Origin of the sequence: Streptomyces daghestanicus, from assembly GCF_020521275.1 — a bacterium.
GTDB lineage: Bacteria > Actinomycetota > Actinomycetes > Streptomycetales > Streptomycetaceae > Streptomyces > Streptomyces griseoviridis.
The window spans coordinates 57672-115342 of sequence record NZ_BNDX01000007.1 but is presented as its reverse complement, the minus strand read 5'-3'; the positions used below and the strand labels follow the sequence as shown (position 1 = coordinate 115342).

Annotated in this window: 40 protein-coding genes and 1 pseudogene (2 of these 41 cut by a window edge); 16 read left to right on the top strand and 25 right to left on the bottom strand. The window is 75.1% G+C overall.

The window, feature by feature from the left end:
- The 3 genes in view from Sdagh_RS07815 to Sdagh_RS07805 are tightly spaced (each overlapping or abutting the next) and all read right to left on the bottom strand, a layout consistent with a single transcriptional unit that may run on beyond the window.
- Positions 1 to 1251: the 5' portion of a cytochrome P450 gene (locus Sdagh_RS07815; RefSeq protein ID WP_190076826.1), read on the bottom strand. It extends 117 nt beyond the left edge of the window; only the first 1251 of its 1368 coding nucleotides appear in the window; the start codon lies at positions 1249 to 1251; its stop codon lies off the left edge, out of view.
- Positions 1245 to 2315, bottom strand: coding sequence for an alpha-hydroxy acid oxidase (locus Sdagh_RS07810; protein WP_190076827.1), 1071 nt, complete (start codon positions 2313 to 2315; stop codon positions 1245 to 1247). Before Sdagh_RS07810 ends, Sdagh_RS07815 begins: the two co-directional genes overlap by 7 nt.
- Complete coding sequence (locus Sdagh_RS07805) at positions 2312 to 3889, bottom strand: NAD(P)-binding domain-containing protein (protein ID WP_189419417.1); 1578 nt, start codon at positions 3887 to 3889, stop codon at positions 2312 to 2314. The genes Sdagh_RS07810 and Sdagh_RS07805 overlap by 4 nt, the downstream gene beginning before the upstream one ends.
- A 63-nt stretch (positions 3890 to 3952) precedes the next feature.
- Between Sdagh_RS07805 and Sdagh_RS07800 the strand changes: the two genes are divergently transcribed.
- Complete coding sequence (locus Sdagh_RS07800) at positions 3953 to 5467, top strand: aromatic amino acid ammonia-lyase (protein WP_190076828.1); 1515 nt, start codon at positions 3953 to 3955, stop codon at positions 5465 to 5467.
- On the opposite strand, the gene Sdagh_RS07795 is transcribed toward Sdagh_RS07800, so the two are convergent.
- The 3 genes from Sdagh_RS07795 to Sdagh_RS07785 form a co-directional block, all read right to left on the bottom strand.
- Complete coding sequence (locus Sdagh_RS07795; protein ID WP_226534832.1) at positions 5448 to 6707, bottom strand: sensor histidine kinase; 1260 nt, start codon at positions 6705 to 6707, stop codon at positions 5448 to 5450. The two genes, Sdagh_RS07800 and Sdagh_RS07795, sit on opposite strands and share 20 nt — an antisense overlap.
- Positions 6704 to 7384 carry a response regulator transcription factor gene (locus Sdagh_RS07790; RefSeq protein ID WP_226534830.1) on the bottom strand — a complete coding sequence of 227 codons (681 nt, stop codon included), beginning with the start codon at positions 7382 to 7384 and terminating at the stop codon, positions 6704 to 6706. Before Sdagh_RS07790 ends, Sdagh_RS07795 begins: the two co-directional genes overlap by 4 nt.
- Before the next feature lie 307 nt (positions 7385 to 7691).
- Positions 7692 to 9788, bottom strand: coding sequence for an alpha-galactosidase (locus tag Sdagh_RS07785; RefSeq protein WP_190076829.1), 2097 nt, complete (start codon positions 9786 to 9788; stop codon positions 7692 to 7694).
- A gap of 163 nt (positions 9789 to 9951) precedes the next feature.
- Here Sdagh_RS07785 and Sdagh_RS07780 point away from each other — a divergent pair, with 163 nt between their 5' ends.
- The 3 genes from Sdagh_RS07780 to Sdagh_RS07770 all read left to right on the top strand — a co-directional run bounded on the left by Sdagh_RS07780 (position 9952) and on the right by Sdagh_RS07770 (position 12678).
- Positions 9952 to 10725 carry a restriction endonuclease gene (locus tag Sdagh_RS07780; RefSeq protein WP_189419420.1) on the top strand — a complete coding sequence of 258 codons (774 nt, stop codon included), beginning with the start codon at positions 9952 to 9954 and terminating at the stop codon, positions 10723 to 10725.
- Positions 10726 to 10906: 181 nt separating this feature from the next.
- Positions 10907 to 11470 (top strand): hypothetical protein, encoded by a 564-nt coding sequence (locus Sdagh_RS07775; protein ID WP_189419422.1) that lies wholly within the window; start codon positions 10907 to 10909, stop codon positions 11468 to 11470.
- Positions 11467 to 12678, top strand: a complete 1212-nt coding sequence (locus Sdagh_RS07770) for an FAD-dependent monooxygenase (RefSeq protein ID WP_189419423.1) — start codon at positions 11467 to 11469, stop codon at positions 12676 to 12678. The genes Sdagh_RS07775 and Sdagh_RS07770 overlap by 4 nt, the downstream gene beginning before the upstream one ends.
- Positions 12679 to 12852: 174 nt before the next feature.
- Here Sdagh_RS07770 and Sdagh_RS07765 read toward each other — a convergent pair whose 3' ends face one another.
- Positions 12853 to 13167, bottom strand: a complete 315-nt coding sequence (locus Sdagh_RS07765) for a hypothetical protein (RefSeq protein ID WP_189419424.1) — start codon at positions 13165 to 13167, stop codon at positions 12853 to 12855.
- Positions 13168 to 13604: 437 nt separating this feature from the next.
- Here Sdagh_RS07765 and Sdagh_RS07760 point away from each other — a divergent pair, with 437 nt between their 5' ends.
- The gene (locus Sdagh_RS07760) at positions 13605 to 14582 is read left to right on the top strand and encodes a histidine phosphatase family protein (RefSeq protein ID WP_372478426.1); all 978 of its coding nucleotides are present in this window, start codon (positions 13605 to 13607) and stop codon (positions 14580 to 14582) included.
- A gap of 25 nt (positions 14583 to 14607) precedes the next feature.
- On the opposite strand, the gene Sdagh_RS07755 is transcribed toward Sdagh_RS07760, so the two are convergent.
- The 4 genes from Sdagh_RS07755 to Sdagh_RS07740 form a co-directional block, all read right to left on the bottom strand.
- The gene (locus tag Sdagh_RS07755) at positions 14608 to 15480 is read right to left on the bottom strand and encodes an SGNH/GDSL hydrolase family protein (RefSeq protein ID WP_189419425.1); all 873 of its coding nucleotides are present in this window, start codon (positions 15478 to 15480) and stop codon (positions 14608 to 14610) included.
- A gap of 529 nt (positions 15481 to 16009) precedes the next feature.
- The gene (locus tag Sdagh_RS07750; protein WP_189419426.1) at positions 16010 to 16951 is read right to left on the bottom strand and encodes a ricin-type beta-trefoil lectin domain protein; all 942 of its coding nucleotides are present in this window, start codon (positions 16949 to 16951) and stop codon (positions 16010 to 16012) included.
- Positions 16952 to 16980: 29 nt separating this feature from the next.
- Positions 16981 to 19587: a right-handed parallel beta-helix repeat-containing protein gene (locus tag Sdagh_RS07745; RefSeq protein WP_190076830.1), complete on the bottom strand. Its 2607-nt coding sequence runs from the start codon at positions 19585 to 19587 to the stop codon at positions 16981 to 16983.
- A complete protein-coding gene (locus tag Sdagh_RS07740; RefSeq protein WP_226534828.1) occupies positions 19584 to 28163 on the bottom strand; it encodes a hypothetical protein in 8580 nt (2859 codons plus the stop codon). Before Sdagh_RS07740 ends, Sdagh_RS07745 begins: the two co-directional genes overlap by 4 nt.
- Before the next feature lie 185 nt (positions 28164 to 28348).
- Between Sdagh_RS07740 and Sdagh_RS07735 the strand changes: the two genes are divergently transcribed.
- From Sdagh_RS07735 to Sdagh_RS07725, 3 genes are read left to right on the top strand one after another with little or no spacing between them, the layout of a single operon-like run.
- Entirely contained in the window at positions 28349 to 29281 is a 933-nt protein-coding gene (locus Sdagh_RS07735) for a serine/arginine repetitive matrix protein 2 (RefSeq protein ID WP_189419429.1), read from the top strand.
- Positions 29282 to 29313: 32 nt separating this feature from the next.
- A complete protein-coding gene (locus Sdagh_RS07730) occupies positions 29314 to 29625 on the top strand; it encodes a hypothetical protein (protein WP_189419431.1) in 312 nt (103 codons plus the stop codon).
- Between the two features lie 48 nt (positions 29626 to 29673).
- Positions 29674 to 29997, top strand: coding sequence for a WXG100 family type VII secretion target (locus Sdagh_RS07725; protein WP_189419432.1), 324 nt, complete (start codon positions 29674 to 29676; stop codon positions 29995 to 29997).
- A gap of 265 nt (positions 29998 to 30262) precedes the next feature.
- On the opposite strand, the gene Sdagh_RS07720 is transcribed toward Sdagh_RS07725, so the two are convergent.
- The 12 genes and pseudogenes from Sdagh_RS07720 to argG all read right to left on the bottom strand — a co-directional run bounded on the left by Sdagh_RS07720 (position 30263) and on the right by argG (position 47572).
- Positions 30263 to 34828, bottom strand: a complete 4566-nt coding sequence (locus Sdagh_RS07720; RefSeq protein ID WP_190076834.1) for an FtsK/SpoIIIE domain-containing protein — start codon at positions 34826 to 34828, stop codon at positions 30263 to 30265.
- On the bottom strand, positions 34825 to 35976 hold the full coding sequence (locus Sdagh_RS07715) for a hypothetical protein (RefSeq protein WP_226534825.1): 1152 nt from the start codon (positions 35974 to 35976) through the stop codon (positions 34825 to 34827). The genes Sdagh_RS07720 and Sdagh_RS07715 overlap by 4 nt, the downstream gene beginning before the upstream one ends.
- A 13-nt stretch (positions 35977 to 35989) precedes the next feature.
- Positions 35990 to 36505, bottom strand: a complete 516-nt coding sequence (locus tag Sdagh_RS07710; RefSeq protein ID WP_189419434.1) for a sigma-70 family RNA polymerase sigma factor — start codon at positions 36503 to 36505, stop codon at positions 35990 to 35992.
- 150 nt (positions 36506 to 36655) lie between these two features.
- The gene (locus tag Sdagh_RS07705) at positions 36656 to 40171 is read right to left on the bottom strand and encodes a substrate-binding domain-containing protein (protein WP_190076835.1); all 3516 of its coding nucleotides are present in this window, start codon (positions 40169 to 40171) and stop codon (positions 36656 to 36658) included.
- Positions 40172 to 40350: 179 nt separating this feature from the next.
- Positions 40351 to 41313: a pectate lyase family protein gene (locus tag Sdagh_RS07700; protein WP_189419436.1), complete on the bottom strand. Its 963-nt coding sequence runs from the start codon at positions 41311 to 41313 to the stop codon at positions 40351 to 40353.
- A gap of 209 nt (positions 41314 to 41522) precedes the next feature.
- Complete coding sequence (locus tag Sdagh_RS36890; RefSeq protein ID WP_226534950.1) at positions 41523 to 41747, bottom strand: hypothetical protein; 225 nt, start codon at positions 41745 to 41747, stop codon at positions 41523 to 41525.
- A 35-nt stretch (positions 41748 to 41782) separates the two neighbouring features.
- Positions 41783 to 42046 (bottom strand): annotated as a pseudogene (locus tag Sdagh_RS36885) (esterase/lipase family protein); the annotation flags it as partial.
- Positions 42047 to 42379: 333 nt separating this feature from the next.
- Complete coding sequence (locus tag Sdagh_RS07685) at positions 42380 to 43231, bottom strand: NAD(P)-dependent oxidoreductase (protein WP_190076836.1); 852 nt, start codon at positions 43229 to 43231, stop codon at positions 42380 to 42382.
- Between the two features lie 3 nt (positions 43232 to 43234).
- Positions 43235 to 43882, bottom strand: coding sequence for an HAD family hydrolase (locus Sdagh_RS07680; protein WP_189419439.1), 648 nt, complete (start codon positions 43880 to 43882; stop codon positions 43235 to 43237).
- 128 nt (positions 43883 to 44010) lie between these two features.
- Entirely contained in the window at positions 44011 to 44928 is a 918-nt protein-coding gene (locus Sdagh_RS07675; RefSeq protein WP_189419442.1) for a UbiA prenyltransferase family protein, read from the bottom strand.
- On the bottom strand, positions 44925 to 45848 hold the full coding sequence (locus Sdagh_RS07670) for a class I SAM-dependent methyltransferase (protein WP_190076837.1): 924 nt from the start codon (positions 45846 to 45848) through the stop codon (positions 44925 to 44927). Before Sdagh_RS07670 ends, Sdagh_RS07675 begins: the two co-directional genes overlap by 4 nt.
- Before the next feature lie 278 nt (positions 45849 to 46126).
- Entirely contained in the window at positions 46127 to 47572 is a 1446-nt protein-coding gene (gene argG, locus Sdagh_RS07665) for an argininosuccinate synthase (RefSeq protein ID WP_189419446.1), read from the bottom strand.
- A 104-nt stretch (positions 47573 to 47676) separates the two neighbouring features.
- Here argG and Sdagh_RS07660 point away from each other — a divergent pair, with 104 nt between their 5' ends.
- The 8 genes from Sdagh_RS07660 (at position 47677) to Sdagh_RS07625 (ending at position 54354) form a co-directional block, all read left to right on the top strand.
- Positions 47677 to 48111, top strand: a complete 435-nt coding sequence (locus Sdagh_RS07660) for a glutaredoxin domain-containing protein (RefSeq protein WP_190076838.1) — start codon at positions 47677 to 47679, stop codon at positions 48109 to 48111.
- Between the two features lie 474 nt (positions 48112 to 48585).
- On the top strand, positions 48586 to 48819 hold the full coding sequence (locus tag Sdagh_RS07655; protein ID WP_189419448.1) for a hypothetical protein: 234 nt from the start codon (positions 48586 to 48588) through the stop codon (positions 48817 to 48819).
- A complete protein-coding gene (locus Sdagh_RS07650; RefSeq protein WP_189419450.1) occupies positions 48816 to 49709 on the top strand; it encodes an XRE family transcriptional regulator in 894 nt (297 codons plus the stop codon). The genes Sdagh_RS07655 and Sdagh_RS07650 overlap by 4 nt, the downstream gene beginning before the upstream one ends.
- A gap of 10 nt (positions 49710 to 49719) precedes the next feature.
- Positions 49720 to 50793, top strand: a complete 1074-nt coding sequence (locus tag Sdagh_RS36435; protein WP_189419453.1) for a hypothetical protein — start codon at positions 49720 to 49722, stop codon at positions 50791 to 50793.
- A gap of 339 nt (positions 50794 to 51132) precedes the next feature.
- Positions 51133 to 52140 carry a dihydroxyacetone kinase subunit DhaK gene (locus Sdagh_RS07640; protein WP_189419455.1) on the top strand — a complete coding sequence of 336 codons (1008 nt, stop codon included), beginning with the start codon at positions 51133 to 51135 and terminating at the stop codon, positions 52138 to 52140.
- A complete protein-coding gene (locus Sdagh_RS07635) occupies positions 52137 to 52781 on the top strand; it encodes a DAK2 domain-containing protein (RefSeq protein WP_189419457.1) in 645 nt (214 codons plus the stop codon). The genes Sdagh_RS07640 and Sdagh_RS07635 overlap by 4 nt, the downstream gene beginning before the upstream one ends.
- A 127-nt stretch (positions 52782 to 52908) precedes the next feature.
- The gene (locus tag Sdagh_RS07630) at positions 52909 to 53403 is read left to right on the top strand and encodes a DUF4396 domain-containing protein (protein WP_189419459.1); all 495 of its coding nucleotides are present in this window, start codon (positions 52909 to 52911) and stop codon (positions 53401 to 53403) included.
- A 267-nt stretch (positions 53404 to 53670) separates the two neighbouring features.
- Complete coding sequence (locus Sdagh_RS07625; RefSeq protein ID WP_189419461.1) at positions 53671 to 54354, top strand: helix-turn-helix transcriptional regulator; 684 nt, start codon at positions 53671 to 53673, stop codon at positions 54352 to 54354.
- A 50-nt stretch (positions 54355 to 54404) separates the two neighbouring features.
- Here the strand turns inward: Sdagh_RS07625 and Sdagh_RS07620 are convergent, their stop codons facing one another.
- Together Sdagh_RS07620 and Sdagh_RS07615 are read right to left on the bottom strand one after the other, a co-directional pair.
- Entirely contained in the window at positions 54405 to 56024 is a 1620-nt protein-coding gene (locus tag Sdagh_RS07620) for a COG1470 family protein (protein ID WP_189419463.1), read from the bottom strand.
- 116 nt (positions 56025 to 56140) lie between these two features.
- Positions 56141 to 57671, bottom strand: partial view of an AAA family ATPase gene (locus Sdagh_RS07615; protein WP_189419466.1) — the 3' portion only. Its footprint extends 518 nt past the window's final position; only the last 1531 of its 2049 coding nucleotides appear in the window; the start codon falls outside the window, past its right edge; the stop codon is at positions 56141 to 56143.

Genomic DNA, 57671 nt, shown 5'->3' with positions numbered 1-57671 from the left:
GACCAGTTGCCGCACCCCGCGGGTGACGTCCTCGACCCCGTCGCGCAGCCGGACGAACCGGCGCAGCAGCGCCAGGCGCGGCCCGGTGGCCAGGCCGCGCGGGATCAGCAGACAGGGGGCGCGGTGCGGGTTGGACCGGGTGTGCGAGGCGGTGGAGTCCAGCCGGTAGCGGCGCAGTACCTCCCGGACCGCGGCCCGCAGCACCAGCGGCGACAGCCGCCACGCCGGGCACGGGCGGTTGGCCGCCACACCGAACGGGATGTGGTGGGCGTCCTTCGCGGACAGCGCCCGCCACCGGTCCGGGTCGAACACCTCGGGCCGGTCGTACCCCGTGGCGTGGTAGTCGGGATAGCTGAAGCACACCACGGACCCGGCCGGCAGCACCGTCTCCTCGTCGAGCGGGACCTCCCCGGTGGTGATGCGGTGCGCGATGCCGAACAGCGGGTACAGCCGCATCGTCTCGTCCAGTACGTTGCCGAGGAACCGGTCGTCACCGGGGTCCGCCCACAGCCGCTCCTGCACCTCGGGGTGGCGGGCCAGCGCCAGCAGGACGTGCGCGGTCGCCTCGGAGAGCTGGACCACGGCCGTGTTGAAGAACGTGCCCTGGAGGTAGTGCACCTGCTCGGGCAGCGAGAGCGAGGCCGGCAGCCGGTGCGGCACGTCCCCGGCCGCGACCCGCTCCCGCAGGTACGCCGTCAGCCGCGCCCGGCGCCGCGGATGCCGCAGCCCCGTGCACTTCAGAGCGTTGATCACATCGCCGGCGTGCGCGGTGATCAGGTCCCGGGCGGGCGCGGGGCAGGGCTCCTCGAAGACCAGCTCGTAGGCGAACTCCGCCCACGCGGGCATCACCAGGTCCCGCAGCCGTACCAGGCTGATCCGGTCATCCGGCACGGCGTCCAGTGCGCGGCCGACCGCGCCGCCGGCCGCCGCCGCGAGGGCCGCCGACCCGCCGGCCAGGATGCGCCGCGTCACCGCGGCCACCTCCTCGTACCGCTCGCCGGGCTCCAGATGCTCCTGGTGCACCTCCGGGCCCGGCGCCAGCCAGTACCAGAACAGGTCGGACAGGCCCGCCCCGGCACTGCGGCCGTCCGCCGCCGGGTGGGCGTAGACCCGCTCGAACACCTCCGGTCCGTGCGCGGCGTCCGGCAGGGTCACCGCGCGGTCGCCGTTGACCTTCTCGAAGATGCGCCCCCGCAGCGTCACCACGCTCCGCGGCAGCCACCAGCCCCGCGTCACCGGGCCGTTCACCACGTACCGCCCTTCCGGACGACCATGTCCCGCGTCAGGTCGCTGTTCCGCCGTCCTCCGCACAGCGCGAGGGTGTGGTCGTACTCGTCGCGCAGTGCCGCCAGCACGCGCCGCACCCCCGCCTCGCCCTCGGCGGCCAGCCCCCACACCGCCGGACGTCCCACGCCGACGGCGCGCGCGCCCAGCGCCAGCGCCACGGCGACGTCGCTGCCCCGGCGCACCCCGCCGTCCAGCAGCACCGGCACCCGGCCCGCGACGGCGTCCGCGACCGCGGGCAGGCAGTCCAGCGCCGCCGGTACGGCGTCCGACTGCCGGCCGCCGTGGTTGGAGACGAGCACCCCGGCCGCGCCGTGCTCGACGGCGAGCCGGGCGTCCGCCGGGTGCAGGATTCCCTTGAGCAGCACCGGCAGCGCGGTCCGCCGGACCAGGTCGTCGACGTCCGCCCAGGACACCGCCGGGGACATCGGGATGTCGGTGAGCGCGCCGGGCGGGGCGCCGGGCAGGTCCCGCATGTTCTCCGCGGCGTGGCCGGGAGGCAGATCGGTGAAGCCGTTGCGCAGGTCCCGGGTGTGCCGGCCGAACACGGGGGAGTCGACGGTCACCACCAGCGCCGTGCAGCCCGCCTCCTCGGCCCGCCGCACCAGGGCGCGGGTGGCCTCCCGGCGCGGGTGCGCGGTGAGCTGGAACCAGACGGCCGCCTCCCGGTCCCGGCTCCGGGCCGCCGCGACGACCTCCGCGACGGGGGTGGTCGACGCGGTCCCGGTCACCAGGACCGCGCCCTCGGCCGCGGCGGCCCGCGCCGTGGCCGGCTCCCCGCCGGGATGCAGCAGCCGGTGGAACGCGGTCGGCGCCACGAACACCGGGGACGCGCCGGGCGCGCCCGGCAGGTCCGCGGCGGTGTCCCGCCGCTCGCCGCCGCACAGCACCCTCGGCAGCAGCGCGTACCGGTCGAAGGCCCGCTCGTTGTCGGCGACGACGCGTTCCTCGCCGGCCCCGCCCGCCACGTAGTCGTAGTGGACGGGGTCCAGTGACCGCCGCGCCTTCTCGTGCAGGTCGCGCAGGTTCACGGGGTCACCGGGGCGGCGGAGGAGGCGTGGGCGGCCAGGAAGGCGCGCAGCGGGGCGCGGTGGAAGCGCTCGCTGTCCCACTCGTTCTCCAGGTTCTCCGCGAGGTGGTACTCGGCGACGAACGCGCCGTCCCGGTACCAGCGCACGACCGGATGCAGATAGCGGCCGTCCAGTCCCGCCGTGTCCTGCTGGGACTTGCGGCCGGCGGTCACGTCGAAGGGGTCGACGCGGTCGTGGCCCTCCCCGTACTCCAGGGTGATCACCGCGTGCCCCGCCACCTCCCCGAACTCCCCGGCGGCCACCCCGTCCGGCACATGGCCGACCGGGACCTCCTCGGCGTAGCGCCAGCCACCGTCCGGGGCGCGCAGCAGCAGGTCGCCGAGGACGCCGAACTGCTGCCACAGCGCGGAGGACCGGTTGACCCGGGTGATGACCGCGTCGACCGCCCGCTCCGGATCGGCGCCCAGCCCGGTCACCGGCCACGGCTCGCCGTCGTAGCGCTGCCGCAGGGTGCGGTGCAGGGCGCGGACGGTGTAGCGGAAGCCGTGGATGAAGCCGGTGGTGGCCTTCTTGAAGTCCCGGCCCTGCATCAGCGTCCCGGCGAAGTACAGACCGGGCACGTTGACCGACTCGCCGGCGGCGGTCAGCGCCGGGAAGCGGCCGTTCACCGTCAGCTCCGGCACGCAGCTCTCGTCGAAGAGGGAGGTGTCGACGCGGAAGCCGGTGGCGACGATCACCCGGTCGTAGCGGATCTCCTTGACGACGTCGTCGGCCCGTTCGAAGGCGACCGGCACCCGGAAGCCGTCCTCGGCCTTGCGGATCGCCAGCACCCGGCCGTCCAGGAGCGCGTTCTGCGACTTGAGCTGGTAGCTGTCGAGGAAGTTGTTGTTGACCGCCCGCAGATGGCCGACGTAGTGCGTCCGCCAGGCCATCGGCAGCGAACCGGAGCCGACGACGTGGATGACCGCCGCGTTCTCCATCAGGCCGTCGGCCGTCTCGAAGGCCGAGTTGCCCCGCCCGATGATCAGCACCCGCTGGTCGGTGAAGGACTCCGGGTCGGGGTCGAACGAGTCGTACCGTTCGGCCAGTTCGATGCCCGGGAGGTCCGGGACGTTGGGCAGCGAGACCCCGGTGGCGGCCACCACGCGCCGGGCCCGCCAGGTCCGGCCGTCGGCGGCCTCGACCGTGAAGACACCGCCGGCGTCCCGGGAGACCCGTTCCACGGCCGTGTCGTAGTGGGCGCGCACCCCGGTGCGGGCGGCGAAGTCCGACAGGTAGCGGAGCATGTCGTCGGCCGGCGGGAAGTAGCGGCGGCTGTACCGGGTGAACAGCAGCTCCGGATCGTCGCTCAGCAGCGAGTTCCAGTCCATCCGCAGCCGCAGTTCCGGATCGTCGTATCCGGTGTGCACCTTGTTGGTCGAGATGAGGGTGCGGTGCCGGGGGAACCGCTCGAAGAACGCGCCGGGAACGCCGCCGCGCTCCAGGACCACGTAGTCCGCACCGTCACGTTCCAGGGCGGCGGCGAGTTGCAGTCCCGCGGGCCCCGCTCCGATGATCAGGTAGTCGTGCGCCATGGCCCGGAAACTATCCACCGGAACTCAGAGGGCTCTGAGATTCCCCGCCTACGTTCTACGACCGTGCCCACCCTCACCGACTCCGTCGCCCTCACCGGCCCCCTGGATACCGCCGCCCTGCGCCGCGCGGCGACGCCGCTCACCGTCACCGTGGACGCCGCCGTCCGGGCCCGCGTCGAGCGCGGCCGGCGTCTCTTCCGCACCCTGCGCGAGGACGGCCCGGTCTACGGCGCCACCACCGGCTTCGGCGCCCTCCTCGGCTACGCGGGCCGCGCCGACGACGCCGACCAGTGCGACAACACCCTCGCCCACCTCGGCGCCGGACAGGGCCCGGACCTGCCCGAGGAGATCACCCGCGCCGCGCTGCTGCTGCGCACCTGGTCCCTGGCGCAGGGGCACTCCGGGGTCTCGGCCGAGGTCGTCGACCGGCTCGCCGCGATGTTCGCCACCACCTTCGCCCCCGCCGTCCCCCGCTACGGTTCCGTCGGCGCCAGCGGCGACCTCATCCCGCTCGCCTACGCCACCCAGGCGCTGCGCGGCCGGGGCCACGCCTACCTGGACGGCCGCCGCCTGCCCGCCGCCGACGCGCTCACCGCCGCCGGGCTGACCCCGCTCACCCTGGACGGCCGCGACGCGCTCGCCCTCGTCAACGGCACCTCCGTCACCACCGCCGCGCTCGCCCTGGCCCGCGACACCGTCCGCGCCGCCCACCGCGCCCTCACCACGCTCACCTGCCTGCTCACCGACCTCCTCGGCTGCGACCCCGGCTTCCTCGACGCGGAGCTGCTGCGCGCCTACGGCCACCCCGGCGCCGCCGCCGTCGGCACCCGCATGCGGCACACCCTCACCGGCGTCACCCCCTCGGGCACCCGGCCCCTCCAGGAGCCGTACAGCATCCGCTGCGCCCCGCAGCTGCTCGGCGCCGCCGAGGACGCCCTGGCGTACGTCGACGGGGTGGTCGCCGCCGACCTCGGCGGCATCAGCGACAACCCGCTGTTCTTCGCGGGGGACGCCGGGGGCGCCGGAGACACGGTGACGGGCAAGGCGGTGCACGGCGGGAACTTCTTCGGGCAGCCCGCCGCCTTCGCCGCCGACCTGCTCGCCTCCGTCACCGCCCAGCTCGGCAACCTCGCCGAACGCCAGCTGGACCTGCTGGTGGACCCGGCCCGCAACGGCGGCCTGCCGCCCATGCTCACCACCACCCCCGGCGTCCAGCACGGCCTCCAGGGCGTCCAGCTCGCCACCACCGCCTTCGTCGCGGAGATCCGCCGCAACACCACCCCGGCCTCCGCCCAGAGCCTGCCGACCAACCTCCACAACCAGGACGTCGTCCCCTTCGGCACCCAGGCCGCGCTGCGCTCCTACGACATGGCCGGCCTGCTCGGCCTGCTCGCCGGGTCGCTCGCCCTCGGCCTGCGCCAGGCCGCCCACGCCGGCGCCCGCCGGCCCACCGCGCCCCGCTGCGCCGCCCTGCTGGACGCGCTCGCGGCACGCATCCCCCCGGTGGAACCGGACCGTCCGCTGGACGCCGACGTACGCGCCGCCGCCCGGCTGCTGCTCACCTACGAGCTGCCGTGACGGGCACGGACCCGGCCGGGGCGGGCGGCGGGGGAGCGCACTCCGGCAACCGGATGGTGAACCGGGCGCCGTGCCCCGGCCGGCCCGCCGCGGTGACCGTGCCGCCGTGGCCCGTGACGACCTCCCGCAGCAGCGCGAGACCCAGCCCGTACCGCCCGCCCTCCCCGGCCCGGTGGAACCGCTCGAACAGCCGCTCCGCCTCGGCCGGTTCGAAACCCGGCCCGGTGTCCGCCACCGTCAGCTCGACCGCCGCGCCCGAGCGGGTCAGCGCCACCTCGATCCGCCCGCCCGGAGGGGTGTGGCTGATCGCGTTGGACAGCAGCTCGCCCACCGCCCGGCGCAGCGCCGACTCGATCCCGCCGACGTACAGCGTGCGGCGCGCCCCGCCCACCGTCACGGTCAGGCCACGGTCCCCGATCCGCTCCGCCTCCTCGGCGACCACCGACCGGGCCAGCGCCGTCAGATCGACCGGCGTCCGCTCGGCCGGCCGCGCCGGGTCCGCGGTCAGGCTCGCGGAGAGCAGCAGGTCGTCCAGGACCGCGCCGAGCCGCCCCACCGAACCGACCAGCCGGACCAGCCCGTCGCGGTGCTCCGCGGGCAGCCCGGCGGCCCGCGCCTGCCGGGACAGCACCTGCGCGCGGGTGTACACCTGGGTGACCGGGGTGCGCAGCTCGTGACTGGCGTCCGTGACGAACCGGCGCTGCCGGGTGAGCGCCTCGGCCAGCGGCGCCACCGACAGCCGGCCGAGGACCGTGCCCGTGACGGCCGCCGCGACCAGACCCACCAGTTCCGCGACGCCCAGCGCGTACCAGAGGTGCCGGCGGTCGGCGAGCTGGAAGCGCATGTCGAACACCGCCTGCACCACGTCCCCGTCCGCCCGGACCTGACTGCGCACCAGGTAGACCGTGCCGGCCCGGTGCACCACGCGCTCCACCGCGTCACCGGTCCGCCGCACCCGGTCCAGGTCGGCGCGGACCGGGAAGCCGTCCGGTGCGTTGGCGAGCGGGGTGGCGCCGGCCGCGTACAGCCAGGTGCACACCGGGGGGCTCGACAGGTCGCCGCGCGAGGCGCCGTAGCGCAGCTCCCGCCACACCTGGGCGCTCTGCGCCCGCGTCATCACCGTGTCCGCGACGAGACCGACCACCACCATCAGCAGCGTGATGATCGCCCCGGTGATCACGGCGATCCGCAGCCGCGCCAGCCGCACCTCCGTCCGCTCCGCGAACTGCGAGAACCTCACAGCGCTCCCAGCCGGTAGCCGAGCCCGCGGACCGTGCGCACCACCTGCCGGCCCAGTTTGCGGCGCAGGTAGTAGACGTAGGTGTCGACGATGGACGAGGCGGGCGCCTCCTGGAACACCATCCGGCGCAGCTCCGTGCGCGAGTACACCGTGTCGGGCCGGGAGGCCAGCGCCCACAGCAGCGCGAACTCCCGGGCGGCGAGGGCGATCCGCTCCCCGTCGGGCAGCTCGACCTCGCGGGGGCCGACGTACAGCCGGCCGGCGCCGATCCGCAGGACGTCGGTGACGTCGAGGGCGCGCCGGCACAGCGCCCGCAGCCGGGCGGAGAGTTCGTCGAGGTCGAACGGTTTGACCAGGTAGTCGTCGGCGCCGGCGTCCAGGCCGTCGACCCGGTCGTTGACGGTGCCCATCGCCGTCAGCAGCAGCACCGGCGTGCGCACCGCGCGCGAGCGCAGCCGGGCCAGCAGGTCCAGGCCGTCCAGCACCGGCAGCCGCCGGTCCAGCACCAGCACGTCGTACTGCCGGGTGAGGCCGAGGTGCAGGCCGCGCTGGCCGTCGGTGGCGGCGTCCACCCGGTACCCGTCGTCGCGCAGCACCTCGGAGAGCATGCCGATCAGCTCGCGGTCGTCCTCGACCAGCAGCAGCCGGCCGGGGTCCCGTCCTTGCCCGTGTGCCACCGTGCGGCTCCTCTCGCCCCCGCCTCGAACGTCAACGCCCCCACGCGCCACGGGAGTTCCGGGACGCGCCACGATGCGGCCGAACGGAGATTCGATCGGCACGATCAAGCTAGCGCGTAGCCGCGCGCGGAGGGAGAGGCCGGGAACTCCTGTCCGTAATCCGCGCCCCGGGCGGCACGCCGCCCCTGCGCCGCCCGCGCGCCCGCCGGTCCCGCGCCGCGCCGGCCCGACCGGTGGTGGCCGGAAACCACCGCGACGGGCCGGGGCCCGCCCGTGCGACGCGGCTCCGACGGCCGCGCTGCCCTCCTCACCCCGCGCGGCGGAAGCGGAACACGGCGGCGTCGAGGTCGCCGCGCAGCCCGGTGCGCAGACCGTGGTGGAGCAGGACCGGCGCCCGGTGGGCACGGCCGGTGTCCTGGCAGACGTACACCCCGCCCGGGTCCAGGCCGCGCAGCCGCACCGGCGCCGGTTCCGCGCCGAAGGACTGGGCCCGCAGCCACGCCAGCACCACGACCTCGTCGCCCAGGCTGTACTGGACCGCGCTCGGCCCGTCGCCGTCCGGCGGCAGCAGCCGGTGCAGCCGGCCGCGCTGCACCACCGGCCGTACCTCCTTGTACCGGCCGATCCACCCGGCCGCCTCCGCGAGTTCGGCCTCGCTCCACCGGGTGAGGTCCCCGCCGATCCCGAGGACCCCGGCCATCGCGCTGACGAACCGGAACCGCAGGGAGCTGACCCGGCCGTTCATCTGCTCGTTGGGGCTGTCCGTCACCCAGGCCGCCATCACCCGCGCCGGATGCACCTGGCCGAAACCGTGCTGGATGGCCAGCCGGTCCGCCGGATCGGTGTTGTCCGAGGTCCACACCTGGTCGGTACGGGAGAGGATGCCCAGGTCGATCCGGCCGCCGCCGCCCGAGCAGGACTCGAAGGCGACCCCGGGATGAGCGGCCCGCAGCCGGTCCAGGATGCCGTACAGCGCCTCCACGTGCTCGGTCCACAGCCGCTCCGGGAACGCCTCGCCCGGCCAGCCGGGGTCGGTGAAGGACCGGTTGAAGTCCCACTTCACGTAGTCGATCGGCGCCGACTCCAGCAGCCGGCGCACCTGCTCCTCGACGAAGGCGGCGACCTCGGGGCGGGCGAGGTTGAGCACCAACTGGTTGCGGAACAGGGTTGGTTCCCGGCCGGGCACGTGCTGCACCCACTCCGGGTGTGCCCGGTACAGATCGCTGTCCGGGTTGACTATCTCGGGCTCCACCCAGATGCCGAACCGCATGCCCAGCGCGCGCACCGCACGGGCCAGCGGTGCCAGGCCGCGCGGGAAGCGGTCCGGGTTCGGGGTCCAGTCGCCGAGCCCGGCCCGGTCGCTGGTGCGCCGCCCGAACCAGCCGTCGTCCACGACGAACAGCTCGACGCCGAGGGCGGCGGCCCGGCGGGCCAGTGCGAGCTGCCGCTCCTCGTCCACCTCGAACCAGGTCGCCTCCCACGAGTTGTACAGCACCGGCCGGTCCTCGGCCGCCGACGGGACGACGTGCGCCAGCTGCCAGGCGTGCCAGGCGGCGCTGGCCCCGCCGAACCCCCCGTCGGACCGCAACCCGGCCAGCACGGGGGTGGTACGGGACTCACCGGGGCCGAGCAGCAGCAGCCCGGTGTCGTCGTGCCCCCAGCCGCCGGTCACCTGGACCGCGCCGTCGGGCAGCCGCCGGGTGGCCAGCCGCCAGCTCCCGGACCAGGCCAGGGCGCAGCCGTACACCTCGCCGTGCTCCTCGGTGGCGGTGCCGTCGGCGTCCAGGGCGACCCACGGCAGATGCGTGTGCCCGGTGTGGCCGCGGCGGCTGCCGATGGTGTGGGCGCCGTAGGACAGCGGCACCCGCACCAGACGGCTCTCCGCGCCCCAGCGGCCGTGCAGATGGGACAGCCGCCAGGACGCGCGGACCGGCAGCGTCCAGGTCGCGGAGTCGGCGCGCGGCACCTCCAGGGGTGTGTCCGGTGAGGTGTTGGCGACGGTGACCCAGCGCTCCACGACGTCGTGGCCCTCGCGCACCCGGTAGTGCAGGGTGAGGTCCAGGCAGGTCAGCGGATCGGCGAAACCGAGGCGCAGTTCGCCGCCGGTCACCTCGACGCGGACGTACGACCACCGGGTGCCGCGGACGCCGGGCGAGCGGACGATCAGCGCCGGCTCGGCGAACCGCGCGCCGCCCTCCACCGGGTACTCCTCGTGACCGTCCAGCCGGGACTCGAACGACCACTGGGGCAAGGGGAGTCCGGCCAGCTCCGCCAGGTCCGCGAGGGTGATCCGCGGCCCCCAGTGCAGGTGCAGCAGATGGTCCTCGTCGTCCAGCCGCAGCGCGTAGGAACTGGTCGGGCCGGACAGCAGCCAGCTGCGGCCGTCGGCTCCGGTCTCGATCATCGGGGCTCCCCTTCGGTGGGTGGCGGGGGCGCGCGGCCCGGTGCGGTCCGGCGCGCCTCAAGTGTCCGTGACGATCACGGCGGCCGGGCGGCACCTTAAGGGCGGCGATCTTGGGCAGGCGGAGTGAAGTGATCTTCGTCGTCGCCCTGTGGAAGGGAGCGCAATGACCGTACCCACGCGCCCTGTTCGTCGCGCGGACCGCGAGCGCCGCTTCGACCTGCGCGCGACCGCCCTGTTCTTCCTCTTCCTCGCGGTGCTCCTCTGCGCCCTGGCCTTCCTGGTCCGCACCCTCACCCGGACCGCCGGACAGCGGCCCGTGTGGGCCCTCTCGCTCCTTCTGGTGACGGCCGCGACCGTCTGGCTCTGCCGCTCCCGGCGCCGCCGCCGCGCCGCCGCCGGGTACGCGCGCCGCGCCACCCTGGCCCTGGAGGAGGCGGCCGAACGGGCCTCCGACAGCCTCGGCGAACTCGGCACGCCCGAACGGACGGTGGAGTACGCGGCAGTGCCCGCGCCCGCCGTCGACACCGTGCGGCTGGGGGAAGCACCCGAGGAGTACGTCGAACTGGACCCCGACGACTTCGAACACGCCGTGGCCGGCCTCTGCGCCCGCGACGAGTGCCGGTCGGTGGAAGTGGTCGGCGGCGCCGGTGACCTGGGCGCCGACGTCATAGCGGTCACCTCCGACGGGCGGCGGGTCGTCGTCCAGTGCAAGCGCTACGGCGACGGCCACCGGGTCGGCTCCCAGGACCTCCAGCGCTTCGGCGGGACCTGCTTCACCGTCCACGAGGCCGACGTCGCGGTCCTGGTCACCACCAGCGACTTCACCGCGCCCGCCCTGGAGTACGCCCGGCAGTGCGGCATAGTCTGCGTCGACGGCGAGGCCCTGACCGCCTGGCACGACCGCACCGGGCCCGCGCCCTGGGCGCTCACCGGATGACCCCACCCCCCTCCGCCCCTGTCCGGGTTTCCGGTCCCGACCGCCCGATGGGATGAACAGCCCGCACACGCGTTACCGGCGGCCCGGCCCGGCCGGTTGAACAGACGCGCGCGACGCGTCGGGACGACGGCCAGGGACGAAGCACCGCGGTGTCGGCCGCGGGCGGAACGGTACGGTGACAGTGACCACGACAGAGCGGACGGCCGGGTTCGCCCCCCGGGACCGCGCGGACGCCATCGACGGGTTCGCCTGCCCCGCCACCCGGCTGCTGCTCGCCGGCGACGGCCTCACCACCACTTCCCTGGAAGCCTGGGCGAGAGCCCCGCTGCGCATCGGGACCCTGGAGTGCCGGGTGCGCGGCGGCCGGGACGCACCGGTCGCCCCGGCCGCGGCGGTGCTCGGCGACCGGGACCGCTTCCTGGTCCGCGGCAGCACCCTGGCCGACCCGGCCGGAACGGTGTGGTCGGCCAACGACGTCGTCGCCCGCCTGGACCTGGACGAGCGGATCAACGCCTGCCTGCGGGGCACCGCCGCCCTGGGACCCGCGCTGCACCGGGCGGGTGTCCGCGGCCGGCGCTCCCTGCTCGCCGTCGGCCGGACACCGTGGCCGCTCGCCCCGGCACCGGTCGCCGCGGCCTACCGCGTCTGCCTGCTGCGGCACGGCACGGAACCCCTCGCCGTGGTCCGGGAGATCTTCAACCCCGCCCTGATCGACCCGCGCCCGCTGACCGGGGGAGCCCGGTGAGCCGCCGGCTGACCGCGCAGGTCGGCATCGTCGGCGCGGGCCCGGCGGGGCTGGTCGCGGCCTGTGTGCTCGGCCGGGCCGGGATCGACGTCCTGCTGCTGGAGAAGGAATCCCGGGCGGAGATCGAGGGACGGGCCAGGGCCGGCCTGGTGGAACACCGCGTCGTGGAGTACCTGACGGACCGCGGCCTGGCCGACGGCATGCTGGCGGACGGGGTCCGCCACGGCTGGTGCGACATGGTCTGCGAGGGCCGGCGCCGGCGGATCGACTACGCCGCCCTGTCCGGCGGCTTCGCCCACCGGGTGTACCCCCAGCAGGCGCTGGTGCGCGATCTCGTCGCCCGCGCGGAGGCGGCCGGCTCCCCGCCCCGCTTCGGTCACGCGGTGCGCGCCGTCACCGACGTCCGGGACCGGCCGCGCCTGGTCGCAGACGGCCTGGAGGCCGTCTGCGACTACGTGCTCTGCTGCGACGGCCCCGCCTCCCTCGCCGAGGACCTGGCCCCCGGCACGGCACGGGGCTTCCGCTACCCCTACGACTGGCTCACCGCCCTGGTCCGCGTCGACCGCCCCGTCGAGGGCGTGGTGTACGCGGTCCACGCGGACGGCTTCGCCGGGCTGATGCCGCGCACCGGCCACCGTGCCCGCCTCTACCTCCAGGTGCCGTGCGAGGACCGGGCCGAGTACTGGGACGCCGAGCGCGTCCGGGCGGCGTTCCGGACCCGGACCGGCGCCGTGGCCGACGGACTGCCCGCCGTCGGCGAGATCCTCCAGTCCGGGGTGCTGCGCATGCGCGGCATGGTCCGCGACCGGCCGCGGGTGGGCCGGGTCCTGCTCGCCGGGGACGCCGCCCACGTACTGACCCCCAGCGGGGCGAAGGGGCTGAACCTCGCCGTGGCCGACGCCGCCGACGCGGCCCACGCCCTCGTCTCCCTCCTCCGCGACGGCAGTCCCACCGCCCTGGCCGGATATGTCCGGCGGCGGGTCACCGAGGCGTGGCAGGTGCAGGAGTTCTCCGACCGGCTGCTCACCCTGCTGCACCTGCCCGAGGGCGCCGGAGCCGACCCCCGTTTCCTGCTGCGGCTGCGGCGCGAGCGCATGCGCCACCTCGGCCGGCCGGGGCCGCGCGCGGCGGCCTTCGCGCACTGGTACGCCGGGTCCGGCCGGGACGCCGATCCGCGCGGCCCGCTCACGCCGGGTCCGGGCGACTGACCGGACGGGCCGAGTTTTCGGCCAGAAGGGACAGAACGGAACGCTCGCCATCCCCTGTATGCCACACTGACCCGAGGCCCGCCGCGCATCCCCCGTCGCGGCGGGCCGTCTTCCTGCCCGGCCGGCGGTCAACCGCTCCGTCGTGGGCCCGCGTCCCCGGGCGGCCGGCCCGCCTCACGCCGCCTTGTCCCAGCCGGCGGGGAGGTCCTCCTCGTCCGGCGGGCGCCGCGCGGCCTTCTCACGGGCGCGCAGGACGGCCCAGGCGAGGGCGGAGGCGCCGGTGAGGTACCAGGGCAGCGGCCACACGGCGGGCCACCACGGTGTTCCGGGGGCGAGGACGAGATCGGCGGCTGCGGAGGCCATGGCGGCGGCGAGGCTCCAGCACAGGGCGCGACCGGCCCATCGGACGGCGAGGGCGAGCCGGCGCGGGGCGCGGGAACGGCGGCGGGTGGAACCGGAACAGGGCGCGCGTCCGCCCACTGCGTTCATCGGGAACGTCCTTCACAGCCAGGGAGGTTGCCGCGGGCTGGGGGACCACGCATGCGGAACGGGGAAAGTGTGCCTGCCCGGGCGCCGTATCCACAGACGCCCCACATGGCCACCAAGTCCTCTGAGACAACTTCTCCGGCCGGTCCCCGCCCGCCGTGACCGGCGCTGACGGCTGGGGAGCGCCGTCCGGGCGGGGAGCGGGCGGGCTCAAAAGTGGCCGGAAAGAGACGGTCGCTGACCTGGCATTCCGTGAAAAGGGCCAGGTCAGAAGGTTTCGGTCAGGGTATCTGCCGGACCGGGCGGCGGAATCGTCCGTTCCCCCTGCTCGGCGCGGTGGTTCGGGTGCCTACGCCCCGGTTTGGCGGAGGGAAGCGGCGGGGCTGATTCCGGCCCGCATGAAACGCTTACGGGTGCCTTGAGACGCAGTCGTGAGCGTCATGCCATGGGGGCCGTGTCGCGAAGCCCGGTGCGCGCCCGGTCTGGCAGGATGCGCCACCGCCACCGCCACCGCCACCGCCACCGCCACCGCCACCGCCACCGCCACCGCCACCGCCGCCGTGACCGCCGCCGTCACCGTGACCGCCGCCGCCACCGCCGCAGTCACCGCAGTCACCGCCACCAGCCGACAGGAGGCCCGTCGTATGGTCCAGCGAGACCCCGTCCCGCCGTCCGGCCCCCGTGCCGTCCTCGTCCCGCCCTGCCCCCTGGGCGCGTTGTGGGCGGTGCGGCATGGGGAGAGCACGGCGAACGCCGCCTTCGCCGAGGCCGAGCGCTCCGGCCGGGCAGCCCGGCCGGTGCCCGGACGCGACCGTGACGTCCCGCTGACCGCCACCGGCGCCGCCCAGGCCCGGGCGCTGGGCCGCTGGCTGGCCGACCGGGAGCCGGCCACCGGGCCGGACCTGGTGGTGTGCTCGCCCTACCGTCGCGCCCGGCAGACCTGGGACGGCATGGCCGACACCGCCGCCGGGGCCCGCGGGGCGTCGCTGCCGGTGCTGGTCGACGAACGGCTGCGGGACCGCGAGACGGGCGTCCACGAACTCTGGCCCCCCGCCCTGCTGCGGGAGCGGGCCCCCGAGGAGGCGGCGCGCCGGGAGCGGGTGGGGGAGTGGTGGTACCGGCCGCCCGGCGGCGAGGCCCTGACCGATGTGGCGGTGCGGGTGGGCCAGTTCGTCACCGACCTCGGGGCCGCGGCCCCCGGCCGCCGGGTCCTGCTGGTGGCGCACGACGCGGTGGTCGTCGCCCTGCGCCAGGTGCTGGCCGGGATCGGGGCGGAGGCGCCGGACCGGGTGCCGCCCGTGCCGAACGCCTCCGTCTCGCACTGGCGCGACGACGGGCACGGCCGGCTCCGGCTCGCCGTGTGGGGCGGCACGGACCACCTCGGCCCCGCCCGTCCCCCCGCGCCGGACGGAGGCTGACGCCCCCGCCGCCCGGCGTCGGGCGTCAGCCGAGGCCCAGGGCGTCCATGGCGTGCTCGGCCATCCGCCGCTCCCCGAGGGCGTTGGGGTGGACGGGCACGAGGCTGTCGCCGAAGAGCAGCGGCTCGATCCACCGGGTGCCGCGCGCCGCGCACGCGTCGTGCCCCTCGGAGACCCGCGCGAAGTCCACGAAGACGGCACCCGTCTCCTCGGCGGCGCGCCGCACGGCCGCGTTGAGCCGCGCCTGGATGCCGCGGAGGTAGGGCACGTCCCCCTGGGCGACGGGCAACTTGACGAAACAGGACGGGTCGGCGGCGGCCGGCATGATCCAGGGATAGCCGAGCGCCGCCACCGTCGCGCCGGGAGCCTCGGCCCGGACGGCGTTCAGGGCCGCCTTCAGCGCCGGGTAGGTGTTCGCCTCGATCTCGTCCTCGAACCGGCTGCCGTACCGGTCCTTGCAGGGGCTGCCCTTCCCGCCGCTGAGCAGGCCCGCGGTACCGCAGGAGGTGACCGCGTTGATGAAGGTGCCGTTGTCGTTGCCGCCGATCGTCAGCGTCACCAGATCGGTGCCGGCGCCGAGGGCGTCCACCTGAGGGGCGACACCCGGGTACTGGGCCTGCGTGAAGTGCGAGGTCTGCGCGGCTCCGCAGGTCACGTCCGTGAGCCGGGCGCCCGTCGCCGAGGCGATGACATGGGGGTAGTTGGCGGTGGAGCGCAGACAGAGCAGATTGCTCGGGTCCACGGGCAGGACCCCCGATCCGGCACTGTAACTGTCGCCCAGGGCCACGTAGTCGAGCGGTTCGGCGGCGTGCGCGGCGGCACCGGTGAAGCTCAGCGCCAGGGCACCGGCCACGGCTGCTGTCGAGGCCATGACACGTCTCAGGGCGTGCTTCGGCATGGGCTGATCCCTCTTCTCGGGTGGACGGCGGCTTTTCCGGACGGACGGCGGCTTCTCGATCGGGCGACGGTCTCCGGCAATCGGGCGGCGCGCTTCCCGGGGCGGGTCGCGGCTGGCCGCGGCGCACCGAACAGCGCGTTTACCTACAGGTAACACCGATAAGTAATGTGCGGCCGGTGAGACGCCGAGTCAACAGGGGTGACCGGACCAGTCGTCGCCGTGGTCTCCTCAACTCGCCGTTCACACGGCCGACCGCATGGCGCCACAGCGTCATGCCCATGAAGGAACTCCACGGAAGATCCGTGTCGTTGAGCCGCCGCGGCTGCTGGCCGTGCCATGGCGACCGCCCTCACCGCGTCCGCGGCCCGGTCGCCGACGCCGCTCCCGCCCACCCGCCGGCCCCGGCCGCGTCACCCTGACGGTCACGGCAGGCGGCCGGACCGCCTCCACGGCCGTCGGGCTGACCTCGTGACAGCGCCGCCCCGGGCACCGCGGTGACGCGCCGGGCACCGCGGTGACCCCGGGCCGCTCAGGGCGCCGTCCACTTCTGCGCGGAGTTCCCCGAACACCAGGCGATCTGCAACGGCGTCCCGTCCGCGGTGGCCGCGTTCGCCACGTCCAGGCACTTGTCGGCGGCGACGTTGACGATGTCGTTGCCGCCGGAGTAGCGCCACTGCGTCACATCGGTGGAGTCGCAGGACGCCATCACCACCGGCGTGCCGTCCTGGGTGGAGCGGCCGGCCAGGGACAGGCAGCGCCCGCCCTTGCGCAGCGTCCCGTCCGAGGCGAACTGCCAGTCCTGGTCACCGCCCCCGTCACAGCCGTACAACTGCAGCGAGCTGCCCACCAGTTGGATGCACCGGCCGATGAACGGGTCGTACAGGCCGGAGATCCGGCCGACCGGCCGGGAGAAGTCCTGGGTCCGCTTGGCGGTGCTCGTGGTGTCCGTGCTCTTCTCCGAGTCCCCGGAGCCGGACTCGGCGGAGTCCGCGGACTTCTTCCCGTCGTCGTCCGTGTCCGGGCGCGCGGTCACGGTGACCGGCGCGGCCGGCCGCACCACGGCCGCTCCCTCCTCGCCCTTCTCTCCGCCCGTGTCCGCGGCCTTCTCCTTCTCCTTCTCCTTCTCCTCCTTCTCGTCCTTCTCCTTCGAGGGCGTGGGGGAGGGGGTGGGGGACGGGGCCGAGGAGGAACCGGCCGGGACGGCGGTGTCGCCGGCGGGGAGCGAGTCGCCCGCCGAGGCGGTCGTCACCTCCTCGTCCCGGTCCAGGACACCGCTCGCCGTGAGCGCCGCGGAGAGGGTGACCGTCGCCGACACCGCCGCCGTCCAGCCCAGCGTCACCCAGACCCGGCGACCGGGCAGCAGCCCGTGCGGGGCCCGTGCGGGCCGGCGGCGGAAGGTGTCGGCGAAGGACTGCGCGGCGGGACCGGCCGGCGCGGTGGCTTCCTTCGGCCGCTGGTGCGGTGCGGACATGGTGTCGGTGCTCCCGTGAAGAGGATCGGTCACAGCAGGTCCTGCTCGTCCAGCTGCATCAGCTGGGCGGAGTCGGGATCGGTCAGCTCGGCCACCCGCATCGCCTGACGCTCCGTCATCGCCTGGAAGAGCTGGCGGGCGGTACGGCCGTTGCCGAACTGCGCGCCGCGCGGCAGGGTCTCGACGTACGAGGCCAGGGCGCGGCGGGCGGCGTCGGTCAGCTCGTAGCGGTGGCGCTGCGCGTGGTGCTCCACGATGCTGACCAGTTCCGCCGAACTGTAGTCGGCGAACAGCAGGGTGCGGCTGAAACGGGAGGACAGGCCCGGGTTGGACGCCACGAAGCGTTCCATGTCGCCGGGGTACCCGGCCGCGATGACCACGACCTCGTCGCGGTGGTCCTCCATCAGCTTCACCAGCGTGGCGACGGCCTCGGTCCCGAAGTCGTTGGCGGCCCCGGCCGGCACCAGGGCATAGGCCTCGTCGATGAACAGCACCCCGCCCCGGGCCCGGTGGAACGCCTCCGTGGTCTTCGGCCCGGTGTGGCCGACGTACTCGCCGACCAGCGCGCTGCGGTCCACCTCGACCAGATGGCCCCGGGCCAGCAGCCCCAGCGCCTTGAGCAGCCGGCCGTACAGCCGGGCCACGGTGGTCTTGCCGGTGCCCGGATTGCCCGCGAAGACCAGATGCCTGCTGAGCGGGGGCGCGGGCAGCCCCGCCTGCTCCCGCAGCCGGACCGTCTGCATCAGCTTGACCATGCCGCTGACGTCGCGCTTCACCCCGTCCAGGCCCACCAGCTCGTCCAGTTCGGCGAGCAGGTCCTCCAGCGTCTCCGGCTCCGGCTCGGGTTCGCCCTGCTGCCACAGGTCGGCCGCCCCGTCCCCGGGGCCCTCCGCCGAGGGGGCGCCCCCGCGTGCGCCGCCGGTCCCCGGCCCGGGCGCGGCCGGCGGGCCCGCGCGATCGGACAGCGCCGGCAGCACCGCCGTACGCACCCGTACGGCGGCGCAGTCCTCGAAGACCGGCTCGGCGCCGTCCGCGAGACCCACGTCCTGGCCGCAGTCGAAGACCCGGCACCCCCGGAAGCGGACCTCGGCGCCCTTGCCGACGTGCACGGCGGGGAACGCCGAACCGGACAGGTCGCAGTGGTCGAAGGAGCCGGTCACCGCCTCCCCGACCAGGATGCCGTTCTTGCCGCAGTCCGCCACCCGCAGCGCGCGGACCTCGGCCGCGGCACCCCGCTCCAGCACGATCCCGCTCCCGGCCGCGCCCGACACCGTGCCGCCCGTCAGGGTCAGCCGGCCCCCGGCGTCCACGGCCACCCCCGCGCCGCCCGCCCCGGTCACCCGTACGTCGGTGAGCACGGCGGCGCTGTCCGGCCCCAGCTCCACCCCGCTGCGCCGCTGGCCGGCCAGGGTGCAGCCGCGCAGTTCGGACGGCTCCTCGGTGACGGACCGGACGCGTACCCCGGTCTCCGCGCCGCGCAGCCGCAACCCGGTGACGACCAGCCGGGCCGCCTCCTCGGCGTGCAGCCCGCACAGTCCCGGCTCCGTCACGGCCGTGTCCGCCACCTCCGCCGTCGCGGACCCGGCGACGGCCACCCCGTGCTCGCGCGCGCCGTACAGCCGGCCGCCCTCGACCGTGCCGTACGCATGGCCGCCCAGCCAGATGCCGCAGGCCCCCGCGTCCGCCACCAGCGACCCGGCGACCAGCACCCGGGCCGACCCGGCGGCCCGCACGCCGTGCCCGCCGGGACGCTCCACCCGGCAGTCCCGGACCACCGCCCGCGCCCGGTCCTCCGCCTCCACCCCGGGCCCGCCCGCCGCGGTGATCCGGCAGTCGGTGAGGGTGCCCCGGGCACCGTGCCCGAGCCGCATCCCCGACCGGGCCGCGTCCTCGATCCGGCAGTCGGTCAGCGCGGCCTCCGCCTCGTCCTCCACCAGCACCCCGTGCCGCCCCGCGCCGCGCACCACGCACTCCCGGGCCAGCAGCCGCGACGCCCCCTTGGCCCGCACCCCGGACCCCGAGGTCCCCGACACCCGCAGCCGCTCGGCGAGCAGCGCCGCCTGCCCGGAGAGCACCACGCCGATGCCGTCGACCTCGTCGACGACCGTGTCCACGGCCCGTGTCCGGGCGTCCCCGACCAGGTGCAGCGCGGTGCCCCGGGCGCCGCTGAGCCGGGTGCCGTCCAGCACCAGCACCCCGCCGCCGTCCACCGGGTCGGCCAGCTCCGCCGCGAGCGTGCCGTCCACCGTCAGCGCGGTGTTGGCGACGGCCGAGGTGCCCGCCGCCGAGCCCAGCACCTCCACCCGGCCGCCGGTCAGCGCGCAGCGCTCGACGAGCAGCCCCGCCGCGTCCTCCACCCGCACCAGCGTCCCCGCCGCGTCGTCCCCGGCCAGCGTCAGGTCGCGCAGCACACAGCCGGGCGCGGTCACCGTCACCACCGGCCCGGCGGACGGCCGCAGCCGCACCGTCCCGGCGCCCGCCTCCGGCTCGATGACGACCCGCCGGGTCAGCGCCAGCGACTCGGTGTACGTGCCCGGCGCCACGGTGACCGTCGCCCCGGCGGGCGCCGCGGCGAGCGCCGCCGCGATGGTGCGGTGGGCGCCCCGCCCCTTGGCGGCGACTCTGAGGTCGGTCACTGCGTACCCCCGGTGGGCTCACCGCTCTGCCCGGACCCCTGGTAATAGCCGGGGTTGATCGACATGGTCAGAGCCTTGGACAGGAACAGGTTGGCGAAGAGCTTGTCGACGAGCTTGCCCAGCCCGGCGACGACGAAGATGTCGAAGAAGCCCTGGCGGTGGTACCAGCGCCCGGCCAGGTTCTGGGTGAGCGCGGTGCGGGCCATGCCGAGACTGACCGCGCCGGCCACCCCGCCCGCGATACCGATGGCACCCGCCAGCAGCGCGTCCGTGCCGTGCAGGTGGACGACGTTGCCCTCCGAGTCCTTCACCCCGAAGATCGCGGCGGTCGCCGCGCCGCCGATGAAACCGGACACCGACCCGCTGACCAGGCCCGCCGTGAAGTCGTAGGTGCCCGAACGCCAGCGGGTCACCTTCTCGTTGCCGCCGAACTCGCCCGACCAGGTGTCGTCGTTGGGCCGCCGGTGGTACGGGTGGCCCTGGTCGACGTGGCTCAGTCCCGTCTTCCACGGGCCGCCCCGGTAGGCGGCGAAGTGCCCAGCGGAGAAACCGCCCTTGACACCGGCGCTCACGGTCGCGCCGAACGCCGCCTTGCCCACGTCGGTCCAGCCGAAGGAGGTGCCGGTGGCGGCGGCCACGATGCCGTACACGGCCAGGTTCATACCGAAGTCGAGCAGCCACTCCTGGAGCACGTCGACGGCGACGGCCCGCGCGGCCCGGTTGACGAACGGCGTGTAGGTGGAGACGCCGGCCGCGGTGTGGCCCCACTCCCACCGGTTCGGCTCGCGCCACATGCGGCTGAAGCCCCGGTACTCGGCGAACGCCCCGGTGAAGTTGGTCTCGCGTCCGATCAGCGACGTACGGCCGAAGGTGTCGGTGTGCCACACGTACCCGGCGATGCTGCGCTCGTCGATGAGCGTGGTGCCGTCGCCGGCGAAGCGGCGCCACTGCTTGTGCCAGTCCTCGCTCTCCAGGAAGGTGCCGTCCGGCAGGCGGACCTTCCGGCCGAGTTCGACGCCGTTCTCGTACTCCTTCCAGGTGTGCGCGTGGAACGCGTCGCCGGGGGACTGCGTGTACTCGCGGACGCGGTGCGGGGAGTCCGCGAAGTGCGGGGTGCCGGCCGGGCGGGCCGGGATCTCCTGCACGAGCCGGTTGCCGAGACTGGTGACCCGGTCCTCGAACCGCGCCCCGGACCGCCAGTCGGGCAGCGCGTTGCCCTGCCCGTCGAACCACTGGCGGACCCGGTCGCCGGGGCCCGTGCCGAACTCCTTGACGGCTCCGTCGGCGCCCGTCTTGTTCCAGTGCCAGGCGCGGTTGCCGTCCGGTCCCCGCCAGGCGTCCACGGTGGTGCCGTCCGCGAGCAGCCGGTGGTCGCGGACGAGGGCGCCGGTGGCGTCGAAGTCCTGGAACGACTCCCGGTCCCAGCCCCACGGCGTGACCTCGCCGCGGTGCTCGTTGAGCTTGCGGACGCCGCTGTTGCCCAGGTTGTCGGTCCAGCGGACGTTCCCGTCCAGCATCCGCAGCGACGTGACCTCCACCGGGTTCCCGCCGGCCGGGTCGGGCCAGGTGTCCTTGCGGGCGACGACCATCCCCTGGTGGTCGTAGCGGGTCCAGTCGCCCGCGCCGAGGTGGCCGGTGCGGCCCGGTGCGCCGGGCGCCGGACGGAAGTCGACGACCGAGCCGTCGGCGAACCCGACCCGGACGACCCGCCACTGCTTGCCCGCGTTCGGGCTGTACCAGTCGCCGTCGGCGAGGTCGTCGGTGACCCGTTCCTGCCAGCGGACCGCCGGCAGGTCGTTGCCGAACCCGCCGGGCAGCGGGGCGAAGTCGCCCTGACGGTACGTCCGGTGGCCTTGCGGCTTGCCCTCGCCCTGCGACCACGGCAGATAACCGTCCTGCCGGTGCGCCCCGGCCGGCAGGGGTACGTCGCCGACGGTGACGGTGTCGCCGCCGAGCAGCTTCCGGGTCTCCCGTACGACGTCCCCGGCGCGGGTCACGTCGGTGACGGTGTTGAGGGTGGCGAACCGGATGCCGTGCGTGGTGGTGGCCCCGTCCGCCGACGTCTGCGTCCAGCTGTGGGTGTGCAGCCGGCTGTCCCGGGCCAGCCAGGGCACCCGGTCGAGGTGCGCGGCCCGGTACTCGCCGCTCGCCAGCCAGCGGAAGGCGACCGGCGGGCGCTGCTCGGCGAACCGGTGGGTGACGAGGAAGCCGCCGTCCTTGAGGGTCTGGCCGCGGCCGTTCTCCTTGCCGTGCGGCGACCACGACGTGTAGTCCCGCTTCGGGACGCCGTCCGCGCCGATCTCCGTCTGGTGGTAGCGGCGCACATCGTGCACGGACCAGGTGAAGCGGCCGAACTTCTCGTGCATCACGACCCGCTCCCCGGTGACCGGGTGGACCATGGTGTCGGTGTAGCCGCGGCCCGGGCCCCACTGCCGGGTGCCCTGCGCGACCTGCTTGAAGTCGGCGTCGAACCGTGTCCACGAGGTCGGCCCGGCGAAGCTCTGGGTGAGCGGCCGGTTGTCCAGCCGGGCCAGGACGTGGCCGCCGTCCGGGTTCTCCTGGAAATGCCGCACCCGCGTGCTGAGGCTGCCCGAGCCGGTGACGTCGAACCAGCTCCGGCCGCTCTCGCCCCAGTGCCGGGTGCCCGAGCGCAGCACCCCGCCGGCCGCGTCGAACTCGGTCCACACCCCGCGCTGGTTGAACGCGCCGAACGTGCCGACCCCGGCCCGGGAGTGATAGGCGTCCACCGTGTGCCCGCCGGGCAGCGGCCGGCGTTCCATGACCTCGACGCCGGAGTGGCTGACCAGCCGCACCCGGCCGTTGCCGACGCCCTTGGGGTCCACGGTCCCGCCGTCGTACCACTTGCGCGCCCCCGCGCCCGGCACGGGCGTGCCGTCGGCGCCCAGCCGGACCCGTGTCCAGCTGGGCTTGACGGTCCCGTCGTCGAGGTGGCTGACGAGCAGGTACTCGTTCGGCTTGACGGTGCCGCGGTCGATGACGTTGATCCGCTGCTCGGTGAGCCGGCCCCGCCCGTCGTAGATCTTGTACTCGCCCGAGTGCGGCCCGGTGCCCCGTACGTCGACGCGGTAATGGCCCTCGGCGGTGCGGCCGAACCGCACGTCCGGGGAGCCCGGCACGGGGCGCAGGTCGCCGTCGAGCAGGGCGTGCGTGTCGGTCCGTACGAAGCGGGTGCCGACCCCGTCGGAGAGCTGCACGGCGTCGAACGCGTGGCCCCCCCGCGGATCGGCGGCGCGGAACAGGTGCTGCCCCTCGCCGGGCGGGGTGAGGGTGTAGCGGTGGGCGCCGTCCGGGCCGAACATCCGGATCTCGCCGCCGGCCCCGGTGACATGGTGGCCGCCGCCCGGCACCCCGGTCACCGTGGACCCGTCGACCCGGGTCAGCCGGGCGTCCATCAGCTCCAGGTTGCCGCCGCGCTGCACATGGACCGCCTCGCCCGTGCCGAGGCGGGTGGCGGTCAGCTCGGTGGAGCCGTCACCGGCCCGGTGCAGCCGCACGGTCCCGGCGCCGGTGTCGGTGACCACCAAACGGCCGTCGCCGCGGGCGCTGATCGTGGTGTGCGGCACGCCCGTGCCGTCGCCCGCCCGCACCAGCGGCGCCCCGCCGCCGTCCGGCACGTGGGCGAAGTACGGCGTGTCCCGCAGGGGGATGACGGTGTGGGTGTGGGCGCCGTCGGCGTTGACGATGACGTGGGTGTCGCCGTGTTGGATGCGGTGGGCGCCGTGGGGTTGGGGGGTGATGGTGGCGTGGGGGAGGGTGGGGGTGCCGTCGGGGGTGAGGTGGAGGGTGTGGCCGGTGAGGGGGCCGCCTTGGATGGTGAGGAGGTCGTGGGTGTGGTGGCCGGCGGGGTCGTGGACGCGGGTGCGGTGGGGGTTGGGGGTGGGGATGTGGAGGGTGTTGTCGGGGTTGAGGGTGAGGGGTCCGCGGTCGGTGCCGTGGGCGTCGACGCGGGTGGGGGGCCGGTGGTCGGTGGGGCGGAGGACGTATTCGTCGGTGCCGCGCAGGGGGATGACGGTGTGGGTGTGGGCGCCGTCGGCGTTGACGATGACGTGGGTGTCGCCGTGTTGGATGCGGTGGGCGCCGTGGGGTTGGGGGGTGATGGTGGCGTGGGGGAGGGTGGGGGTGCCGTCGGGGGTGAGGTGGAGGGTGTGGCCGGTGAGGGGGCCGCCTTGGATGGTGAGGAGGTCGTGGGTGTGGTGGCCGGCGGGGTCGTGGACGCGGGTGCGGTGGGGGTTGGGGGTGGGGATGTGGAGGGTGTTGTCGGGGTTGAGGGTGAGGGGTCCGCGGTCGGTGCCGTGGGCGTCGACGCGGGTGGGGGGCCGGTGGTCGGTGGGGCGGAGGACGTATTCGTCGGTGCCGCGCAGGGGGACGACGGTGTGGGTGTGGGCGCCCGTGGGGCTCACCACCACGTGGGACGAGCCGTACTCGACGCGGAAACCGCCCCCCGTCTGCACGTGCGCCGTCGCCCCGGGTGATGCCACCGGGGTGCCGTCCGCGTCCGTGAAGCGCAGGCTGCGGCCGTCGCGGCCGGGCAGCGCGTGGAGCCGGCCGCCCGTCCCGTCCTCGATCCGCAGCGCCGACCGGGTCGGCAGCCCCGTCGCCGGGTCGTAGAGCTGGAAACCGCTGCCCGTCGGCATCCGCAGCTCCGGCCCGGTGAAACCGGGTCGTCCCGCCGGGGCCGGACCGCCGGCGGACGGCACCTGCCGCACCGCGTTGCCGTGCAGCAGGTCGACGGCGACCGTGGTGCCCCGGAACTCCCCGCCCGCCAGCGTGATCAGACGCTCGTCGGAGACCGGCCGCAGCCCGTCGCCGTCCCGCACCAGGTCGATACTGCGGACCTCCGCCGCGCCGACCCGCTGGTCGAGGTGGACCAGGTCGCCGCCGCCCGGCCCCTGACCCGCCCGTACGGTGACCGTCGGCAGACCCCCGGAGCCCGCGGAGCCGTGCGGCACCGCGACGGCCTCGGTGACGCTGCCCGGCGTCTCGCCGAACCGCACCTGGACCCGGGCGGCACCGCCCAGCCCCGGCACGTCCAGGACACGTGGCGGCGGGGGAGCGGGGGCGGCGGCGGGCGCGGCCGGCGCGGCCCCGGAACCGCTCGGCATCGCCGCCATCTCCAGGTCCGTGTCCCGGCCGCCCGGCGGGATCACCTGCATGTCCCCGAGCCGCTGGTAGTCGGGCGCCCGGAGGGCGAAGCTCCAGCGGTGCGTCGAGCCGTCGGGCATGGCGCGCTCGACCTGGAGGACGTCCTGCCCGTTCAGCTCGACGTGCCGGGCGGACACCCCGTCGACGCCGTGCGGGTTGGCCGCCACCGTGACGTGCGCGCGCTCGGCTCCGCCGCCCGGCCGTACGTCGATCCGCACGCCGCGCAGCAGGTCGTCGATCTCGGAGAAGGTGTGCTGGAGGTTGAGCTGCACCCCGTTCATCATGCGCACCTCGACGGTCCGCAGGGCGAGCGCCGACAGGTCGATCCGGCCCAGCCCGGGCAGGTCCGCGACGAGCGAGCCGTGACCCGGTCCGCCGAGCGCCTTCGAGGGGGCGGGGACGGGCGGCGGGGCGGCGTGGGAGACGGGCACGACAGGCACCGGGACCTGCCCGGTACCGGCGCCGGCGAGCGGCACGGGCGTGCGGCCGCCCGCGCCGGCCTCCGGGGTGACCGGGTGGCCGGGGCGCGGAGCAGCGGGGGCCACCGACGCGTCCGGGCCACCGGGCCGGCCGGCGGCGGGAACACCGACCTGGCCGGTGCCCTCTCCGGCCCGCCCGGCGGCGGGCACGTCCACCCGCGCGGCGGACCCCGCCGAGGCGTCCCCGGCCCGTCCGGCCGCCGGTACGTCGACCCGTGCGACGGACGGTCCCGTCAGATCCCCGGTACGGCCCACCGAGGCCACGTCCACCCGCCCGACCGCCGGTACCGGCACGTCCCCGGCCCGTCCGGCCGCCGGTACGTCCACCCGGGGGGCGGAGGGCGCCGGCACGTCCCCCGCGCGGCCCACCGAGGGCACGTCGACGCGGGCCACGGCCGGCGCGGTGAGGTCCGTACCCCGGCCGAGCGAAGGGAGGTTCACCTGGGAGACGGACGGTACGTCGGCCCGGCCGGCGCCGTGCACCGACGGCAGGTCCGTCACGCGGGCGCCGGTACCCGGCGCGTCCAGCCGCGCTGTCGCCGTACCGCCGGCCGACGCGCCCAGCGGAGGCACCTCGACGCGTGAGGCCGGCGGTGCCGTGAGGTCGCCGGTCCGGCCGAGCGCGGGGACATCGGCCCGCGCGACGTCCGACGCCGCGATGTCTCCGGCCCGGCCCACGGAGGGCACGTCGACCCGGCTCACCGCAGACGCCGACACGTCCCCCGCGCGGCCCACGGACGGTACGTCCACCCGCCCGACCGCCGGTACCGACACGTCCCCGGCCCGCCCGATCGCCGGCACCTCCACCCGCGCCACGGACGGCCCCGACACGTCCCCGGCCCGCCCCACGGAGGGCACGTCCACCCGCCCGACCGCCGGTACCGACACGTCCCCCGCGCGGCCCACCGAGGGCACGTCGACGCGGGCCACGGTCGGCGCGGTGAGGTCCGTACCCCGGCCGAGCGAGGGGAGGTTCACCTGGGAGACGGACGGTACGTCGACCCGGCCGGCACCGTGCACCGCCGGCAGGTCCGTCACCCGCGCCCCCGCCCCCGGAGCGTCCAGCCGCGCGATCGCCGGGCCGTCCGCCAGCGCGCCCAGCGAGGGCACGTTGACATACCCCACCGACACCGCGTCCATCTGCGTCGGCGCGGGCATGTGCACCTGGCCCGGAGCCGGCGCGCTCAGGCTGCCCGGCGCCGGCACGTGCACCGCGTTCAGGCCGCCGACGGCCGACTGGTCGATCCGGGTCACCCCGTTCCCGCCGAGGTGCGGCACACCGATGTTCCGCACGCCCACCGCGCCGATGTCCCCGCCGACCGCCGGCACGTGCAGCCCGTTCAGGTGCGGTACCGACACCGACGACATCGGGCCCAGCGTCGGGATGTGCGCCATGCCCGCGCCGCCGGGACCCGCCACGGACGGCACGTCCACGATCCTCGCCCCGGCACCCGGTGCGGACAGGTCCACCGAGGAGCCCAGCCCCCGGAAACCGCTGACGCCGACCGACCCCATCGAGTCGGCCAGGGAGATCGGCGGCAGCCCCCGCAGCCCCACCCCCAGCCCGCCCCCGGCCGTCTCCGGCGAGAACCGCCCCAGGCCGGCGTGCGGCAGCGTGCCCAGGTCGGCCGTGGGCCGCGTCAGCGACAGACCGTGCGCCACGCCCCCGCTGATCCGGCTGCCCGTGGCGAGGACCTGCCCGCCGGCGAACACCCCGTAGCGGTACAGCCCGAAGACACCCCGGTCGATGAATCCGACCCGGAACGCGACGGTCAGACCGAGCCCGATCTCGTCGGCGGCCACCGGCAGGAACAGCCGCAGGCTGTTGAACCCGCGCACCCCGTTGACCAGGCCGCTGCCCAGCGACGCCCCGACCGACCGGATGCCGTTGAGCCCGCCGAGCACCGACCGCACCGCGAAGAAACTCTTCGCGCCCATCAGATTGATCACCGTCAGGTCCACGGCGGCCGGGACGAAACGGAAGGCACTCCCGGCGAACGGCACACCCCCGAAGGTGAAGCCCTTCGGCCCCGGCATGGCCCTCAGTCCCGCCGCGAACCTCAGCCCGTCGATGCCCTTCAGCCCGTTCAGCCAGGAACCGCTCGCCCGGAACACGTCGTCCAGCCCCAGCGACAGCCGAGTGAACAGACCGAACGCGTTGGGACCGCCGAGGAGCAGGTTGCGCGTCCCGTTGAAGGCCGTCGAACCGAGCCCCTTCAGCCCCTTCCACAGGTCACCGAGGCGGATGCCCTTCGTGGTCGGCGCGATCACCCCGATGATCGACAGCACCAGTTCGGTGATGCTCGCCTTGCCCTGCGAGAAGTCGATCGCCGTCTTGATGAGCAGCGCCACGTTCAGCCCGATCGCGAACAGCGCCAGCGGACCGCCGACGATCATCGCCGGGATCACCAGGATCAGCGCCAGCCAGCCCAGCGCCTTCCAGAACTCCTCGCACTCGTCGATCGGCGAGGCGATGCTGTACGCCGCCTCCCGCAGCGCCGACGCCGCCGTGCCCGCCGCCGACTGCAGCTCGTCCCCGGCGTCCTCGGCGATCGCCTTCTGCGCCTCGCGGCCCGCCTCGTCGTCCTCCGCCAAGGCCGCCGCCGCGCTCAGCGCCTCGTCGGCGACCCGCTGCTGCTCCCGCATCACCCCGACATAGGTGCGCAGCGCCGCCTGGACGTCCTTGTGCGCCTGCCGGAACGTCGACACGTAGTGCCGCAGATCCTTGTCGATCACCTTGCGCAGCGCGTCCGCCGTCTTGCCGACGAACACCCCGTCGGTGGTGTTCAGGATCGATGTCAGACCCTCGTCGATGGTGTCGGCCAGGGAGACCAGCGACTCCTGGGAGGTGATGACCGCGTCGATCCGGTCGGGATCTCCGGGCGTCGGGTCACCGCCCAGCCCGAGCGCGCTCCAGTCGGTGGGACGGGCCATCGGGGCCGCTCTCCTTCCGCGTCCGTCGCAGCCGGGCCACTGCTGCCCCAACCACGCACCGGGGTGGGGAAAAGGTTCAATCGACCGGGAGGAAAAAGGATTGAACCTTTCCGGGCCCCTGGTGCGTGGAGTGGGCGACAGGCGTGCCGGGACGGACCGGGCTCTGGATGCGACCGGGAGGCGTGGTGCCCGACTTCTCCATCGACTACGGGGCCCTGCACATCGTGCAGGGCAAAATGCGGGAACTGGCCGACGCCGCCGACTCCGGCGGTGCCACCGGCACGTTCAAGGAGGTCGGCGAGGCGAGCAGCTCCGAACGCAAGGCACTCTTCGGCAGCTCCGACCTCTCCTACGCCTTCAACCTGTTCTACTCCTACTCGACCTCCCGCACGAAGGACGCCAAGGACGGGCTCGGACAGCTCGCCGACACCTTCTCCGGCGTCGCCGACACCTTCTTCAACGCCGATGCCCAACTGGCTTCCGCCGCGGGCCTGATGAGCCAGAGCCTGGGCCTGGACGACTGGCGCAACCAGAAGGAGGCGTACGACGCCTGGCAGGAGGACAAGACCGCCTGGGACGCCTACCTGGAGAAGATCGGCGCGAGCGAGTACTTCGAGCAGCACCCCGACGCGAACATCGGGGACGTCTGCCGGGCGGACGGCGCCCCCTCCTTCTGCGAGGCGTGGCTCGCCGACGACGACGCCCCCGACGACCCCGGCGAACCGCCCGCCGAACCGGCCGACACCCCGCCCACCTCGTACACGTACGAGGACGAACAGGGCAAGGTCTCCGTCGAGGTCGAACTGGACGACGACTACAACGTGATGAAGGAGACCGCCACCATCACCACGCCGGACGGCCAGTCCTACACCTCCGTCACCACCTACGACTCCGCGCCCCGGATCATCACCCCGGACGGCGGCGAACCGTTCGACGCCCGCGACTACACGATGGTGACGACGTTCGGCGACGGGACGAAGACGACCACCGAGGTCGTCATCGAGGACGACGGTTCCGGCACCATGACCACCACCGACGCGGACGGCAAGGTCACCACCGTCACGCGCTCCGGACCCGACGAGGAATGGCCCGAACCCCCCGAAGAGTCCGACGACTAGATCCCCACCACCCCACCGGAAAGGACCCTCCCATGGCCGCCAACATCAGCATGTCCTACGCCGAGATCGAGCGCGTCTCCAACCTCCTGGACACCAGCGTCGACAGCACCCTGGTGCCCCGCATGGACGAGGCCAAGACCGAGGTCGACAACCTCCTCGACACTTCGCTGGTGCTCACCCAGTCCAGCCCCGCCCTGCAGACCCAGTACGAGAAGTTCACCACCTCCCTCAAGGACGCCACCGACTCCATCAAGGGCTACGCCGAGCAGTTCCGCAAGATCATGGAGTCGGTTAAGGAGATGGACCAGGACATCGCCGACAAGGTCAACAGCAGCGGCCAGTAACCCCCGCCGCCCCCCTCACCGGCCCGACGACCCCAGGAGACCGCCACCATGGCCACCACGCCCGATGTCCTCTTCGACTACGACGAGATCGCCCGCGTCGCCACCACCATGGGCACCAAGCTCACCGACATCTCCAACGAACTGACCAACCTGGAGACCACCGTCAGCGCCCTCCTCCAGGACGGCCTGGTCTTCGAGAAGGCCAGCCCCGCGCTGCAGAACGCCTACAACGACTTCAGCAACCAGATGAAGACCTCCGCGAAGAACATCCAGGAGTACGCCAACACCTTCAACGACATCGCCCAGTCCATCGCCGAGTCCGACCAGACCATCGCCACCGACATCCAGAGCGCGGCGAACAAGACCGACTGAGCCCCCCCGCGCGGTATCCACGGCAGAGCCCCGCCGCCCGGCCGGACCGGACGACGGGGCTCGCGCACACCCGCGCGGGCAAGGGCCTGTCGTTCGGATCACGCCGGTGAGCGGGGCCTGGTGCGCGCACCTGCCGCGTTGTCGTCACTCGCCGGCGCTCCGCGTCGACTCCCTCCTCCGCCTTGCCTCCGCACGCACCAGGCCCCGCTCACCGGCGCGAGGAAGGCGCAGCCGATTCCCCGCGACCTGATCCGAACGACAGGCCCTACCCGCCGAGCACCGTCAGCGGCACCTGCACGGTGATCGCCGTTCCCGACTCGCCCGCCGTCCAGCCCCGGCCCGTCACCAGCGGCGTCCGCACCTGTTCCGCGGAGATCCGCACCCCGATCAGGTCCCCCTCGCCGATGCTCTTCGGACCCAGCAGCACCCCGCGCCGCGACCGCCGCGCCATCCCGACCCAGCCGAGCGAGCTCATCGACTCCGCCAGCCCCGCCAGCAGCAGCCCCTGGCCGTGGTCCCGGCCCGAGGACGCCACCTGCCGCAGCACCTTGTCCGCCCGGCAGTTCAACAGCAGATCGGCGTCGTCGACCACCACGACCACCGGCCGGCCCGCCACCTCCTCCAACGCCCGTGACACCGCCTCGGCCGACGGGTCCGGATCACTGATCACCCGCGCCAGGTCGTGCGCCGCGAGCTGTCGCAGCTGCGAGTCGCGGGGCGTGAGCACCACCAGCGCGGTCCCGCCGAGCAACAGCGACACGCACATCGAGGCCAGCGTCGTACTGCGGCCCGTGCGCGGCGGACCGGCCACCACGAACGAGCCGCCGCTCGCCGCGAAGTCGAAGCCGATCGGCTCGCCCGCGTCACCGCCCACCCCCAGCAGCGCCCACAGCGGACGCCGCCGCTCGGCCGGCACCAGGTCCATCGCCTCCTGGAAGCCGATCATCCCCGGCAGTTCCTCGATCCGGAACGGACGCCGGCCCGGCGCCACGGACGCGTCCCGCGCGGTGGTGCGCCGGCCGATCTCCCGTACCGCGTCCGCCTGGTCGGCGCCCTCCTCCGCGGGCAGCAGCGCGATCTGCGCCTCGATCCGCTCCGGTGCCAGCCAGCCCCGCCCCGGCGGAATGTGCGCGGGCACCTTGTGCCGGGTCAGCCCCGCGATGTTGTAGTCGCTCGGATCGGCCTGCTTCAGCAGCAGCCGGCGGTCGTTGTGCGCCGCCAGACGGCCGCCCAGCAGGACCCGCTCGGAGGTGGCGATGACATGGATGCCCGCCGCCGCGCCCTCCCGCAGCAGCCGGACCACCTCGGAGTAGACCCGGCCGCCGTCGTAGTCGTCGAGCAGCGCGCCGAGCGCGTCCCAGCCGTCGATGAGCAGCAGCAGCCGGGCCGGCCTGCGGTCCTTCGACAGCTTGGTCCGCAGATCGGCGAGGTCGGCACAGCCGTGCTGCGCGATCAACCGCTGACGGGACGTCAGCTCGCCGTTGAGGCGGGCGATCAGCCGCTCCAGCCGCTCGGTGTCGTGCCGGGACACCACCGCGCCGCAGTGCGGCAGCGACTCCAGCACACCCAGCCCGCCTCCGGCGGCGTCGATGCCGTAGACGTGCAGATCGGCGCTGGAGATCGCGAGCGCGGCGGATCCCGCCACCGTCCGCAGCACCTGGGTACGCCCCGACCGCGGCGAGCCGATCACGTACAGGTGTCCGAAGGAGGCGAAGTCGATGGTGCCGAGCCGCTGCTGCTGGAGCTGGGGGATGTCCAGCAGGGCGTACGGCACCGGCGGCAGCGCGCCCGGCGGGGCGGGCGGCACCGGCGGCAGGTCCTCCGCGCGGACCCGTTCCGCCAGCGGCTCCAGCCAGGGGCTGGGCTGCGGGGTGAAGTCCGGCAGGCTCCCGGCGGCCCGGCCGATCGTCTCCACCAGCGCGCGCAGGTCGGTCAGCGGCTCCTCACCGGAGAGCGGCTCCGGCTCCTCGTCCTCGGCCTCGGGCAGATCAGCGGGCCGGCCCAGCCGGCTCCAGGTCAGCTCCATGCCGCGCACCGGCCGCGCGGACGCGGGCCCGGCGGCCGGCGCCTCCCCCCGCTCGGCCCCCACCCACGCCGTCTGGAACGGCGTCGGCGCGTCCGACCCGCGCCGGATCAGCGCCCGCCCGGGACTGGACGGCGAGATGCTCACCGCGTCCGGGGCGTTGATGATGTCCTGGCTCTCCGCCCGGTCCGTCACCCGCAGCGCGATCCGCAGATTGGTGTTGGCGCGGATCTCGTTGCTCACCGAACCGCCCGGCCGCTGGGTGGCCAGGACCAGGTGCAGGCCGAGCGAACGCCCCCGCTGCGCCAGGCTGATCAGCCCCGGCACGAAGTCCGGCAGCTCCCGCACCAGTGTGGCGAACTCGTCGATGACCAGCACCAGACGCGGCAGCGGCGCCAGCCGCGGATCCCGGACCCGCTTGGCCCGGTACTCGGCATGGTCCTTCGCCTCCACCTCGGCCAGCACCCGCTCCCGGCGCTTCAGCTCGGCGTCCAGCGAGGCCAGCGCCCGCTCCACCAGATGGCCGTCCAGGTCGGTGATCATCCCGAGGGTGTGCGGCAGATCGGCGCACTCCCGGAACGCGCTGCCGCCCTTGTAGTCGACCAGCACGAAGGTCAGCTCGTCGGGCCGGTTCGCGGCGGCCAGCGACGCGATCATCGTCTGCAGCAGCTCCGACTTGCCGGACCCCGTCGTCCCGCCGATCAGCCCGTGCGGCCCGTCCCGCACCAGGTCGAGGCGGAGCGGCCCCTCGTACCCCGCGCCCAGCACGAACGCCGTGGACGCCGGGCGGCGTGCCCACGCCGCGACCAGCGCCGCCGCGTCCGGCGGTTCCTGCCCGAGCAGCGGCAGCAGCCGCACGTCGGAGGGCAGCCCCGAGTCGCTGTCCACGGTCACGTCCCGCACCGGCGCCAGCGCCCGCGCCACCTCCTCGCACCAGCCGGCCTCCACCAGATCGGCCCGTACGTCCGCCACCTCGGGCACCCCCGAGGTGCGCACGGTCAGCCGGTTGCCCTCGGCGAGCACCACCGCCGTGCACTCCTCCGGCAGCAGCCGCTCCCGCTCGTCCACGCACAGGCCGAACACCCGCACCCCGGGCCCCTGGGTGAGGACCTGCACCATCCCCGGTACGTCCCGCAGCCGCCGCGCCCCGTCCAGGACGACCAGCACGTCCGGTTCGCGCAGCAGGGTCTGGCCGAGCGCCGAGGTGCCCCGGGCGGTGACCCGGGCCTGGATGTCGGCGACCAGCTCGTTGACCCGGTGCGCGGTGCTCTCCGGGTCGTTGCCGATGGCGACCGGGCCGCCGGGCCGGCCGGTCGCCAGGTGCGGCAGCCAGCGCACCCAGTCCCACGCCCCGGCGTGCTCCTCACCGGTCAGGACGACGATCCTGAGGTCACGCGGACTGTGCAGCACCGCCGCCTGCGCCACCGCCCAGCAGGCCAGCGCCCGCGGGGCGCCGCCCGGCCCGGCGATCCCCGCGACACCCAGGTCGGTCATCTCCAGGCCGTAGGGCACGTCCGCGAGCCGCCAGTGCACCTGGCGGTGGTTGTTCTCCCGGGCGTGGTCGTCGATCCGTTTCAGCGACGGCCGGGTCACCGTGCCCAGCCGCACCGTCAGATGGTCGGGATCGCGCCGCCGGCGCTGCCACAGCAGACTGCCCGGCCCGGTCGCGGTGAGCAGCACCGTCGCCGGATCGGGAAAGGTGACGCCCCGCAGCTCCCGCTCGTCGAGGGTGGCCTCGCGCACCTCCCGCTCCAGCGCCGCCCGCCGCAGCCGGTACAGCCGGAGCGCCTCCTCCTGCTGCTTGCGGCCCGAGCGGCGGCCGGTCAGCCAGTTGCCGATCGCCATCATCGGGGTGAAGAAGATGAAGACGACGAAGTAGAACGTCCGGAACAGGCTCATCATGACCAGGCCCATGACGAGCGGGGTCATCATCATGATGAACGGGAACGGCCGGTTCTTCCTTTCGCCGGGCGGCCCCTGCATCCGGATCGACTCGGTGTCCAGGTGCGGGGCGATCCGCGGCGGCCGGTTGTACTCCACGGCGAACCCGTCGGCGGAGGTGTTGACCGCCGCGTCCGCCTCGAACGGGTCGGCCAGCCGCAGCAGATGGTCGCCCAGCGCGAGGTCGGCGTACCACGGCCACTCCTCGGACCCGTCGTCCGGCGCCGGCCGCTCACCGGCCGGCGGCAGCGGCGGCCGGGCGGGCAGCCCGTCGGGGCCGGGCGGCGCGGGCTCCGGGGTGTGGCCGCCGGGGCCGCCGTCCACCGGACCGGCCGGTTCCTCGGTGGTGAGCGGGGTGCCGGTCTCCGGGTCCACCGGCGGGGGCGGCGTGAGACTGCGCAGGCCGTTGCGGTCCGGGTCGGCGCCCGGGGGCAGCCGGAAGGCGACCGTCCCGTCCACGGACACGGTCACCCACACCCCGCGCTCCGGGGCGCCGCCGCCCTCCAGGCGCAGCGCGCAGCCCCGGTCGGTGCCGATCTCGTGGCTGCCCGGCCCCAGTCGCCAGCTGCGGCCCGCGCCCGGCCCGCCCGCGTGCCGGACCTCCACCAGGACCGGGTCGCCGGCCGGGGGCTGCCAGGCCCGGCTCGCGGACCGCTCGGGCACGGGCGTACCGAGCCCGACGACCGCCCCGGCGCGGATGCCGGCGGCACCGACCCCGAGGTCGGGGTTGACCGGCCGCTCACCGAGGTAGAGGTGGCGCGAGCCGAGCGCGGCACCGAGTTCGGCGACGGTGGCGCCCTCGGGCAGGTCCAGCAGGTGGTCCGTGCGCCGGGCGGCGGCGTCGACGGTGGTGAGGGTCAGTTTCACGTGGCGGTCCGTTCCGTGGCCGGGGCCGGCTCCGAGCGGCGGGGGAGGGAAGGGGCGGCGGACGCGGCCGGCGCGCCGGCGACACCGGCCGGCTCCGGCACCGGACGCGCCCGCTCCGCGGCGGCCGTCTCCTCCTCCGTCTCGACCAGGTCGGAGTCCTCGACCAGATCGGCGGCGGCGGACCGCGCGGACGGGGCGGGCGGCAGCACCGGCGGCAGCGCGTCCAGGGCGCGGGCCACGGCCCGGCCCAGCGCGTCGCAGCGGGGCAGCAGCGGCGTACCGGTGACGGCGACCCGGCCGTACCGGTCGGTGAGCAGCCGGCGGGTGTAACCGCGGGCCTCGCCCAGCACCAGCACCCGCAGCACCGGGTCCTCACCCGGCGGCTCGGCCAGTTCCGGCGGCAGCGGGTCGGGCAGCCCGGTCGCCACCAGCACCGGCGTCACCCCGAACCGGCGCGGGGTGTCCCGGGCGGTCCGGTACGCGGTCCGCACCGGCGGACCCGGATGGTCGCGGTGCACCCCCTCGGCGACGGTGACATGACCCCGCGGCAGCCGCACGTCCAACTGGGCGGACAGCGCCTGGAGCAGCGCCCGCGACGCCCGGTCGTCGCCGTCCACGCACAGCACCGGCGGCCCCGCCGCCAGGTCGAGGAAGACACACATCGGCTCCCCCGCGTGCTGCTGCGCGCCGAGCGCCACCACCACGGGCCGCGTCCCGCCCGGGCGCACGGTGACCGTCGGCAGCCCGGCCCGGCCGGCCGTCCACGGGCCGGGCGCGTCAGGACCGGCCAGCAGCACCGCGACCGAACCCGCCCCGACCAGCACCGCGTACGGCCGTCCGCCCGCCCCGTCGGCCGCCGCCAGGGCGCGCTCCGCGTCCCGCCAGGTGGCCGGGTCCCGCAGCCGCCGGGTGAGCAGCCGCAGCGTCCGCCGGTGCGCCCGCCAGGAGCGCACCGGCGCGGCGAACGCGGCCGCCGTCAGCGCGAACTCCCGCCGCAGCCGCGCCGCCCACGCCCCCCAGCCGCCCCACCGCATCGCCCACAGCCGCAGCAGTACGAAGACCAGCACCACCAGGCCCACGACGCCGAGCCAGCGGAAGACGGCGTCACTGTGCTGGCGGAACCAGACGAAAGGATCGGTGTTCCTCATCGCTCCCCGTCCCTCACGCGGCCGGAATCTCGCGCCGCATGGCCTCCAGCGCATAGTGGTTGCGCGACTTCACGGTCCCCTGCGGCACGCCGATGACGCGGGCCGCCTCCGCCCGGCTGCGGTCGTGCAGATGGATCTGGCACAGCACCTCGCGGTGCTCCGGCGACAGCCGGTCCAGGGCCTGGCGGACCAGCTGACGCTCCACCACCGTGTCGGCCAGATCGGTCGTGGTACGGGGATGGTGGGGCAGGTCCTCCGGGAGGATGCCCACGGGTATCGCGCGATCGCGCCGCCGGGCGTCGATGGCGAGGTTGCGGGCCACCCGGTACAGCCATGCCTGGAGCCGCTGATCGCCGTGCCGGTCGAGATCGTCGCCGGTCAGCCAGGCCCGCAGCATGGTCTCCTGGACGATGTCCTCCGCCCGGTGGGAGTCACCGGACGCGTACCGGTGCACATAGCGCAACAGCCGTGCGCGATGACGTTCCGCGGCGGGGGAGGCGGCACGGGCATCCACTGGAACATGGCGCATGTTCTGCTCCAAGACGCACTCGGGTGTGACGGTGGGGGACGGTGAAGCGTTGTGCGTCACACGTTAGGCACGTCTTATCACTTACGGATCAGTCACTTTTCTCGAATACGCCGCGAAAAGGGCAGAGTCACCTCAGAGAAAGCTCAGAACTTAATATTCCGTGGTCTCCGAGCGGCCTGACGGCGAAACACCCTCGCCGCGCAGGCCCCCTGACACCGCGTCGGCGCCGGCCCCCGCCCGGTAGGACTGCGGCGCGATCCCCGTCATCCTGCGGAAGACCCGCGTGAAGTGCGAGCGGTCGCGGAACCCCACCGCGCGCGCCACGCTCTGCACACTGTCCTCGCTCGTCCGCAGCCGCTCGGCCGCCCGCCGCACCCGCAGCCGGGTCAGGTACTCCCACATCGTCAGGCCGTAGCGCCGCTGGAACAGCCGGCCGAGATGGTCCTCGCTGACCCCGGCGGCCTGCGCGACCTGCCAGCGCGAGACGGGCCGGCGGTAGTGCTCGTAGAGGTAGACCAGCGCCTCGTCCAGCACGGCCCGCACCCGCGGCGGCACCCCGCCGTCCCCGCGGTCCAGCTCCCGCACCAGCGCCGCCGCCTCGTGCGGCGCGAACACCTCCAGATCCAGCAGGAGCAGCGCCGGATGCGGCCGGGCCCGCCGCGCGTCCGCCGCCGTGAACCCCTCGTGACCGGCGACCACCGCGGGACACGGCGCCCGGCCGGTCCCGCTGTGCAGCCGCTCCACCACGTCCAGACCGTCCAGATCGGCCAGCGAGGACTCCAGCACCACCAGCCGGGGCGTCTCCTCCGCGACCAGCGCGAGCACGGTCGCCGCGTCCGCCACCACCCGCGTGGGCCGCCCGGGCAGCGCCGCCTCGGCGATCCGCCGCAGCTCCTCCCGGGACTCCTGCGACCGGCCCGCCACCACCACCGGCTCGGCCAGCCCGCTCGGCCGCAGTGCCCGCAGCGCGTCCCCCAGATCGGTGCCGTACGCGCCGAACAGCACGAACGGAGTGTGCCGCAGGGCGGGATGGTCGTGCAGCCGCTGCACCAGCCGCCACTCCTTGGCACGGTCCGGCGCCGCCTCCCACACCACCGCCCCCGGCCGGCCCTCCCGCGACGACGGTACGACGTCGTGGTCCCCGTCGGCGGGGCAGACCCGCACCGGATGCCGCTCGGCCGACCGCCGTACGTCCTCGGCGGGCCCGCCCGCCGCGACCACCAGCAGCGGTCCGGCGCCGGGCGGCGGCCGGTGCGCCTGCCCGTCCGGCGACGGCAGCGGCAGCTCCAGGACGTACCCGCCGTCGTCCGGCCGCAGCGCCCCGCCGTGCATCATGGCCAGCCGCCGCGCCATGGCCAGCCCCACGTCGAACCCGGGCCGCTCACCGGCCGGGCCGGTCCCGGCACCCGGCACGGCGACGACCACCCGCACCCCGGACGGCGACCAGTCCGCGGACACCTCCACCGCGGCGCCCCGGGCCCGGTCCGCGGCGGCCGTCAGGACCCCGGCGAGGATCTGCCGCACCCGCGCCGGATCGGCCGGCACCGACGGCAGCCGGTCCGGCAGCGCCACCGACCAGCGCACCCCCGCAGCGCCCAGCCGGCCGGCCGCGGCCTCGGCACAGGCCTCCCGCAGCAGCGGCAGCGGATCGACCAGCCGCCGGGTCAGCACCAGGTCCCCGGCCTCGGACCGCGCGAGGTCCAGCAGGTCCCCGCCGAGCTGCAACAGCCGTACGGCGTCCCGCCGCACCCGCGCCAAGGCCGCCGCCGGGTCGTCGCCGTCCCGCGCGAGCAGCGCCCGCAGCGGACCCCGCAGCTCGGCGACGACATGCGTCAGCAGCCGGGTCTGGAACCGGTGCGCCTGCTCCGCCGCGTCCCGCGCCCGGCGCACCTCGTCGAAGAGCCCGATGCCCTTCAGCGCGGCGCTGATCTGATCGCCCAGCTCCCGGTAGAGCGCCCCGTCCTGATCGGCCCCGGCCCCGCCGGCGCTCGCGTCGAACACCGCGAGCCCCAGCTGCTGTTCGCCGATGTGCAGCGGCTCCAGCACCAGCCGGGAGCGCCGGCCGCCGGGCAGCAGGGCGTCCGGCAGCAGCAGCGCGGCCGAGAACGGCGGACTGTCCAGCATCCCGCCGTGCCCGAGCCGCCCCGCCTCGGCCCGGGTGAGCAGGGGCCGCGCCGTCCCGCGCACCGGCGCCGCCCCGTCCTGCCCGTACAGCACGATCCGGCAGGCCGGCACGCCCGGCCGGGCGAGGTGCCGTTCCAGGACGTCCGACAGCCCGTCGAGGTCGACCACCGTCGTCAGCGCGGTGCCGAACTCCCGCAGCCGCCGCGCCCGCTGGCCCTGTGTCCAGCGCCCGTACTCGAGCAGCGCCCGGGACCGCTCCGCGACCAGCAGCCGGGCCCGCCCGAACAGCGCCTCCGCGGGTCCGCGCAGCTCCACCGGCAGGGTGTCGACGACACCGAGCCGTACCCGCTCCAGCGCCTGGTGCCAGCGCTCCGCCTCGGCCGGACCCCGGACCCGTCCGCGCAGCAGCCGCTCCACCAGCGGCAGGAAACCCGCCCCGTCCTCCTCGCCCTCCCCGTCGTCCGCCCGCGCCGCCCCCGCCGGCCGTGGCGGGCCGGGCGACAGGTCGGCGTGGAAGGCCTCCCCGAGCCGGGCCGCCGCGCCCGGCACCAGCGCCTCCAGCGCCGCCCAGCCCCGGGGTTCCTCGGCCGGGCCGGCCGCCGCCCGGGGCCGCACCGCGTACCGGGGCGCCGGGTAGCGGCACCCGCAGGAGCGGCGCGGTACGAGGGTGGCCGGGATCGTCGTACGGTCCGGTGGCCGGGAGCCCCGCAGCCGGGCCACCAGCGTGTCGACGGCCAGCGCGCCCAGTTCCGCGAAGGGCAGCGCCACCGAGGTCAGCGGCGGATCGCCCAGCCGGGCCTCCGGCGAGTCGTTGAAACCGACCACGGCCACGTCCTGCGGCACCCGCACCCCGCGCTCCGCGAGCAGCCGCAGCGCGTCCGCCGCCAGGACGTCGCTGCCCGCGAGCACCGCGTCGAAGTCCACCCCCGGCTTCAGTCCCCGCGCGTCCAGCAGCACCCGCATCGCCGAGGCCCCGCCCCCGGCGTCGAAGTCCACCGCGGCGCACACATGGGTGCTCTCCAGTCCGATCCCGTGGTGGCGCAGCGCGTCCACGTAGGCGCGGTACCGCTCCTCGGAGACCGGGTTGGCGACCGGACCGCGGATGCACGCGGGGCGCCGGCAGCCGTGCCGGGCGACGAGATGACCGACCAGGGTGCGCATGCCCGCGTGGCTGTCCACGGAGAGCACGTCCGCCTGGTCGCCGAGCGGCTGGTTGAGGCTGACCACCGGCAGGTGCGCCAGCCGCCGCAGCAGGCTCCTGGCCCGCGCCCCCGAGGACGGCAGCCCGATCGCCGAACTCCAGCAGACGACCCCGTCCAGCCGGGCCGGGCCGACCAGTTCGTACAGCGCGCCGCGGGGCGCGCCACCGCGCAGCTCGCCGCCGGGGAAGCAGACCAGACCGACCTCGTTGCGGTCGGCGGCGGCGCGGACACCGGACCACAGGGTCGCGCCGACACCGAGATGGATGTTGGCGGTCAGCAGCCCGATGGTGAGCGGCCGGCGCGGGCCGCCGTCCGCCCTGTCGTGCGGGTCAGCGGCCATCGGCGCTCCCCTCGGTCGGCCCCGGGCTGCGGGGCGGGCTGGAGAACCTAGACGAGGCGGCCGTACCCGGCAAGACACGGGACCGGACAGGACGCGAGGGGCCGGGGGGACGCCGGACGGGACCGGTGGCGCGGGCGGCCACCGGTCCCGTCCGGGCGCGCGGGGCGCCTGAGGGAGGGTCAGATCTTGCCGACTCCCGCCCCGGCGGTCACCGTCGCCTTCACGGACGACGCCGACTGCGCGGTGTAGCTGTACGGGATGGACGCCACGCTGCCACCGGTCTGGCCCGTCCCGGAGCCGACGAAGTAGTTGTTCCTCGCCACCAGCGACCCCTCGTCGGAGGAGCCCTCACCGAGGTGGTACGGGTCCTCGGTGTTCTCGAAGTAGTTGCCCTCCACCAGGACACCGGCGTTCTCGGTGGAGGCGACACCGTAGGAGCCGATGTCGCTGAAGTAGTTGTTCAGCACGTGCACCGGGTTGCCGAAGCGGACCCGCGGGTTGCGCTGGTTGGTGCCGTCGAACCAGTTGTTGACGTAGGTCACCTTCAGCTTGCCGGTGTCCTCCGAGGCGTTGTCGTCGGAGTGGCCCAGCAGCATGTTCTTGTCCTGGTCGTGGGTGCGGTTCCAGGACACGGTGATGTTGGTGGAGGCCCGCTTGATGTCCACCGCGCCGTCGTAGGCGTCGGAGATGTCGTTGTGGTCGATCCAGACGTTGGTCGAGTACTGCACGTTGATCGCGTCGTCGTTCGACCCGGTGAACGTCAGGTTCTGGATGATGACGTTGTTCGCGTTGGCGACGTTGAGGCCGCTCCCGGTGATCTTCCCGGAGGTGCCGACGCCGACGATGGTCTTGTTCGACGCCACCTTCGTCATCGAGGACAGCGCGATCGTGCCGTTGACCCGCACGGTCTGGGCGCTGCCGCTCTGCACGGCGCTGATGAAGGCGGAGGCGGTGGAGACGGTGACCGTGCCGCCGCCGGCCCCGCCGGTGGTGGCGGCGCCGAAACCGACCGGACCCGCAGCGGCCGCCGCGAGCGGCTCGGCGGGGGCGGAACCGCTCGCCGTGCCGGTGGCGGTGACGGCCATGACGACAGCCGTCGCCGTCGCCGCGGCCAGGGTGAACCGTGCGCTCGTCCTGCGCATGTGGAACTCCGTCCGTGGGGGATTTCTTCGGGGAGGGGACGTGCTGTGGGGGTGCACCACCGAAGCCTCTTGGCCGGCTCTTGCCGAGGCTCACTGCGAGCGTAGGGAGCCGGGTGTGGACTATGACGCGCCCTGTGTGGACTATCGCGTTCCGCGGGGGGACGGCGGCGGCCGGTCCCGGCTCCGCGGGGGAACCGGGGCCGGGCGGGTCAGGAGCCGATGAAGTCCGTGGTCCCGCCCAGGACGACCGCGTCGGCCAGGTACCCGATGCGGGTCTGGCAGAGCACGTCGTTGTCGGTCGCCCCGCTCAGCCGGGTGCTGGTGTACGGGACGATGATGCCGTCGCACGCCGGGTACCAGGTGGCGTACGCGGTGCTGCCGGGCGTCTCGTCCCCCGACGTGATCTGCGCTGTGAACGACGACCCCGGGTACATCTGCTGACAGGTGGGCAGCTCAGGCAGGCCCCGTCGTACGTCGTGCCGTGGTTGGCGCCGGCGACCGAGGCGAGGTGGCTGACGCTGCTGTGCCCGCCGAGCACCTTCAGGTAGTACTGGCTGACCAGCCCGCCCATCGAGTGGTGGACGATGGCGACCTTGCTCGCCCCGGTGCGGGCCTTCACGGTGTCGACGCAGGAGGCCAGGCCCTGGGCGTTGGTGACGTTGTCGCCGTACGAGTCGTACGCGTAGGCGAACAGGTGGGAGCCGGACCGGCCGTTGAGGCGGAAGACGCTCATGGCGGTGACCCAGTCGGAGGCGTTGCCGGCGCGGCCGTGCACGAAGACGACCTGGATGCTGGTCGACAGCGGCCGGGCGGCGGCCTCGGCGGACCGGGCGGCGGCCGGCGGCGGGGTCGGCCGTGCCGGCCGCCGAGGCCGAGGAGGACAGGGTGAACGCGGCGGTGGCGGTCACCAGGAGGCCGGGGAGACGGCGGGGAGAGCGACGACGCATGGACCCTCCTGACGGGGATGCGGGTGCCTGACCCGGCCCAGCGTCGTGGCGCGACGGCGCGGTGCCATCGGCACGATCACCGGTGAGCGCGGTGCCGTACGCCCCTCTCCGTGCGGCGTCTACTCCGGTGCGGGGCGGGCCTGCCGGTCCAGCGCCTCGGCCAGGGTGAGACCGGCGTCGTCCTTGCTGTCGTGCCAGCGCTCCAGCGTCGTCGCCGCCGCGCGCAGCAGTTCGGGCGGCAGCCCCGCCGCTTCGAGGGTGTCGGCGATCTCGTCCATCTCCGGACCCCACCGCCAGGCACGCGCCGCGGCCGAGGGCACGTGCTCCGCGTCGGCCAGGTACGTGTCCGAGCGGCTCCGCGCGACGTCGAGCAGCTCCCCGTCGACGCCGTGCTCCCGGGCCAGCGCGTGGGAGAGGCCGACCAGGACCCGGCTGACCTTCTGGAAACCGGCGTAGGCGAGCTTCAGCGACGACGCCTGCCCGATCCGCGGCCCCAGCACCCGCGCCTGTACGGCGGTGCCGTCGAAGAGCCGGGCCACCTCCTCGGCCTGGAGCCGCGGACCCGACAGGTACAGGAAGGGGGTGCTGCCACCGACCGGCGGGGCGCCGATCACCCCGCCGTCCACGACGGTCGCCGGCGGGCCGAACAGCCCCGCGATCCGCTCGGCGCGCTGCGGGCTGACCGCGTTCGCCTCGACGTAGACACCGGCGAAACCGTGTCCGGCGACGGACCGGGCCACGTCCTCGGCGGCGGCGGGCGGACACAGGCTGATCAGGACGTCGGCCCGGCCGGTCAGCTCCCGCAGGGTCGGTACGGCCGTCAGGCCGGACCGCTCGGCCCGGCGCGCGCTGGCCGGACCGCGTCCCTCCGCGCACCACAGCACGGCGGCGGCGCGGTCCGCCGCGCAGGCGGCGACGGCGGCGCCCATGCTGCCGGGGTGGAGGATGCCTACGACGGGCCGCTGGGACATGGGCTACTCCGGTGAGTGGGCGAGCAGATGGGCGACGGCCTCGGGGACGTCGTCGACGCTGTGGTGCGGCGCGTGCAGCCCCTCCGGCCACGGGCGGCCCCGCACCCAGATGGCGGTCAGGCCGGCCGCCGTGCCGCCGGCGATGTCGGTCTCCGGGTTGTCGCCGGTCATCCAGTCCCCGGCGGACAGCTGGGTGCCGCAGCGGGCCGCCGCCAGCTCGAACAGCCGCGCGTCCGGTTTGCGGACGTCGATGTCGCCGGAGGCGGCGATGCCGTCGATCAGGTCGGCGAGCCCGGTGGCCCGCACCTTGGCGCGCTGGATGTCACTGGCCCCGTTGGTGGCCACGCCGATGCTCCAGCCGGCCTCCTTGAGCCGGGCCAGGCTCTCCAGGACCTCGGGGCGGCAGCTGACGGCGGCCGCCATCCGGTCGACGTAGACCCGCCACAGGTGGCCGGGGTCCTCGGCGACGCCGAAACGGGCCCGCAGCCGGACGAAGTCGTCGCGGTCGGCGGTGTCGGCCAGTTCGGTCCGCAGCCACTCCTCGATGTCGGGCCCGTAGGCGTGGTCGTGGACGAGGTCGGATATGGCGTCCGTGACCGCGGCACGGCGGTCGACCAGGGTGCCGTCCAGGTCGAAGAGGGCGAGGCGCATGGGGACGACCTTAACCGCAGCCCCGCGCTGCTCGTCCGGACGCCGGTGGCGCGGTGCGGTGGCCCCGCGCGTCCCGGCCGGCCGTCCGGACGGTCCCGGTCCACGTGGCACCGGGGCCGGCCGGGCGGTCAGCCACCGGTGGCGAGGCCCGCGGCGAACGCGGCCAGCACCCCCACGGGCTGGAGCGAGGCCCGGTTGAACACCGCCAGGGCGACCGGCGGCCGGGGCCGGCGCAGCAGGGCCAGCGCCGGACCGACCGAGGTCACCGCGGCGACCAGCAGCGTGCCGGCCAGCCCCACCGTGCCGAAGGAACGCAGTGCCACCCAGGCCAGGGCACAGCTCGCCGCGCCGGCCAGGAGCAGGAAACCGCAGGCGACGGCGGCGGCGGTCCGGGGACCGTGGACGACGGGCAGGGTCCGCACCCCGAGGTGGCGGTCCTCGTCGAGGTCGGCGAGGTCGTTGGGGATGTTGCGCCCGCCGATCTCCCACGCCGCCATCCACACCAGGAGCAGGCCGAGCCGCGGGGCGTCGACGGCGGTGGACACCGTGAACCAGCCGACGGCGGCGCCGACCGCGACCATCACGCCGCTGACCAGGAACTTGACCGAGGTCACGGTGGCCAGCCGGCAGTAGAGGACCTGGAGGCAGGCGGCCACGGCGAACAGGGCGACGCACACCCACCCGAGCAGCGCGGTGATGACCAGCGCGACCAGGCCCAGGGTGGCGATGTAGGTGAGGGCGGCCCGCCGGGAGACCCTGCCCAGGGCGAGGGGGTGCCGTCCGCCGACGCCGTCGAGGTCGGCGCCCTCGTAGGGCCGTACATGGGCGAACCGCCGCCGGTCCAGGTCGACGTCGAGGACGTCGTTGACGGCGAACGCCGCGAAGAAGCCCGCGAACGCGGCGACGGTGGCCGCCGCCAGCCGGACCGGCGGGGGGTGGTCGGCGGCGAGGAGCGCGGCGGTCAGCGGCTGGGCGACGCTCAGGGACGCCTGGGTGCCACGGGAGAGCGCGAAGAACGCCTTGACCGGTGCGGCGGCGAGGCTCATGGGAGAAGTCCAGGGGAGGGGGGCGGGGGAGGAGTGCCGTCGGCGGTGCACCTGTCGCGAGTGTCGCCGTCCGCGTCCCGCCGGTCGTGCGGGCCGTCGTCGGCGGTCTGCCGGTCGTGCGGGCAGCCGGTGGCGGTCTGCCGGTCGTGCGGGCCGGCATCGGCCGACCGCCGGCCGTGGGCGCCGTCGTCGGCCGTCCGCCGGCCGTCGGCGTCCCGGGTGGCCACCGCCACCAGATACCCGGGCGGGACGAAACGCGTGCGCACCGTCACGGCCGCCGCACCGGCACCGGCCAGGGCGTGCAGCGCCGGCGCGCCGTAGAGCCTGCGCAGACTGATCAGCCCGTCGTGGACGTGCGGTCGGCCGCCGGTCAGCCAGAGCAGCGGCGCGACCGCGAGGTAGGCGGGATGCCGCCAGCCGTCGATGATCAGCAGCTGCCGCGCGACGCGGGTGCCCTCGCCCAGCAGCGCCACGACGCCCGGCGGGGACAGATGGTGCAGGGACATGGTCAGCACGGCGACGTCGAAGGCGCCGTCCGGGGCGTCGATCGCCGTCGCGTCCAGCACCACGGGCGTCACCCGGGGGTGCGCGCCCAGCGGACCGCGCCGCAGTGCCCCGACCACGCCGGGGTCGACGTCGCTCACGGTGACCCGGGCGGTGGGGTGCCGGTCGACGAGGCGCCGCGCGAGCCCGCCCAGTCCCGCCCCGAGTTCGAGGATCTCCGGCGTGGCGACCCCGCGGACCTGCTGGAGGGTCAGCCGGCAGAAGGAGCGGTAGCCGAGCGTCAGACGCTGGAAACGGTCCAGCCCGCGCAGCACCCGCCGCCCCTCGTCCGGGGTGTCGGGCCGGTCGAGGTATTCCATGCGGCTGGTCTCGAACCAGCGGTCCCAGCGGGGCGCGTCAGGGCCGCCGCGAGGCATTTCGGCGATCATCGGACTCCGGGTGAGGTGCGGACCGGGCCGCGGCCGTCGGTCACGGCGCGCGGCGTTCGCCGTCGACAACGACCGGCCCCCGCCTCCGGTAGCGGGCACGACGGGATCGCCCCGCCCTCTCCCGAAAGTCCCCTCTCCCGGAGTCCCCGCTGCCGGCACCGCCGCCGCACGACGACCGGCCCGCCGCCGCACGACGACCGGCCCGCCGCCGCACGACGACCGGCCCGGCGCCGAGGGCGCCGGGCCGGTCGGTCGTCCGCGCGGGATCAGTCGGTGCCGGACTCCATCGCGGCACGGTCCAGCATCTCGTCCTCGGCCGAGACCTCGCCACGCGAGGCGATGGCCTCGGCGCCGCCCTCCGGCATGGTGCCGATCAGACCGGTCGCGGCGGCCTGGGCCGCGCCGATGGCCGGGCTGGCCGTACCGATCAGACCGATGCCCGCGTACTGCTCCAGCTTGGCGCGGGAGTCGGCGATGTCCAGGTTGCGCATGGTGAGCTGGCCGATCCGGTCCACCGGGCCGAACGCCGAGTCCTCGGTACGCTCCATGGACAGCTTGTCCGGGTGGTAGCTGAACGCCGGGCCCGTGGTGTCGAGGATCGAGTAGTCCTCACCGCGCCGCAGCCGCAGGGTGACCTCGCCGGTGACGGCCGCGCCGACCCAGCGCTGGAGCGACTCGCGCACCATCAGCGCCTGCGGGTCCAGCCAGCGGCCCTCGTACATCAGCCGGCCGAGGCGCCGTCCCTCGGTGTGGTAGTGGGCGAGGGTGTCCTCGTTGTGGATGGCGTTGACCAGCCGCTCGTAGGCCGCGTGCAGCAGCGCCATGCCCGGTGCCTCGTAGATGCCGCGGCTCTTGGCCTCGATGATCCGGTTCTCGATCTGGTCCGACATGCCCAGGCCGTGCCGCCCGCCGATGGCGTTGGCCTCCATCACCAGGTCGACGGCGGAGGCGAACTCCTTGCCGTTGACCGTCACCGGGCGGCCCTGCTCGAAGCCGATCGTCACGTCCTCGGTGGCGATCTCGACCTCGGGGTCCCAGAACCGCACGCCCATGATCGGCTCGACGGTCTCCACCCCGGTGTCGAGGTGCTCCAGGGTCTTCGCCTCGTGGGTGGCGCCCCAGATGTTGGCGTCGGTGGAGTACGCCTTCTCCGTGCTGTCCCGGTAGGGCAGGCCGTGGGCCTGGAGCCACTCCGACATCTCCTTGCGGCCGCCCAGCTCGGTCACGAAGTCCGCGTCCAGCCAGGGCTTGTAGATCCGCAGGTTGGGGTTGGCGAGCAGACCGTAGCGGTAGAACCGCTCGATGTCGTTGCCCTTGAAGGTCGACCCGTCGCCCCAGATCTGGACGTCGTCCTCCAGCATCGCCCGCACCAGCAGCGTGCCCGTGACGGCCCGGCCGAGCGGCGTGGTGTTGAAGTACGCCCGCCCGCCCGAGCGGATGTGGAACGCCCCGCACGCGAGCGCGGCCAGGCCCTCCTCGACGAGCGCCGCCCGGCAGTCGACCAGACGCGCGACCTCGGCGCCGTAGCTCTTGGCCCGGCCCGGCACCGAGGCGATGTCGGGCTCGTCGTACTGGCCGATGTCGGCGGTGTAGGTGCACGGGACGGCGCCCTTGTCACGCATCCAGGCGACCGCGACCGAGGTGTCGAGTCCGCCGGAGAAGGCGATGCCGACGCGCTCGCCGGTGGGAAGGGAAGTGAGGACCTTGGACATGGATAAAGTATGCAGGACAATGTATGAACATGCAAAGTCGCGCTGTTCGCGGCCGTGAGCCCCGGAGCACCGGCTTCGACGGTCCGCGGACAGCCCGCGTCCTCATGATGCGTCCCTGGGCCCTGCCGGTGTCCCTGGTGCTGTGCGGCGCGGCCGTCGCGGCGTCCCCGTTCCGCGCGGGGGAGCCCGTACCGGGGGCGGCCGTCCTGCTGGCGTTCCTGCCGCTCGCCGCGGTCGCGTCCCCGCTGGTCCTCCCGCGGTCGTCCGGCCTGGCGCAGGCCCGGCGCCGCAGCGCGGCCGACGGCCGGCCGATCGTCTTCTGGCGGCCCGGCTGCGTGTACTGCCTGCGGCTGCGCGCCCGGCTGGGCCGTGACGCGCGCCGGCCGCACCGGGTGGACATCTGGCGCGACCCGGAGGGCGCCGCCGCGGTACGGGAGGCCGATGGCGGCGACGAGACGGTGCCGACGGTCCTGGCGGACGGCAGGGCCCGCACCGACCCCGGCCCCGCGTGGGTGCGGGCGCTCTCGCCTCGCGCCTGACCGCCGGGCGCCGCCTACCGCCGCCGCGCACTGCCTCTGGGTACCGCTGCCGCGCACTGCTTCCGTCCGGCGCGGCGGACGGCCGGACGGACGGAAGCAGGCCGGTCCCCTTCGGTCGTTCCTCAGCACAAGGGGGCCGTGCGGCCTTCCAGACCGGAAGGTGTGACGCCGGGGGAGGCGCCCGCCCTCCATGGTGCGCCATCCCGCCCGCGCCGCGACGAGAAGTACGGCCCGGCCACCGAAAGTGTTCATTCCGCCCGAACCACCGCGTCCGGCGGGCGACTTGAGGTATCGGGGCCGGTGGAAGGGACGGTTCCGGAGTCCGTCACCGGTCCATTGTTCCGCAAGGGCGTGACCACGTTGAGCGTGACGGGTCCGGCGCACCATGCTGTCATGCACTCCCTCGGGGCGCCTCAGCACCGCCCCCGGAGCGCATTCCCTCCAGACCCCTCTTCACCTCCCAGGGAAGGTGCGATGAGAAGCAGGCAGGTGATGACCGTGGCCGTCCTGGCGGCGGTCCTCGCGTGGAGCACGGTGATGACCGTGCTGGGGCAACTCGCGGCCGTAGGCGCCCTGTTGCCCTCGCTCGGACTCCTGATCCAGCAGATCGTCTCGGCGTTCGGCACGCCCGGGACCCGGCCCGGCACGCCGGCCACCGCGCCGGCGACGGCGACCGTGCCGGCCGGCAGTGAGGAGCCGACACGGTGAAGCCGTCCCAGACACCGGACCGGTCCGAGGGCGACCCTCCCGGACGCCGGGGCCGCCCGCCGGAGCCGATCTGCGAGACGGCCGGCGCCGCCCACCGGAGCTGGCTGGAGCCGGTCCGCAGCCGTCTCGAGGCCAGCGGCCTCACCCTCGACGACCTCGTGAGCCGCTCCGGTTACTCCAAGACCCGGCTCTCCGAACTCCTGCGGGGCAAGGGCTACTACCCGGGCTGGGAGATCACCTACAGCGTGGTCCGGGCCCTGGACATCCCCGTCGGCCCGCTGCGCCGGCTGTGGACGGCGGCGGCGGTGGAGGCCAGGAAGGACACCGCCTGGATCAGGAGCCGGATCCTCGACGTCCAGCCGCCCGGCCCGGAGCACCAGCCCGTCGCGCACCTGGGGCTGACCCAGGCCATGTGGCGGCCCTACACCGCCTACGCGCAGGCGTTCCTCCAGACCGAACGCCGCGCCCGGCAGGTGGTCGCCGAGACCTTCGACATCCTCTGGCTCACCTGGGACGAGGCCACCGGCAGCCCCGACACCCCCCGCCACGCCTGGCAGCTGCTGCGCTCCCGGGTGCTCGCCCGCGCCCCCCGGCGCCCCGACGGGCGCCCCGACCTGCGGGCGGCGGCGTTCTCCACCGCCGTCCTCGCCGACCTCCCCGACCTCGCCGACCGCCTGGCCCGCGTCGACGTCCTCGCGCGCTTCTTCGACGCCATCGCGGGGCTGCCGCCGGACCAGATGGACGTCATCGTCCTGCGCTACCTGTGCGCCACCGACCCGGACGCCGTACCGGGTGTCGTCGGCCTGTCCCCGGCCGTCACCCACACCCTGGACCACCACGCCCGAGGGGCACTGGACCGGCTCCGCCCCGACTTCGACACCCAGGAGTGATCCCCCCGCCATGAGCACCGTCGACGACCTCCTCGCCCAGTCGCTGCTGCTGCACCGGCCCCAGGTCCCGTCCGACACCGTCCCCCACGACGACCTGGCCTACGCCGGCCTCGGCCTCGACGACCTGCCGCCCGGGGACGGCCACGGCACCGCCGCCGACGACGACGCCGCACAGAGCCTCGCCGCCCTGTGCGAGACGGTCGTCGCCCGCTGCACCCCCGACCAGCTCGCCGACTTCCTCACCGACCAGGTCCCCCAGCCGCGCGCCGCGTGGATCCTGGGCTGCGTCCTGCAGCTCGCCGGTGCCGAGGACGGCGCCCGGTTCTGGTGGCAGTACGCCGCCGGCGCCGACGACGCCCCCGCCTCCTACTGCCTGCACCTGCAGCACCTGGCCCGCGGCGACACCCACGCCGCCGCCCTGTGGGGCGCCCAGGCCGGCGCCCGGGCCGCGCAGGACCCCGGCGCGGGTCCGGGTGACGACGACACTCCCGCGTACCGCCTGGTCACCGCCGACACCAGCATCTCCACGGTGCTGCGGGTCCTCAGCGGGCTGAGCCACGCGGTACCGCGGCGGCACACCCCCGAGGCCCGGGCGGTCATCGAGTTCGTGGCCGCGGCCGTCGCCATCGGCTACGACCACCACCCCGACCTGGAGATCCCCATGCCGGGCACGGGCTTCGCCGAACAACTCCAGATCATCGTCGCGGCGGCGTCCGCCCTGCACGACCGCGCCCTCGCCGTACGGCCGGACACCGGCGGGACGCTGCCCAACCGGCCCCCGCTGAAGCGGGCCACCGGACCCGCCCCCGCCCGGGACCGGACCCGGGGACCCGACCGGCTGCTGGTGGAGGTCACCACCGCCGACCACGAACCCGCCTCCGCCCACGTCTTCTTCAAGGAGGCGGTGGCCGTCTGCTGGGAGGCGGCCACCACCGCCGGCAGCGCCGACGGACGCGGTACCCGCATGGCCTACTACCTCAACCGCTTCCGCACCCGGGCCGCCCGCGCCCTGTCGCCCACCGCCTCCGCCACCGGCGCGGGTGCCCCGGCGGGCGCGAGCGCGGGGCAGCACCCCCACGCCTGAGGACCACCGCGCGCGGCTCGACCGGTCCGTCCCCGGCCGCCAACTCCCCCCGCCACAAGGGCAGCTGACCGTCCCCGGCACGGTACGCGGGGTGCCGGCCCGCCGGGTACGGCACCCGGTTCCGCACGGCGGGGAACGGGACGGCCGGCCGCCGGAGGGCGCCAGGCCGGGGGAATCACCCGGTCACCGGCCCGGCGGGCGGGCAGGAGGACGGCGGCACCACCGGGACGGCCGCCCCGCACACCCACCCCGGCGGCACGACACGGCGGGCCCGGGTCGGGGCCGACACCGGACGGATGGGTACCGTGACCCAGCGCACCCCGAAAGGACCACCACGCCGTGAACCATCTCTTCCTGCCGGTCGACGCGCCCGTGGACGCCGCTCTGCGTGGCTTCGCGCTGGCCCACCCCGGCCTAGTGAGCCTCCACGAGGACCCCCTCTACGTCACCGCCCGCGACCGCCACCCCGGACGCCGCGTGGGCCTGCTGTCCGGAGGCGGCTCCGGACACGAGCCCCTGCACGCCGGATTCGTCGGACGCGGCATGCTGGACGCCGCCGTCCCGGGCCGGGTCTTCGCCTCCCCGCACAACCGCCAGGTCTACGAGGCATCCCGTGCCGTCGCCGGCGGGGACGGCGTCCTGCACGTCGTCAAGAACTACACCGGCGACCGCATCAACTTCGGCATCGCCGCCGAGCGCCTGCGCGCCGACGGCATCCCCGTGCGCCGCGTCCTGGTCGACGACGACCTGGCCACCGACGACGCCGAGACCGCCACCGGCCGCCGTGGCACCGGCGCCACCGTCGTCGTGGAGAAACTCCTCGGCGGCGCGGCCGACGCCGGCCTGGGCCTGGACGAACTGGCCGAGGCCGGCGCCGCGTTCGCGGCGGCCTCGCGCAGCATCGCGGTCGCCGCCCGCGCCCAGACCGCTCCGGGCCGGGGCGGCGAGGCGTTCGCGCTGGCCGACGGGGAGATCGAGTACGGCGTCGGCATCCACGGCGAGCGCGCCGCCCGCACCGTGCCCCGCCCGGACTTCGCCGACCTCGTCGACCGCATGACCCAGCAGGTCCTGGACGGCCTGCCCGACCCCGAGGACGCCGTCCTGCTGCTGGTCAACGGCCTCGGCGCGACCACCCTGCTGGAGCTGTACGCCATCCACGACCGGGTCCGCCACCAGCTCGACAAACGCGGTGTCCGCGTCGCCGGCCAGCTCGTCGGCACCTTCGTGCCCGCCCTCGACATGAGCGGTTTCTCGGTGACGGTGACCGCGCTCCGGGAGAACTGGCTCGACTGGTGGCACGCCCCCGCCCTGACCCCCGCCTTCCCCCTCTCGGAGACCGCCCGATGACCGTGACCGTCGACCAGGAAAAGGTCCTGCGTATCTACGCGGAGGCCGCCCGCACCGCCCACGACCGGCTGACCGCGCTCGACCAGCTCTCCGGCGACGGCGACTTCGGCGACAACCTGTGCGCCGGGCTCGACGGTGTCGAGGCCCGTCTCGACGAGGGCTTCGACCAGGTGCCCTTCACGGTCGCGGCCCAGGTCTTCCTGGACGAGGTCGGCGGCACCAGCGGTCCCCTGATGGGCCTGCTGTTCCAGGAGATGGGCCGGGCCCTGGCCGCGCACGGCGACGGCCCGGAGGGCTGGGCGGCCGGCGTGCGCGAGGGACTGGCCGCCATCCAGCGCGTCGGCGAGGCCGAGCCCGGTGACCGCACCCTGGTCGACGCGCTGGTCCCCGCCCGCGACGCCCTCGACGCGGGCTCGGGCTTCGCGGACACCGCCCGCGCCTCCCTCGCCGGGGCCCGGGCCACCGCGGACATCAAGGCCCGCCGGGGCCGCGCCTCCTACCTCGGTGAACGCGCCCTCGGCGCTCCCGACCCCGGCGCGATCGGCGTCGCCCTGCTCTTCTGGTCCCTGGCACGGGCCGCCGAACCGGACACCGACCTGGGACCCGTCACCGCCGTACTGGACGACCCGGCCGCCGGCTGAGCGGCCCGCGTCCCGGCCCCGGCGCGCGCCGGGGCCGGAACCGGCGGAATACCCCAGGGGGGTATACGGTTGGAGTGGGTAAGACCCTCTTGGTGAGCCACACCGGACGGAAACGGGGACGCCGCTCATGGACCACAGCACACACCAGCACCACTCCGGCACCGCACACCAGCACCGTCCCTCCGCCCCCGCCTCATGGGCCGCGGCGGCGAAGGCCACCCTGCACTGCCTGACCGGATGCGCCGTCGGCGAGATCCTCGGCATGGTCATCGGCACCGCCCTGGCCTGGGGCAACGTCTCCACGATGGTGCTCGCCATCGCCCTGGCCTTCGTGTTCGGCTACTCCTTCACCCTCCTCGGGGTGCGCCGCGCCGGCCTGGACCTGCGGACCGCCGTCAAGGTCGCCCTCGCCGCCGACACGGTCTCGATCGCCGTGATGGAACTGGTCGACAACGGCATCATCGCCCTGGTCCCCGGCGCCATGGACGCCCACCTGGCCGACCGGCTCTTCTGGACCTCGCTCCTGGGCGGCTTCGCCGTCGCCTTCCTGCTCACCACCCCGGTCAACAAGTGGATGATCAGCCGCGGCAAGGGGCACGCGGTCGCCCACACCTACCACTGACGTCACACGCCGCCCGTCACGCGTCGTACGCGCGACGGGCGGCCGCCCGGGGCCGGCGTACCGCAATGAGCACGACCGGGCAGTCCGGTGAGCTTCCGGATGAGCACTCCCCGGCGGCACTCTGGCCGCCGCGACGGCACGTCAGGGCAGGGCCGGGGGCACCGCGGTGACCCCCGTCCCGCACGCCCGCGCGCCGCCGGACACCACCGCCCCGGAACGCACCGGACGCGGCGGTGTCGACGTACCTGAGACGCCAGAGGAGTACCCGTGCACCTTTCCGACGCTGCCCACGCGTCCCCCGCGGCCGGCGGGACGGCCCGTCCCGACCGTTCGCGCATCCCGGTGACCGTCCACGCCCTGGACCCGGTCTCCCGGGCCGGCCTGCGCAGCCAGCTGCGCGAGCACCCGGTGCTCGACGTCACCGAGGTCCCCCCGCCGGGCTCCGGCGCGGTGGCGGTGCTGGTTGTCGAGACACTGGACGAGGTGGCGTACGCGAGGCTGCGCAAGGTGGTGCGCGGCGAGGGCGCCCGTTCCGTGCTGGTGGTGGGCACCCTGCGCGAGCACGAACTGCTCGACGTGGTGGAGTGCGGCGTCGGCGCCGTGGTGTGGCGTCACGAGGCGACGGCGGGCCGGCTGCTGCAGGCCGTTCTCGCGGCCTCCCGCGGCGACGGCCACCTGCCCGGCGACCTGCTGAGCCGGCTCATGGACCAGGCCGGCACCCTGCACCGCGGCGCCGCCGGCCGCCCCGACGCCGTGCCCGCCGGGCTCACCTCCCGCGAGGCCGACGTGCTGCGCCTGCTCGCCGAGGGGATGGAGACCCGCGAGGTCGCGGCGGAACTGGCGTACTCGGAACGCACCGTCAAGACCGTGCTGCAGGGCCTCACGATGCGACTGCACCTGCGCAACCGCACCCACGCGGTGGCCCACGCCCTGCGCGAGGGCCTGATCTGACGCCGGCCCGCCCGCCCGCCGTTCCCGCCCGCGCACCACCGCCTCCCGGGTCACCGCCCGACCGTCGCGGGCGGGAACTCCCCGGCGGTCACCTGGCCGGCCTCGTCCTGGTCCTTGACCCGGCCCGCGTGCAGGGCCGCGAAGAGCGCGGCGTCGGCCGTGCCGGTCGCCCGGAGCCCGAGGGCCCGCTGGCAGGAGGCGACGCGCTGGGCGAAACCGTCGTCGGCGGTGGCGCTCGCCCGGTCCGCCGCGCTCCTGAGGTAACCGATGTCCGCCCGGACACGGGCCTCCAGCGCCTTCACGTCGGCGGCGTCGTACTGCACGTTGTCCGCCCACAGCAGGACGCTGTCCAGCCAGACGACGTCGGGGTTCTCGTCTCCCGGCCGGACCGCGGAGGTGTCGGTGCCGAAGTGCGCCATCAGCAGCGCGGTCATCGTGGACCGGCCCAGGCTGCCCGCGCCGTCCGTGGCGGCCGTGACCCCGCCGTACCGGGCGTCACCGGCCTTCTGGAAGCAGGCGATCGCCGCCACGGTCGCCGCGTCCATGACGCCGTCGCGCACGGAGCCGGTGAGCCGGCACGGGTCCGAGGCGTTCGCGGTCTTCATCCGGACCTGGGCGAACTGGACGAACAGGTTGGGCCCGTCCCCGGCCCGGAACGGCAGCGGGCCACGGGCGGCCTCCCGCCCACCCGCCCCCGGCGCGGCGGCCGGGCCCCCGGACCCGCCCGACGACGCGCCGTTCGACCCGGCGCCCGGGTCCGGGCCCGCCGCGGCCCCGCCGCCCTCCCCCCGGCCGCCGTCCCCGGTGGTGCCCGGCACCTCGGCCGGGCCGGCCGACGGCGCCTTCGCACCGGCGGGACCGGGCGCGGACGGCTCGGGCGCGGGCGGCAGGCCGGCGGCGGCCTCGTCGGTCCGCTCCGTCGCCAGGGTGCGGACCTGCGGCTGGTACCCGATCCACAGCATGACGAAGGCGAGCGTGAGCGCCACGGTCACCCCGAGGCAGGCGGCGAGCCGGCGGGGCAGCAGGCCGAGCTGGACGAACACGCCGTCCACCGGGTGTGCCTCGGTACCGGCGCGGTGGACGTGCAGGGTGTAGGGCCGTTCCTCCTTCGCCCCGGACCAGATGATGTCGCGGGGCTTGAGCACCACCCGCACGAACGTGGCGCGGCCGGGTTCGATGCGCACGCCTGCGGGGCTCAGCTCGTGGTGGAGGCGGTCGCCGGTGTCGGAGCCGGTGAGCGACGCGGTCAGCGCGGTGTTGCCGAGGTTGTCGACGGCCAGCCGGGGCCGGCCGCGGAACCGGCCCCGGACGGTGGGCGGCACGAGCTCGGCCCGCAGCTCGGTGAAGGGCGTGACGGTGAGGGCGCCCTCGGCGACGGTCACCGCCCCCTGCCGCACGGCCGGGGTGATCCGTACCGCGTACGGGTGCGGACCCGCGGCCGCCTCCGGGCCGCGCGGCGGGGCGAAGGCCAGCGCCACGGTCCCGGTGGTCCCGGGATACAGCCGCAGCGCCGGCGGCTCCACCGTGGTCCACGGCGCGAGGTCGCCGACCGGTTCGAAACGGTACTCGTCGACGATGTCGCCGGTGTTGCGCAGCCGAAGCCGCACCGTCACGTCGGCGCCGGGGTCGACGGTGGCGGCAGCGGGTTCGAGAGAGGTCCAGAGGCTCACCGGGCGACAGTAGGAAAGGCACCGGCGGCCTGTCAGCGTCCGCGGGGGCGGGGCGCACCGCCCGTCCGTGCGGTACCGCCCGCGCGCCAGGGCGAAGGGCGCGCGGGCGGTGCCGCTCAGCCGAGCGCGTCCAGTCCCCGCTCCCGCTCCCACAGCGCGTCGCACACCAGGGCGGTGCCCCGCGCGAGGTGGCGGCGGTAGGTGCTGAACGGCAGCCCGAGGCGCTGCGCGGCACTCTGCTGGGTCCGCACCCGCTGGAAGTACGTCGTGTAGAGCGCCTGGTACGCCTTGTCCTGACCGGGCTCGCTCCTGAGCCCCTCCACGGACTCGGCCAGCAGCGAGCGCAGCAGATCGGCCGGGCCGGCCTCGCTGTGGCGGGCCCGGTCACCGACCAGCCGGCTGCGCAGCAGCGGGTTCCCCTCCAGTCCGCCCGGGTCGAGGACAGAGCGCAGCGCGTCACGGACCGCGGCCCGGAACTCCGCACCGTCCAGCGCGACGACGGGCACGTCCGCCGCTCCGGCCGGCGGACCGGCGTGCAGCGCGCCCGGCTGGGTGCGGTCGAACCAGATCTCCAGCGGCGTGACCCGCCAGTCGCAGCCGTACGTGGTGAAGACCCGGCCGTTGTCCCAGTCGGTCTCGGCGACCCGCCGGTGTCCCAGGTGGTGCATCAGCCCGTCCCAGAGGGCGGCGTCCGGCGACACGATGAACGACCACGCGAGGTCACGGGAGCGGATCCAGTCGCGGCAGATCCGCAGCTGCATCAGGTGCCCCACCGTCGAGATGCCGCCGTAGTCGGCCGGGTAGACCATGAACCGGGACATCAGCAGGTGCTGGCCGGGGCGGAGCGGAGCGGTGGCGGCCACGTGCCGCCAGGCCGCCGCCGCTACCGGGTCCTCCTCGGCACCCTCCCCGGGGACGGTCAGCCGCAGCCAGGTCATGAAGGCGACGAGTTCCCCGGTCCGCGCGGACCGGTAGGCCCAGAACCCCTCGGGATGCAGCCGGAGCCAGTGGGCGACGAGACGGGCCGAGCGCTCGCCCTCCGTCCCGGCGGTCATCCGCACCGCGGTGTCGTGGTCCTCGGGCCGCAGCGGCGCCTCGTACACGTCGCCCTCGCGGGTGATGCCGGTGAAGTACGGCCCCATGGGCCCGTAGCGCTTGAGGTGGGTCAGCGCCCGGATGGCGGCCATGGCTTCCTCCTCCGGGGCGCTGCGGGCCCGCTGGAGGAGGTGGTGGCCCACCAGGCGGTGCATCCGCTCGTACCCCTGGGCGTCCCGCCAGCGCAGGTCCCGGTCGATGACCTCGGCGGCGGTCTCGTGCAGGAACAGCCCGTGCCGCCCCAGTTCGGCGTACGGCAGCCCGCGCAGCCAGGAGAACATCCGGGCGGCGTGCTCCTCGCCGACCACCGAGCGCAGCAGGCCCTCGGTGGTGACGAGGGTGTGGGCCGCGGTCTCCAGGGCCAGCCGTTCGGGTCCGGCGGGCAGTTCGCCGACCAGCGAGGTGAGCAGGGCGGTGACCACGTCGGGCGTCGGGGACCAGTCACCGGCCGTCGGCGGCTCGGCGAGCGCGACGCTGGCGGCGAGACCGAGGGCCAGGGGATGCCCGCCGGCGAAGGCGAACACGGCGTCCCGCAGATGCTCCGGGACACCG

Bases quoted from the DNA above. Each gene is read 5' to 3' on its own strand.
- Sdagh_RS36435 (WP_189419453.1), top strand. From the start codon at position 49,720: ATGAGCACCGTCGACGACCTCCTCGCCCAGTCGCTGCTGCTGCACCGG.
- Sdagh_RS07765 (WP_189419424.1), bottom strand. From the start codon at position 13,167: ATGAACGCAGTGGGCGGACGCGCGCCCTGTTCCGGTTCCACCCGCCGC.
- argG (WP_189419446.1), bottom strand. From the start codon at position 47,572: ATGTCCAAGGTCCTCACTTCCCTTCCCACCGGCGAGCGCGTCGGCATC.
- Sdagh_RS07670 (WP_190076837.1), bottom strand. From the start codon at position 45,848: ATGCCTCGCGGCGGCCCTGACGCGCCCCGCTGGGACCGCTGGTTCGAG.
- Sdagh_RS07635 (WP_189419457.1), top strand. From the start codon at position 52,137: ATGACCGTGACCGTCGACCAGGAAAAGGTCCTGCGTATCTACGCGGAG.
- Sdagh_RS07780 (WP_189419420.1), top strand. From the start codon at position 9,952: ATGACCGTACCCACGCGCCCTGTTCGTCGCGCGGACCGCGAGCGCCGC.
- Sdagh_RS07785 (WP_190076829.1), bottom strand. From the start codon at position 9,788: ATGATCGAGACCGGAGCCGACGGCCGCAGCTGGCTGCTGTCCGGCCCG.
- Sdagh_RS07675 (WP_189419442.1), bottom strand. From the start codon at position 44,928: ATGAGCCTCGCCGCCGCACCGGTCAAGGCGTTCTTCGCGCTCTCCCGT.
- Sdagh_RS07755 (WP_189419425.1), bottom strand. From the start codon at position 15,480: ATGCCGAAGCACGCCCTGAGACGTGTCATGGCCTCGACAGCAGCCGTG.
- Sdagh_RS07725 (WP_189419432.1), top strand. From the start codon at position 29,674: ATGGCCACCACGCCCGATGTCCTCTTCGACTACGACGAGATCGCCCGC.
- Sdagh_RS07685 (WP_190076836.1), bottom strand. From the start codon at position 43,231: ATGTCCCAGCGGCCCGTCGTAGGCATCCTCCACCCCGGCAGCATGGGC.
- Sdagh_RS07705 (WP_190076835.1), bottom strand. From the start codon at position 40,171: ATGGCCGCTGACCCGCACGACAGGGCGGACGGCGGCCCGCGCCGGCCG.
- Sdagh_RS07630 (WP_189419459.1), top strand. From the start codon at position 52,909: ATGGACCACAGCACACACCAGCACCACTCCGGCACCGCACACCAGCAC.
- Sdagh_RS07660 (WP_190076838.1), top strand. From the start codon at position 47,677: ATGATGCGTCCCTGGGCCCTGCCGGTGTCCCTGGTGCTGTGCGGCGCG.
- Sdagh_RS07730 (WP_189419431.1), top strand. From the start codon at position 29,314: ATGGCCGCCAACATCAGCATGTCCTACGCCGAGATCGAGCGCGTCTCC.
- Sdagh_RS07715 (WP_226534825.1), bottom strand. From the start codon at position 35,976: ATGAGGAACACCGATCCTTTCGTCTGGTTCCGCCAGCACAGTGACGCC.
- Sdagh_RS07760 (WP_372478426.1), top strand. From the start codon at position 13,605: ATGCCATGGGGGCCGTGTCGCGAAGCCCGGTGCGCGCCCGGTCTGGCA.
- Sdagh_RS07805 (WP_189419417.1), bottom strand. From the start codon at position 3,889: ATGGCGCACGACTACCTGATCATCGGAGCGGGGCCCGCGGGACTGCAA.
- Sdagh_RS07750 (WP_189419426.1), bottom strand. From the start codon at position 16,951: ATGTCCGCACCGCACCAGCGGCCGAAGGAAGCCACCGCGCCGGCCGGT.
- Sdagh_RS07680 (WP_189419439.1), bottom strand. From the start codon at position 43,882: ATGCGCCTCGCCCTCTTCGACCTGGACGGCACCCTGGTCGACCGCCGT.
- Sdagh_RS07700 (WP_189419436.1), bottom strand. From the start codon at position 41,313: ATGCGCAGGACGAGCGCACGGTTCACCCTGGCCGCGGCGACGGCGACG.
- Sdagh_RS36890 (WP_226534950.1), bottom strand. From the start codon at position 41,747: ATGTACCCGGGGTCGTCGTTCACAGCGCAGATCACGTCGGGGGACGAG.
- Sdagh_RS07655 (WP_189419448.1), top strand. From the start codon at position 48,586: ATGAGAAGCAGGCAGGTGATGACCGTGGCCGTCCTGGCGGCGGTCCTC.
- Sdagh_RS07740 (WP_226534828.1), bottom strand. From the start codon at position 28,163: ATGGCCCGTCCCACCGACTGGAGCGCGCTCGGGCTGGGCGGTGACCCG.
- Sdagh_RS07710 (WP_189419434.1), bottom strand. From the start codon at position 36,505: ATGCGCCATGTTCCAGTGGATGCCCGTGCCGCCTCCCCCGCCGCGGAA.